The organism is Marinobacterium marinum, from assembly GCF_013868415.1.
Lineage (GTDB): Bacteria > Pseudomonadota > Gammaproteobacteria > Pseudomonadales > Balneatricaceae > Marinobacterium > Marinobacterium marinum.
On the sequence record NZ_JACEMT010000033.1, the window covers coordinates 114,336 to 172,006 of the forward strand.

Consider the following 57,671-nt stretch of genomic DNA (forward strand, 5'->3'; position numbering starts at 1 on the left):
GCACCGGCATATGAAATATTTCTTCGGCCAGCTCGACAGCCCCCTCCATCTTGGAGGTCCCGCCAGTCAAGACCAGCCCCGCCGCAACAAGGTCTTCAAAACCACTGCGACGCAACTCCGCCTGAATCAAGGTAAACAGCTCTTCGTAACGGGGCTCAACCACTTCGGCCAACGCCTGACGCGACAGGTTCCGCGGCGGCCGATCACCCACACTGGAGACTTTTATCATCTCGTCCGGTCCCGCCAGCTGAGCCAGCGCACAAGCATATTTAATCTTGATCTGTTCCGCATGCTGTGTCGGCGTACGCAGAGCCATGGCAATATCACTGGTCACCTGGTCTCCGGCAATGGGAATCACTGTCGTATGACGCACCGCACCACCGGTAAAGACCGCAATATCGGTAGTCCCGCCACCAATATCCACCAGACAGACTCCCAAGTCCTTTTCGTCATCGGTCAAAACCGCATAACCGGACGCCAGCTGCTCCAGTACAATCCCGTCGACTTCCAACCCGCAACGACGAACACATTTTTCCAGGTTCTGAATGGCATTCGTGGCTCCCGTCACCAAATGCGCCCGTGCTTCAAGACGCACACACGACATGCCCAACGGTTCCTTGATACCTTCCTGATTATCGATCAGATATTCCTGGGGCAGGATATGCAGTATTTTCTGGTCAGCCGGAATGGCGATTGCACGCGCTGCATCAATAACCCTTTCCAAGTCATAATCCGATACTTCACGATCACGCACCGCCACAATACCATGGGAGTTATAGCCGCTGATGTGGCTGCCGGAAATACCGACAGTGACACCATGAATCTTGCAGCCCGCCATCAATTCAGCTTCTTCAACCGCTCGCTGGATGGAATTGACCGTCGATTCAATATTCACGACGACGCCACGCTTCAGACCGTATGACGGATAGGAACCCACCCCCACGATTTCGATCGTGCCCTGTGGCGTCTGCTCACCAACCAGACACACCACTTTTGAAGTGCCTATATCAAGTGCGACGATCATGTTATGTGTGGTCACCGGGTGTCCTTATCAGAGCCTGCAGATGAGTGAATACTATCTGGAATATACGCAAGATCCAGGCCAGATTATTTCGCAACTGGATTGCATATTGATTACTGCTAAGTATCGCTGCTAAATGCTCAAAAAATCAACAATGAATTACCGTTTAATATCGGCAAGTATTTGCCGCCTTTGAGAGTTTTTTAAATGTATTCGTCGGGCGTTTTGCCGACCCATGCATCATTTTGCCGCTTCAGCTCACGATAGACTCGGCCAGAATCATTTCCGGCCAAAACACGGACAAAAATATTGTCGGTGCCGCGTCTTATATAGACACCCGCTCAATCAGAGCGATCGGCACCGTAATTTCAACAGCCAAACCCGACACCTGTTTTCAGGTTCAGATCGTAATGAAGCGCTTGTATGCCTTCACGATCAAACCATGTCGAGGACAGCCCGCCACCAAACGGGCATTCTCGGGGCAGGTAACGGCCCAAGCGGGTCAGCGGTAGGAATATTCCACCGGCGCTTCCGGCACCAGTTCCGGGCGCTGCTGCAGGTAATCCCGCAAACTGCGACCGTCAGCCGTGAAACTGCTGTCCAGGAAATTATCCAGCACAGCTTTGCCTTGACTGTGTGCAGCCTGCAGGCAGAACCCCAGATAGCGTGGATTAGGCAGAATATCCTTGCGCCACAGGGGCCCCTGATAATACTGTCCGACACGCCGCTGATATTCCTCATCAGTCACACATTTGTTCAGGCGATAATCCAGGTCGGAGTAGCCGGTACACATGCGTGCCTGCGTAATCTCGCCGCTTTGACAGTGGCGAGTTTCCACTTCAACCCAGCGATAGCGATGCTCGCGCTCATACAGCTGCAGGAAATCATTCTCCGAGCACTCGAACTGAGCAGCGATAATCTCACAATCCGTCGCAGCTTCGGTGGAGCATGCCGCCAGCTCGAGGCTATCCGCACACTCGCCATGACGGCTGATAAAGACGATACCGACCTTGTCAAATACCCGCCGGTATCCAGGCACCCGCACCAAACGGTAATTCTTCAGTCCCGGCACAGTTTCCCGCGCCGACACTTCCGACAGTAATGAGCCGAACCCCACAACAGAAATCATGCTCTCACCAGTAATAATAAAGTGCCGCAATCGCTGCAACGACCAGTGGCAGCATCAACACCAGAGTTTTGAAATCGCCCAGCAGGCGCTGGAACACCACGATATGCACCAGCGGAAAGGTCACCAGCACACAGCTGATCGGAATCCACCAGTCCAGGTGGCGTACGCCATAGGCCAATGCCCCGATCAGTGTCAGTGCCCCCAGGTTACCCGCCATCACGACTGCGGCCAATGCATTACGACTGGCCATACATGCAGGTCGCTGATCTTCCGGCAATTTGGTCAAGGCCCCCGCACTTAAAGCGGCCGACATTGACACCAGGCCCGTGGCCAAAAACAGATATAACGCTTCGTACATGCCTATCCTCCCTTAAACCGAACCGCATTGTACTCGATGATACGGCGTTGCGTTATCCTCTTCCCCGCTCAATACCGCCGGCAAAGCCGCTCCCGTGATTAAGGGAGAGGGCAATACTCAAACAGTGCTAGAATGGCGTTTTCATCGCTGTTTCAGGTTGTACCAAAATGCCCGACTTTCTCGTTGACGAAACCATCGAAGACTACGCTTTCGTAAACACCCGCGCCGAACCGCCCCTGCTGCAGGAACTCATCGACCAGACCAACCAGAACATGGGCTGGCCACAGAAACTCTCCGGCCGTCTGGTCGGTCGCACACTGAAAATGCTGTCGGCACTGACGCAGCCCAAACACGCTCTGGAAATCGGCATGTTTACCGGCTACTCGGCCCTGTCCATCGCCGAAGGCATGCCGACCGACGGCAAACTGATCTGCTGCGAAACCAACCCCCGCGCCATCGACTTCGCCAAAGGCTTTTTCGAGCGCAGCGAACACGGCCACAAGATTGAAGTGATCTTCGGGCGAGCGCTGGACACTATTGAAACGCTGGATATCGAGCTGGATTTCACCTTTATTGATGCCGACAAGCGCAACTACCTCAATTATTACGAACGGGTTAAGGAAATGACTCGCCCGGGGGGGCTGATTGTGCTCGACAACGTCCTCTGGTCCGGTAAGGTGGTGCAGCCGGAGTCGGAAATCGATGACATTCTCGTAGAAACCAACCATCGCATCGCCTCCGACCCCGAGGTAGAAAATGTATTCCTGACCGTGCGCGATGGCCTGAATGTCGTGCGTAAACTCGGCTGACCGGCCCAGCTGATTCCGGGCGCTATCCAGGGAGAACAACATGCGAAAGGGACTGATCGGACTATTGCTGTGTGTACTGCTGTTACCGCTGCTACTCTGGTTCACCCTGCCCTGGAGCGCCCAGTATCTATTGCAGCACTGGCTGCAGCAGCAGGGGTTCGAGCAACCCGAGCTGGTTATTCAGCGTCCGTCCTGGCAACAGCTGCGCATCCGCCATATCAGCGTCAATCAATACAATAACGGCCGCCGCCTGCGCCTTGAAGCCGACAACATCAGCCTCCGTTTCAGCCCATTCGCACTTCTGAAAGGGAACCTGAAGGAGTTGCGGATCGAGCGGGCACGCCTGAATATTCAGGCGGACACTTCCGTGCGTGGGCGCATCGATCAGATCGAGCAACAGGCCACCCCTCTGCCGCTCTCCCCCTTTAACCCCGCGCAGTTATTTCACTATGCACCTTCGCAACGCCTGGTCATTGCCCAGTTGGAGCTGCACTATAGCGCCCCCGAACAGCCTCTCTGGCAAGCCACGGGCAACATCGACCTGGAACCTGATCTACTGCAGGGACGCTTGCAACTGTCACGAGATACGGAGGTACTGGGCTACCTTGACCTCAACCTGGACCCGAAACTCAATCTGGCCGTAAGCCTGAGCCGTGACAACCACTACTTGTTGCGCAGCGCGCACCAGCTGACATTTCCCGATAACACTTGGCAACTGCGCTCCGATTTCCTGCTGGATACCGCCCGGCTTCCCGACTGGCTACAACGCATTCAGCCGGACCTGACACTGCCCGTACAGCAGCCATCGGGACATTACCATTTGGGGACTCGACTCAACATTCCCGAAATACTGCCTTCTCAAACCTCCGACCTGATCAACAGCCTGACCCTTAAACTGGAGAGTCGCAGCGATCTGGCAACGAAAACAGGCCCCGGGTTCAGTGCCAGCCAGGCCAATGTGAAGCTGACAGCCGAGCTGAATCAGGGGCAGTTCAGCCTGATCCTCGATCAGGACAGCCGACTGTCGGCGGCCGACATCCAACAAGCCGGGCTGAGATTGTCCCACTTTGAAGCCAGACTGCTGCAGCCCTTTCAGTTACATGGCCATTGGCAGCGACCCAATGAATGGCAGCACTCAGCACTCAGTCTCCGACTTGCCCCACAGGGTATAACGCTGCCCTTGCCCGTTAACCTGACCCTGCCATCGGCCGACATCAGTATCCCGGACGGGCCCCTGATGCGGGCACACTACCCGGCCACCCTCAACCTGCCCGATATCCGCATGCAAGCGGCCCCGTATCCGGCACTTGACCTGTCCCTGCGTACTGACCTGAACCTGGATACTGCCAAACGACAAACCAACATCAAGGCCACACTCGACAGCCGTCAATTTCCCCTGCAGCTGACGCTGGATGGCCGCGTAAAGCAGGATCTGACCGGTCAATTCGAGTTCAGACTGCCACCCACGGCAGCCGCCCCACTCTACAGATCTCTGCGCCCCTGGCTACCCAAAGCGCTGGCACCACTGGCCATAGAAGCCGGCACGATCAGCAGCAGAGGCGAGGTTCGGCTGAACGCCAACCGCTGGGAGCTCAACGCAACCCCGAACATCCAGCAGATCAATGCTGTTTGGGATGAGCACACCCACATCCACAACTTCAACCTGGCCCAGCAGGTGAGCCTGAATTCGGCAGGCCAAATCAGCAGCCAAGGAAAACTGGAAGTCGACCACACCGACAGCGGCCTTCGCATCTTCGGCCCCAGACTGGATTTTGACCTTAGCCTGCCCGCCAAGAAACCGGCTCGATTGATTCTATCGTCCTTCAGCCTGTCAGCCCTGGACGGCATCATTGCGGTACCGCCCCTGAGTTTCAACCCGCTTCAACCCGTGTTTGACACCCGTATTGCCGTCTCGGCGCTTGAACTGGAGCGCATTCTGGACCTGTACCCCCAGGAAGGACTGTACGGCAGTGGCGTGCTCGGCGGAGCCCTGCCTATCAGCGTCAATAACAATCAGGTCAGCATCACCCAAGGCCAACTGGTCAGCCAGGGCGGGGGCGTTATCCGCTATCAACCGACCCCGGAAATTGCCCAAATGGGCAAGCAAAACCCGGGCATCAAACTGGCACTGGATGCGCTCACCGACCTGCGTTTTGACCTGCTCGAATTGACGCTGGATTATGCCCCCTCAGGAGATACCCTGATGCAGGCCCGTCTCAAAGGACGCAACCCGAACTGGCAACAGGGCCGCCCGGTCGACCTTAATCTCAACATTGAGGAAAATGTACTCGATCTGCTCCGCACCCTGCGCCTGACCGACCGCGTGACAGATGCCATAGACCGACGTTTTCAGCGTTAGGCTCTGTTGATTCGCCTAAGGTTCAGCTAAGCTGCGGCTGAATGGAACCCTGAACACCCGCTGGCCTCACAATATGACCAACTGGATGTTCTCCCACTATCAGATAAGGAAAAACGATGCGCGTTCGTCACCTTTCTCCGTTGCTCTGTGCATTGGCACTGCTGGCGGCAGGCTGCACTCCAACCGTACAGGTCGCCGCCCCCTCGGAACCGATCACCATCAACCTTAATGTCAAAATCAAGCATGAAATCTTGGTCAAGGTCGACAAGGAAATCGATAACATGCTGGACGAAAACAGTGAACTTTTCTGAGGCCCTCATGATGTCCAAGATTTACCGTTCTATCGCCGCCGCCATGATGGCACTCATGCTCAGCCTGCCCGCCTATGCCATCTCACTGGATGATGCCAAGGCTCAGGGTCTGGTTGGCGAACGCAGCACCGGCTATTTGGGCACAGTCACCGCCGCCCCCGGTGCTGACGTCAAGCAACTGGTCGAGCAGATCAACTCCAAGCGACGCGCACTGTACCAACAGAAAGCCTCCAAGGCCGGTGTCGAACTGGAAGTGATGGAACTGCGTACCGGCGAGCGTCTGCAGCAGATGACCCCTGCCGGTGAGTACATTCAGAATGCCAACGGTCGCTGGGTACGCAAGTGAAAGCAGTACCAGCCCTAAGTGCCAGCCTGCTGCTGGCGGCCTTACCGCCGGCAGCCTGCGCCGAAGAGGTCGACAAAAGCTGGACAGCAAATCTCTATTTTGAGAATGACCTGTTCAGCGAAACCGATCAGCAGTATACCAATGGCGTTCGTCTGTCCTGGGTTTCTCCCGAAATCGACAGCTTCATCGACGATCCGGCGTTACCGGACTGGCTGCGCTCAGCCAACCGTCTGCTGACACCACTGGACCCTGAGCCCATTCATTTGGGTGATGATGTCAGCCGCCGCCTGATTTTCACCATCGGCCAGCAGATCATGACCCCGGACGACCGCGAGCGCACCACACTCGACCCCAATGATCGCCCTTACGCGGGTTGGCTGTATGCAGGCTTCGGCTACCATACTCAAACCCGCCGCCGGATGAACTCGTTCGAGGTCAACCTGGGCATGATCGGCCCGGCATCACTGGCCAAAGAAGCTCAGGACTTCATTCACGACCTGCGCGGGTTCGATAAATTTCAGGGCTGGGACCACCAGTTACGCAACGAAGTGGGGCTACAGCTGGTTTACGAGCATAAATACCGCTGGATGCGAGAATCACTGGCGCCCCGCTGGGAACATGAAGCCATCGTACATGGCGGCGGCAGCCTGGGTAATGTGGCCACATACCTGAATGGCGGCATCGAATACCGTATCGGTAAGCATTTGCCGCACGATTTTGGCACCTCGGCCTTGAGGCCCGGCGGCGACAACAGCGTGCCGGGCCGCGGCGATCCGCGCTTCCGACACCAGTGGGGCGTCCACGCCTTCGTTTCGCTGGATGGCCGCTATGTACTGCGGGACATTTTTCTGGATGGCAATACCTGGCGCGACAGCCACAGCGTTGACCGCCGCCCCTGGGTCGCGGATGCTGCGTTCGGCGTAGCGGCCACTTGGGAGCGCTGGAAACTATCCTATGCTCGGATCTACCGCACTCGGCAGTTCGAACAGCAGGATAGCAGCCACAACTTTGGCTCTCTGGCAATCGCCTACACTTTCTAGGCTTTTTCCAAAAACGGCTGACGCCACCGGTGTTGATTGTTAAACTTTGATCTTACTTTTACGCGACCTGATTGGGAACCATGACCAAGACTCTGCTAAGTCTGCTGCTGGTTGATGACAGCCGCATCGCTCGTTTGAGCCTCAAACGTCAACTGATGTCCCTGGGACTGGAGCTGACCCTGCTGGAAGCGGATTCCGCCGATACGGCCGAAGCGGTCCTCGCCTCCACCATCCCGGATATTGCGCTAATTGATTTCAATATGCCCGGTCGAGATGGCCTGCAACTGGCCGAACACATCCGGCAACATCATCCCCGGGTACGCATGGCGCTGGTAACGGCCAATATTCAGGATGCGCTGGCACAACGAGCCCGTCAGTTGGGGCTCGCCTTTTTACCCAAACCGACCACCGCCGAACAGCTGGGCGCCTTTATTCAACAGGAATAACGATGGATCTTTTCAGCGCTGACGAACACGACCTGATTGTCGAACTGATGAACCTGGGTGTTGGCCGCGCGGCTCACGCCCTGTCCCAACTGGTCAGTGACGAAGTACTGCTGTCGGTCCCCCGACTCGAATTCATCTCGGTCCCCGAAGCCCAGCAGGCCTTCCGCAACGACCTGCCTCCCTTTTTGGCGGGGGTCATGCAGAACTTTGAAGGCTTTATCAACGGCCGTGCGGCGCTGCTGTTCCCTGAAGCCCGCAGCCTGGAGCTGGTCAATGCGATGATTGGTGAAGAGCTTTCCGCCGATGAGATCAGCGAGCTGGAGCACGAAACACTGGCGGAACTGGGCAATATCTTGCTCAACCACTGCCTGGCCACGCTGGCCAACCAGTTGCAGCAGCAGATCAAGACAGACATTCCAATGGCTTTCAGCACTAGTGCCGACGACCTGTCCGGCACTCTGGAACTCTGCCAGGGCGATGTCAACAATACCCTGGTCATGCTGGTACAGATCGACTTCAGCCTGAAAACCAGCGCCTTGCGCGGCTATCTGGCGTTTATTATCGACCTGCACTCTGCCGACACTTTTGTGAATGCCCTGAGGTCTTACCTTGCCGAGCTCCTCTGAAACGTCCAGCGTCTGTCTGAACGACATTCTCGACAATCTGGACTGTACCGACCTGCTGCATAGTCTCGATGGTGGCGTATTACTGCTGGATGCACAGTGCCGGATCATTTTTTGTAACCGCTGGTTCTGTCGTCACACAGGCCTGGTCGACAGCAACATACTCGGCCAAACGCTGGCGCAGCTATTTCCGGAACAGCTCCCCTCGCCACTGCTGGATGCCGTTGAAACAGCCTGCCATCAAAGACTGGGACGCATTCTGTCCTACCAGCTGCACAAGCGCCTGCTGCCTCTGCGCAGACTTACCCCCTGCGGCGAGCTGCAGACTCTGCATCAATCCATTCTGATCAAGCCTCTGAGCCAAAGTGACCTGACCCTAGTACAGTGCCTTGATATCACCAATGCGGTCAAACGTGAGCAGCACTTGCGCGCCAGTGAGCGTATTCTGAAGCTGGAGCGCCGTGTTCTCGAATCCATCGCCGCCGGCGATCCACTCGACACGGTACTCGACGAAATTTGTAACACCGTGGAACAGCTCATACCGGATGCACCAACGGCGGTCATGCTGGTTGATGAAACCCACAACCTGCTCACGATCAAAAGTGCCCCCAACCTTCCAGGTGCCTTTACCCGCCGGGGAGAGGAAATGATCCTGAGCTCCGCCTCCACCACCTGCACCCGCGCCGTGCAGCTGCACAAGCTGGCCGTGACGGCCAATATACACCAGGATGACAGCTGGAGTCCTTGGCGCGAGGTTGCTCAAGGGCTCCAGATTGCCGCCTGCTGGGCACAACCGATTGTCGCCGCCTATGATGAAGTCGTCGGCGTGTTTGCCTGCTACCCGCAGCATACGGGGGCACCCAACGAGCCTGAGCGTCAGCTGCTGCTGCGCATGGCCCACCTCGCGGCCATCGCGTTGGAGCGCCATCGCCGAATGGAACGTATCCGCTTCCTTGCCCTGCATGACCCTCTGACAGGACTGCCCAACCGCAGCCTGCTGAATGAACATCTGGGGCGCAACCTGCGTCGTGCCAACCGCGAAAATCACCAGTTCGCACTCATGTTCATCGATCTGGACGGTTTCAAACAGATTAACGACCAGCACGGCCATGATGCCGGAGACGATCTCCTTTCGGTACTGGCCGGTCGCATGACCGAACAGCTGCGAGGTACCGATACCTGTGCCCGCATTGGAGGCGACGAATTCGTGGTTATGCTGGAAACCGTACAATCTCCCGACGGCGCAGCCAGGGTAGCCGACAAGATCCTGAAATGTCTGAACACTCCGGTTCAACGCGGCCAGCTGTTGCTGCAGGTATCGGCATCCATTGGTATCGCATTGTACCCGGAAGACGGCACCAGCTCCGATGCCCTGCTGACCTGTGCCGATGACGCCATGTACCGGGCCAAAGCCAACGGCAAAAACTGCTGGTACAGAATAGGCTGAGGCCGCTCGATCAACAATTGAGCGGCCTTCAACACCTCGGCCTAAACCTTGAATTTCTCGACGGCATGTTTCAGCTGCTCGGACAGCGCGGCAATTTCCTGGCTGGTCGCGGCCACATTATCGGCAGCCTGAGCAGTTTCGTCCGCCGCCATGTTGATCCGGTTCAGGTTCTGGTTCATCTCTTCCGCCACCGAGCTCTGCTCTTCGGCCGCACTGGCAATCTGCGTGTTCATATCATTCACCTTCAAAATATGCGAGATGATTTCTTCCAGTGCATCATTGGCATGCGCAGACTTGTTGACGCCTTCCACTGCCTGCTCCTGCCCTTTGACCATCACTTCCGCCGCACGCGCCGCGGCGTCCTGCAGATGGGTAATCATCCCCTGAATTTCAGAGGTTGAGCTCTGGGTCCGACCGGCCAGTGTACGCACCTCATCCGCTACCACTGAAAACCCCCGTCCCTGGTCACCGGCACGGGCCGCTTCAATAGCGGCATTCAACGCCAGCAGGTTGGTCTGTTCAGCCACGTCACGAATCACATCCACGACGCGGCCAATATCCTGCGCATCCGCCGCCAGGTCGGCAATGACCTGAGCCGCCGATTGCACCTCGGATGCCAATCGGTTCATGCCATTCACGCTGTCGGTCACCACCTGCTGTCCATTGTGGGCAGACGTATCCGCCGACGATGCACTGTCGGCTGCCGCCACGGTACTTCTGGCCACATCGTGTACGGTCGCGTTCATTTCATACATGGCGGTTGCAACCAGGTCCGTCTCCGCCTTCTGCGCCTGAATCCCTTGGCGAGATTGCTCTGCCAACACCGCCCCTTGGCGCGCCTGGTCACCCAATGCCTGTCCGACCTGGCCAATTTCTCGCGCCAGGTCAGCCAGACTGTTGCGCGTCTGGATAAAGCGCTGCGTGATCAATCCCACTTCATCGGATGCCGATGCATGTGGCAGCACCTGCTCTCTGAAATCCCCTGCCGCCATGGCATCCGCCAATACCCGAAGGTTGCTCAGGGCACGGTTAAGGCGTCGAATGACATAGAAAGCGAAGCCGCCTGCCAGCAACAACCCTACCAGACCGACCAGTATCAACTGGGTCACCAGCAGCGTCGACATGCGATCCATGTCTGCACGCGCCTCACGCGCGCCCCGTAGCTTGCGATCACTAAGCGCCGCACGAGCCAAGTCGGTTTCAAAGTAGATCGGGTTCACGACACTCAGGATGTGCCCGTTCGCTTGTGAAAAGTTCTGCCGTTCAATCAGTCTCACGGTCGGGTTAACCCCTTCCGCGAAAAAGCGTTCGAAGCGGCCTTTGAATTCCGCCGCCAAACGACTGGCTTCTTTGCCGTGATGCACAGACTCGAACTCACGCCACAACTCCCTGACTTGCGCCTCGCGCTCACGGATACGCGTCAGGTGCTGAGCGGTTGGGTGATCATGGGTGCTGACAAACCGACCGGCTGGGTCATGCTGGATGCTGAGTAACAGCTGTGCACGTACCTCTTCCAGCATTCCGCCAATACGTTCAACCTGATACAGAGGCACCATGCGACGATCAAAATTGTCATCAAACTGGAAAGCCTCATACCTGAAGCCGTAAATGGCAAAACTGCCCAAGACAACAACAATGATCAGGAATAACAACACCAACAGCTTGAGCAAATTCCCGAGAGAACGAAACGGACTGACGCGCATAAAAACCTCCAGCATATAAGGCCAGGGCAAGTGAGTGGGGGACATGTATAACGGATGATTCTATATTATGTCGCTCAGTACTAACAGTATTGTCATTAAGACATGCAGACTCGGCGTACATGCCGGGCGGGCTCCGGCAGGTCGAACCAAGCGACTCGGCAGGAAACGCCCGTCCATTGCAGACGGGCGGGCATCCAGGATGCTATGGGAGGTCAGGACATATCCGTGACCTCCTGCTCAATCAACTTGCGTATGCGATCCTCATTATCGATAAACTGCTCACTATCCTTGCGTAGTGATTTGAGCAAACCGAACATCATTGCCAGCAGCACGAACGTAAACGGTAACGCCCCGGCGATAGACGCCGCCTGCAGAGAGCGCAGCGCCAAGTCTCCCCCCAACAGCAGGATAATCAGCGTAACAGCCCCCAGGGCCATCCCCCAGATAATCCGCTGCTGCACGGGGGGCCGCTCGCCAAACGCCAACAGCCTGCCCAGCACCAATGTGCCCGAGTCGGCCGAGGTGACAAAGAAAATTACCACGACCAACAGGGCCGCCAGTTTTGCAACAGTTGCCACCAGGCCGGGCGTCAGCACATCAAAAGCGCTAAACAGCGTACCGGCATAGTCTCCATCACGGATGGCCGCATTGTAGATACTCATGTCGGCACCATAGAGTGCTTCGTAAATACCAGCGGAGCCGATCACTCCAAACCACACCAGCGCCATCACTGAGGGTATGACAATGACCCCGAACATGAATTCGCGGATTGTACGTCCACGCGAAATACGCGCAATGAACATGCCTACAAAAGCGGACCAGGCAATCCACCAGCCCCAGTAAAAAATGGTCCAACTCCCCTGCCACAGCCTCGCCTCTTCACTGCGAGCAGTCCACAAGGTGAGTGAGATGCCCTCGGTCAGGTAATCACCCAGCGCCGTAATCGAACTGGCAATCAGATAGTTGGTATTGGAGGACAGCAGAAAATAGCTCAACAGCAGCACACAGAACCAGGTATTCAACGTCGACAGGCGCTTGATACCCCGTGCCACACCACTGGTTGCCGAAAGGGTTGCCACAACGGTAATCAACAAGATCGACACCACTGTCACCGTTTGGGACGTTTCTTGCAAAATCCCGAGTGACACCAGTCCGGAGCCGATCTGGTTGACCCCCAGACCCAGAGTGGTTGCAATACCAAAGATGGTGCCAAATACCGCCAAAATATCCACGGTATGCCCGATCGGGCCATAAATGCGTCTGCCGATCAGCGGGTAAAGCGCAGAGCGCATGGCAAGCGGCAACCCCTTGCGGAAAGCAAAGTACGCCAGTGACAAGCCCACCACACCATACATGGCCCAGGCAATAGTACCCCAGTGGAAGATGGTCAGCTTGATCCCACCGGTCGCAGCTTCCGCTACCAGGCTACTCGGAGCAGGAAAACCGGCATCACCGGGCAGCAAGCCCGCATCCAGCGCCGCTTGCTTGGCAGCGAAGAAGTCGGCAACAGCCGCTTTCACCTCGTTGCTCAGAAAAGGGTTGCCGCCACTCCAGTTACTGGCAAAGTGGATCATCGGCTCGGACATGGAAAAAAACAGCATCCCGGCCCCGGTACCGCAGCCGAACAGCATTGAAAACCAGGCAAAGTTGCTGAATTCCGGGCGATCGCCATCTCGTCCCAGTCGGATCTTGCCAACACGCGAGAACATTAAATACAGGCAGACCACAAAGGCCATAAACATCACAATGATGTAATACCACCCCAGTGTGTTTTCAATCCAGGCCTTGATGCCCAAAAACTGTTCACTGGCGGTTTTTCCAAGCAGTACCGCATACAGGATGAAGACGACCGTCATAACGATTGCGGTTATGCCCAGCGTCGAATTCAAGCCCTTGAGTACACCACGTTGTTCAATCAGAGTTTCCAGCTCTTCCTTCGGAAGCATTACAACCCTCTTGTCGTCGATGAATATTTTCTATTAGAACTCCTCATTATATAGAAAAGTTACTATAATTGCCGCCCGCATCATTTTCATGGCCCGCCATGACATCTCTGCCAGGGCAGCGCAACAGGGTGCATGAAATCGGGAAAAGCGCGTGAAGTTGTTATACTGACGGCCGCCAGCAGCCAAAACGAGTACATATGTCGGACTACAAGTGGTATGTCGTGCAGTCAAAGCCGGGACAGACAGACAAGGCTGCACAGGAGTTATGCAACCAGGGGTTTGAGGTATTTCTGCCGCTGGTCAGAACCGTCAAATTGCAGCGTGGCAAGCGTATTGAACTGACAGAGCCACTGTTCGCCGGCTATCTGTTTATTGAGCTGTCCGAACTGAGCAGTAACTGGCGTCCCATACGCTCAACGCGAGGAGTCGCCCGCATCATCAGCTTTGGTAATCAGCCTGCGGTTGTTCCCGATGGTGTTATTGAGCAGTTGCGAGACAACCTCAGACACCAGGCCGAATTGCAGGCCATGGAACCCAACCAGACGGTGCGCATTACCGAAGGCCCCTTCGCCAACCTGAACGCCGTCTTTACCGAGTTTGATGGCGAGAAACGTGCCTTTCTGATGCTGGAGCTGCTGGGGCAATGGCAGCGGCTGTCCCTGCCCCTGAGCGCCCTCAAAAAAGCCGATTGATTCAGGCCGATGGCCACAGCGACTGTGGCTCAATCATCAGCGAATGCTCCTGATCGGAAACCCAGACCTGCCCGTCTTCAATCGTGCACTGAAAATGCATGCCACGTTGCACCAGGTCTGCCAGCTGGCGGCTTTGATCAGCAGGCACCCGCCACAGTTGCAGGTTGTCGAAGCGGTGTAACTGCCCCTTAACGCCTTCCCACCAAGGCGTCACGGCCTGTTCGGACCCGTACGCAATAACCAGAACCTGTCGAGCACGGTTACAAGCCTTGCGAATACGCTTCTCACTTGGCAAGCCGACATCAATCCAGATTTCGATATCGCCGGCGTAATCCTTTAGCCACAGGTCCGGCTCATCGTCCGCACATAACCCGCGCGTGAACTCAAGACGCTCGTCCGCCCTGAGCATAAAAGCCAGCAGGCGCATCATTAGCCGCTCTTCCGTTTCGGAGGGGTGCTGTGCCAGCGTATGGCTGTAGTCGGCATAATGGTGCCGGTCCATATCAGCCAGTTGTACATGCACTTTGTGAACTGTTGCGTTTTGAGCCATTAGACGCTTCCAAAAGCCTCGAGTGTAAACCCGCTTTCCAGCCAGAACCAGATGCAATGCAGACCCGTATTCAGTCACAACCTCTTCCGGCTGGCACTCCTGCCAAGCATGCACCCAAGCTCTACAGCTCACCCAGACTGAACTGCTCGCCTGCACTGTCAACCACCAGTTCGGTCCTGCCTCCATGCTGTACCATTCGGGCCAACTCCACCAACTGGTAGAACAGGTTGCGACCGATGCGTCCCTCCATGCCAAAACGGATCATCAAATATGGCGAGGGCTCACGGGTTTCGGGATCCACTGCGACCCGAATCGGGTGCTCGGCATCAGCGCGTACCCGATCACCGGTGGAGGTGGTAAACACCAGCTCGATGCCCCGATCACCCCTGACATGCTCTACACTGACCACCTGAAAGGGCACATCGTCGACCTGTATACCCACTTTTTCGACCGGCGTCTTCAGAAAATAACGCCCGTCCTCCTTCCATAGCACACGCGAAAACATGTTAACCATCGCTTCACGCCCGATCGGTGAGCCTTGGTAATACCAGCGTCCATCACGGGCAATCCGCATATCGATATCGCCACAGAACTCAGGATTCCATTGCTCCAGGGGAGGAATGCCATCCTGTCCCTGCAATTGTTTCCCCAATGCAGCCGGATCAAAATCACCGCTCATTTCAGGCTCCTTGAATGATTTTCCGCGACCATGAGTAGCCCTCACAATGGCTACAGAAGATTTCATCATGCTCTCAGAATAAATGAATATAATTCACTCATAACAAAACACCAATGGAACTAGATGGGAATCATCATGAGCGAACCTCTGCAGCAAAAATTTGCCGATCCTCACCGCAGCGTCTGCTTCGTCGGAACCACTCCGCCCAAGGCCAGCACCGAGGATATGCAGATGCAGGAAATCGCCGACCGCCTGCTGGCCCGTCTGGACACACTTGAATACGATGGCCTGATTGTTTACGACATTCAAGACGAAAGCAGCCGTATCGATACACCACGCCCCTTTCCCTATGCGGAAACCCGTGACCCACGTGAGTATTCGAAGCTTCTGAGTACCAACAGCCAACGCCCCATCATTACTTACAAAAGCGTTGCCCAGCGTGATCGTGCAGATTTTGAACAGTGGCTGGAAGAGGCCTGGGACGAGTATGGCATCCGCCACCTGGTACTGGTAGGCAGTCCGTCTTCCGAAGGGGAGATCAAGCTGCCTCTGAATACCGCTTACACGGCCCTGCAAGAGCATAGCAAGCCGTTTCACCTGGGTGGCGTGACCATTGCCGAGCGTCATGCGACCAAAGGCAACGAGCACCAGCGGCTGATCAACAAGGTTGAAAGTGGCTGCGAGTTTTTTGTCTCTCAAGCCGTATACAACGCCCAGGCGACGATCGACCTGCTAACCTCTTATGCGCGTAGCTGCCGCGAACTCAACGTAACGCCCAAGCGCATCATTCTGACATTTACCCCCTGTGGCAGCGCAAAAACTCTGGAGTTTATGCAATGGCTGGGCATTTCTGTCCCCGAGGCCACGCGTTACCGTATTCTGGATGCTGAAAATCCCTTGGCCGAGTCGATTCGAATTTGCCAAAACAACCTGCAACAGATTCTGGACGCTTGTTTGCCGCTGGGGCTGCCGATCGGGCTGAATATCGAAAGCCTGACCAACCGCAAAGCCGAAATCGACGCCTCCATCCAGCTATATCAGCTGCTGAAAGCAACACTCGACTTGCGCCTGGCCGAACGCAGACTCAATCAGGGTATCTGAGAAAGTAGCAACGCGCCCGCTTGCCCGACAGCAATTAAGCCTCGGGCAGGTGCCCCGGGTCTATGGCGTTGATTCAGCGTTCATCCGGGCCTGCAGCTCCTGCCGCGTACGTGCCAATTCACGATACCGATCCGCGTGCCAAATGACGACCTGACGCTCCAGATCAATTTCATATTTCAGTTTACCCAGAATATCCATCCCCAATAATCCGTCGTAACCCGGGGTAACACTGGGCTCAATAATCAGCAATTCCGACTTGCCCTGATCAACCGGCCCAAATGACAAACCATCCACCGGCATCAGGCTAGTCGGGATGCGTGCGCCTCCCACCACCTGAGCATGGCCGCCCGGACGAAGTGCGGCGCCCAGGCTTTTGGCCGTCGATTTGTGTAGCAGCGTCCGGGTGGCTCCCGTATCCACAATCAGATTAACCGTTTTGCGTTTCCCCTGATAACGCAGCTCAACCGGCACCTGTACACTGTTGCCCTTCACCATTGCCCGCTGTTCCAGACTGGCCATTTCGGCTTCAATAGCCGCCATTTCGCCCAATGTTCCCTTACTGGCCTCAAGGCGCTGCAATACCTGCTCGCGCCGGGCGCGCTCGGAACGGCTGAGCGTTTGCGACTCTTCCTTGAGCCGGGTCATCTGGTCACGGTATTCGGGCGGTATCTGACTTTGGCGATCAACATAGATCTTACGCCCGTTGTGATCCACATAATGGTAGATCTCTGCAGACACCGACGTAGTCCATAATGGTGTTGCAACCAAGGCCATCATCGTGACCAGCGTTTTCCTGTTCATCCCTGCTTCCTCGTATTATTTTTAACCGCCGGCCAGCTTGACCGTATAACCGTCTGCTTCCAAAGCGGCTTTAAGAGTGGCGCGATGATCGCCCTGAATTTCAATCATGCCGTTTTTCACGGCCCCACCCGTTCCACAACGTTGCTTCAACTTCTTCGCCAAAAGCTTCAGCTCTTTCTCCACCAGGGGGATACCAGTGATCGTCGTCACACCTTTTCCCTTGCGGCCACTGGTTTCTCGACGAATACGCACAATGCCATCCAAAGCGGCTACACGCTCGGCATCGGCCTGTTCCTCACATCGGCAAGCATTGACAGCTTCGCCACACGCGGGACAATGCCGCCCGCTTTCTGTCGAATAGACCAAACCACCCAGTTGATCACGTAAACTTGCCATACTACTCAAACTCTTTGCTGATTCTATCCGTGTATTTTACGACAACCGGTTCTCATGCCCAGCGCTCATCGCCAGCCTCTTCATACCAAACTGGCCAGAGGCCAAGCCGCCACATCAAAGCCCGACTCCTCCGATTTGCCGAGCCAGATAGGTTGCATAGTTATCCGTCATTCCCGAGATGAAATCGAGTACACGCCGATAGCCCGCATATAACGGGTCTCCTGCCTGTGGCGCATGAATACCCATTAAGCACAGCACCTTTTCCGAGCGATAGCCGACACGCCTTTCACTGTGCTGTTCATACACCGCATCACAAAATGCATCCAGCAACACACCCAGCGTCGTGTAGGCTCCCACTTCCAGCTCGGCTTTGCGGGAATTCGGAAAAACTCGCTCGCGCGCAACTCGCTTGGCCGTCAAAATTCCTTCTTTCACCATCGGGTCGCCATCCAGCAGCAACTCACCACGATAGCGCCCCGACATGATCGCAGCATAGTGCTGCCGGAACACGGCCACAACCGAGTCCACCATGTTCTCCATCGCCTTGCCACGCAAAGCGGATATCTTGCGCCGGGCTGATGCTTCCGTTGCAAAGATGGCATCATCGAAGGCCAGATCACCACACAACTGCAACAGGATCGTTTTTACATCTTCAAAATCGAGGATGTGCAACTCGATGGCATCCTCCAAATCAAGAATGGCATAACAAATGTCATCAGCGGCTTCCAGCAGAAACGCTAATGGATGCCGGCACCAGTGGTTGTCCCCCAGGGCCACCAGCCCCAAATCACGGCCCATCGCATTCAGAATTTCGACTTCGGATCTGAAGGCGCTGAACTTGCCTTTGGGCCCGGCCAGCGCCACATCCCAGGGATACTTCAGCAGAGTTCCCAAGGTCGGGAACGTCAGGCGCAAGCCACCATCAAACAGGTGATTTTCGATTCGGGTAACAACACGAAAGCCCTGAGCGTTGCCTTCAAATGTTTGTAAATCCAGGCGCTCGATCTGGCTCAGTGGCGCAAGGCGTACATCGTCATCATGACGAATAAACCAGTCACGTATCGCATACTCGCCCGCATGACCAAAAGGAGGGTTACCAATATCGTGTGCCAGACAGGCCGACTGAACAATTGTGCCAACATCTTGGGGCGTCACCCAGGCCGGCAGCTGATCTGCGATCAATTCTCCTACACGAATGCCGAGGCTGCGCCCGACACTGCCGACCTCCATGGAATGTGTCAGCCGTGTATGGATATGATCATTCAGAGAGAAAGGGTGTACCTGGGTCTTGCGCCCCAAGCGACGGAAGGCACTGGAAAAGACTATACGATCATGGTCCTTGTGGAAGTGGCTGCGCCCGACCTCGTCGGGCGTCAGCGACTCATGACCGTAACGATGGGTAGTAAGCAGTTTCGACCAATCCATCCCTATACTCCGGCCACAACCTTATGAGTCAGCGATCAGCGTCCCCAGCAGTCATCACTGTCGCCACTGGTCGAGCTCTTGATGCCCTGATGGTTCAATGTGAGCGTGCCGCAACGGTCACCGGACATGGACCCTGTCGGTGCTGCTTCCAGCGTATATTCGTTATTTTTGGCGCCGGTCACCGAAAAAGTGTACGACGTGCTGCCACCATCCTTGGGCGAGGTTGTAAAGGGAAGGGCAGGGGCCACATCCGAACCACCACTGGACGTGACATAACGCCCATTGGCTGCATGATAACGCTCCAAAAACTGGGCCAGCTCCAGCAGGTTGGAACGCGCCTCCGACCGACGCGACTCCTTAACGTACTCGCTGTACGAAGGATAAGCGATAGCCGCGATAATGCCGATGATCGCCACCACGATCATCAGCTCTATCAAGGTAAAGCCCTGCATCTTGCGTCTGGAGTGCATCATTTTGCCAGCACCTCGATATAAATCAGCTGAGAGGCTTTCTTTCCCCCCGCTTCATACAGCACTTCACTGTTCAGTGGCAGTTTGGCCGAGATGACGGATTTACCACGAATCTCCGTTTCTGACACCCCCAGCAGGCGAGTTGAGTCTGTCAGCTGATAGACCTCGCCATCAATAACAACACCACCGGCCACGATACTGGTAACTTCACCCTGCATAACGTTTACACCTTCACCTGCTGCACAAACCGCAGGCGTACTCAGAATCAATGCAAACAGACTGCTCAATACTCGTTTCATTTTCAGCTTCCACTCTGCAGTTCACGCCAGCTGATTCGGCCTTCCAGACCCGAGCCGGGGTTTTCAATAATGACGGTATCTTTATCCAGTATTTTAACCTCTTTGTCGGTATCAACCGGAATGATGGAAGGAGCCGGTTTTTCGCCATCGAATTTGATACCTGAAGGCGGTCTCTCATTACCACCTCCATTACCACCTCCGCTGCCTGAACCACCAGACCCGCCAGAAACCCAATCATTCTGATCAAACTTGCCATCGCCATCCAGGTCAAAGTTGGCAAAATTCAGGGCAGAACCGCTCTCCGCATCCAGCTCCATCAACCAGCTTTCCGACTCGCTGACACAGGGGTCGGTCGCGTTCAATACCGGCAGCAAGGACATATAGATAATCTTGCCATTACGCAGAATCGGCTTGCGTACGACACGCTCTGCCGCTGGCTGATCCAGATCCAGATACCATCCACGATGCGTCGACCAGTCAATAATATTCTGAGTGGTCACGCGTACATCGTAATCCTGGCCCGGTTTTTTCGATACCTGGCTGGGCGGTACTATTCCCTGTTCAAGCAGATCGGCCCGAGCAACCGGCTTAGCCTTGTTGCCCAACTGATCCCAGATGGCATACAGACTCTGCTTGGCCTTACTGTCTTCCTTGTCACTCACTTCAAGGTATTTACCGGTACCAAAATGAACCAGCACACCGCCTCGCGGGTGGCGCCCTACTGTCGGTGCCGAAGTAATCGGTTGACTCTCTCCGGCCACACTGGCTGTAAACAAGAGAGTAGCCGCCTTGTCACCGCCCTTTCCTTTACCTTTCGAAGGGCCTGATTTCAGTGACTGAAGATCAAAGCGCCACAGGTTGCCAAACAAGTCGCCGGCATACACATAATCCACACTGTTATCACCGTTCAGGTCAATCGGAGTAACCGTCGCCAACCCATTGGGGCGCTCAGCCCCCGTGGGGTCAGCACTGTAGCCTTTTCCTGTTGACAGCTTATGCAACAGCTTGCCGCTCTGCAGATCAACAACGAAAAGCACAGCATCCCCCGTTGTACTTGCCTTGCCATCCGCCTCAGTGCTGTTATAACCATTGCCGAATACAGCTGCCCAGGTTCCATCCTGCAACTGTACAATCGCTGGGCGGCTGTAGGTATACCCCAGGTCTTCGTCTTCAAATTCCCACAGGAAAATGGAGTCCGCGTTGCTTTCCTTGAAGCTGCCCGGCTCTGTCACATCCAGAGCGTAAATAGACTGACCACCCCGATTCAACCCTCCGACCAGCACAGTTCGCCACTGATCACCCAGCTTTGCATCCAAAACAGTTGGCGTGCCATCGACATAGAAGCGATGATCATAATTGTCGTCAGCAAGGGCCTTCAGGTTTTTTATGACGGCACGTGGCACAAAACCGAGCAACTCCTTTCCGGTTTCCGCTGCAAATGCGTGCAGCATGCCGTCGTTGGCGCCAACATACACAACGTGTGTGCGCGACTCATGTGCCTTACGGAACTGCTGATAATCGTCATCCTGGTAACGCTCGGCTGGCGCGCCTACATAACGGGGGGAAGAAGCAACAATATCCCCCAGCAAACCTTCACGCTTGCGATACCCCTTCCCTTCGTAACTACGATCTCCTCGAATGTAGTCAAGCAGGGTTTCACTGCCCAGTAATTTTTGATCAACCGCTGACAGGTCATCCCAACGGAAAGGAACACCGCTATTTCCTTGTTGCGTAATAATTTTTCGTCCCGAATAACTGATTTGGGAAGAGGCGCTCTTCCACTCACTCACCAGCTCAAGATAGGTCGAACTTTTGGGGTCAACATCGAACCGATAAGCCTGCAAATCACCGGTCCAGTGCTCACTATTGTACTCGGGGATGATGGACAGGGTGTTAGCCGACAGCACACCGTGAGAAACAGCAGCCGTTGAAGAAGTCGCCACCTTGTCCGAAATATCAGACAGGGCCGCTTCAAGTGCAGCCGTCAACTGATCGGCGTTATTGGCCGTATAATACTGCCCATTTCCAGCTTCTGCCGTATGCTTTAGCAAATCATGGTCCAGAGCAAAACCGACCGTGTAGGTATCCATGTTCTGCTTGGGAAAAGACTTGTCATCATAACTTTTACCAGCCTTATCCATCCCGCCCTTGCGCATATCCAGATCACGACCGAACTCGGCTATATCATCCAGAAAATATTTATCACCATCGCCATTCCAATCCGGCAAACGATTACTCTTGCCACTGATAGTATCGCCATACACAGTCGAACGAATTGATTGATTACTATTATCGTTGTACCTGAATGAATCGTAGGTTGGCTCACCGTCACTGATTACAATAGTAAAGTTTTTTTGGCAACGGTACTCTATCGGAGACGTATGACGCCCACGACTCCAAAGCGGGTCAAGCCCTCTGAAGTAACGCGTTATTTCATACAATGTTTCACTGACCGGTGTGTTAGTCGAAGCTCTGAGTTTACTGATTTCACTCGCTAATGTACCTGCTGAAGCACCGCACTGTGCTACAACCTTGCCGCCCTCGGTTGAATACAGCTTGGTGACGCCAAAACGCACATTTTCGACACTGCCGACGATGTTGCTGGCAACTCGTTTCGCAACCGTCATACGCGTTTCATTGGGCACTGTCCCATTACGCAAATTGGAGCCATCGGGATAGGTTGAAAAAAGGTAGTTCAGGTAGTTGCCCGTATAGCGAGTACTGCCACCTTCCGGGTTAGGCAAGGCCATACACTTCCCGATAGAAGAATTATTTCTTCTGACAGCCTCTACATATCCATAGGAGCAATACCCACGGCTGAGCGAAGACAAATGGACATTCCCCGAGGATACATTCCAATTACTGCCTCGCCCGCCTCTTTTGTCATCCCAGCGAGGATAAGTAACATTAGGATCATACCCATCATCCCAGATGATATTATTCATGCTTCCCGAATTATCAATCAAGAGCATTACGTTGGGCGCCACCTTGGAGCTTGAGACCGATAACGGCACGTGAGGCAGTGACAACTCGGTAGCGGCAATGGCGGATGTGGCAAATGAACCTGCCAACACAAATGTAACGATTCTGGATAATGTGCTCATATTCCGTCCCTAGCTAACCCGTCCTAGTTAAACCGTTTACCGTAAAAGCTTTCCAGCCGAGTCTGAGCACGATCGGTTTGCCCCACCCCCTGAGCTTCCACACGGTACACATCAACACCTGTCTTGATTTCATGGCCCACATCCAGGCTATCGGGCACAAAGGAACGTTCTTCCGCTTTTGCCTGAGGGTCAGCTGATACCCCTTGCAACTCTGTAACTCCCGATTTGCCATACTCGGCAAACACGTCATCCAAGGACGGCATTTTCACCTGGTCGTCGATCCATTTCTCCTGAGCTCTTAATGCCGCCTCAGCAGCCTGGAACGATATTTCCTTGTCTTTCAAACTGCCGGTCATGCGCTCCTGCATGGTCGTTGTTTGCATGGCACTGAACCCGATGATACTGATCAAAACCAACATGATCATGGCAACCACAAGGGTGGCACCACGCTCTTTCCGGCAACGTGCTAACGCATTGAATTCAACGTTCATGGCAAACGATTCCTAAGCGAAACGGTCGTGGTAAAAACACTGCGCATGCTCTTGTCACCCGCAATAACCTTGTCCGGCGTACTGTTGCCGTTACTGTCAAATGGCCAATACAGCTCCTGCTCAACACCAGCCAAGACGTTACCGCCACTGATCGTCAGTAAGGCAATCTGCACCGCTACAACCTGCTTCCAGTCCGCAACATCTTTTGCTGCAACAAAGCCATCCAGCCCGGTATCAACAGCACCATCACCGTCCGCGTCGATTCCGAAACGCAAGCGCATCTCCTCTACACCTTCGACCAGTACCGTGTCGATACCCAAGGGCGTTTTGCCACCACCCAGAGCAGGGTCAACCAGATACTGCTTAAGCGCTGGCTCACCACCCGGGCCTTCACCGATATAAAACACCATGGCATTCAAGCGGTTGATTTCCATGTCGTCCTTGTAATCGTGACTCCAAGGTGTTTTGGGTGGTACGTTGCCTGGTTGTTTACCCCCCGTACCGGCACCGCGAGCCAGTGCACCGTTGCCGCTGTTGGCTCGCTGAAACAGGTCACAGCCATATGTGTCGGATATCAGCAAAATACTGCCCTGAGGTGCCAGCGTCGCATCGCCGTCAAAAGAAATTGACGCAGCATTTGCCGGCGTAGCGCCCTTGGCCTTCAAGTTGGTGCTGCGTGCAGCATGTGTAATAAGCAATACATCACCACGCAGATAGTCCGACAGATGACTGGACAGCGCTCCCGCAGACCCCGTCCAGCCGCGAATAGGCGAATCGAGATCAAAAAACGCTTCAACATAATGGCTGCTACTGGTATCCAGCAGGTTGTTGACACTGCCGGGACAGCTGCCCATATAGCCGGCCTGACGGACTTCCCGTGCCATCATGTAGGTTGCAAAGCGACCACTTTCCTGAACCCTGGCCAGAGACTCACTGGTTGCCTGAGAGCGCGCACTGCTGACGTAAACCATCACCACGCCCAAAAGGATAAACAGCCCGATGGTGAGGCCGATCATCAACTCGATCAGCGTAAAGCCCGACTGCCGATACCGAAATCCTTTCATGTTAAATCTCCGTACTCAGGACCAACTTGCCACCCGAGGCTTCACCCGATGAGTTGCCGTCACCATCCACCACCATCCCTCGAGCGTCCGGCCAACTGATGGTCAGTTCGAACAATTCATCACTACGCTTCAGGGTCGCCTTCGCCTCATCACCCAGCACTGCGGTCAGTCGGTCCTGCCAATCCTTGCGCGCACCACCGGCACCGTCATCAAAAGCGCCATCCAAAGCCCCCTTGCGGTCGGCCCTCATCAAATCGAACAGCTCATAGGCATGCAACGTCAACTGCGACGTCAGGTGAGAGCTTTGGCTACCCTTGATCGTGTACAGCTGCAAAGCCAACACCCCCAACAAGCCGAAAGCAACCACAACCATGGAAATCAACGCTTCAAGCAACGTTGCTCCTTTCTCGCCATGATGCAAATGCTGTAAATCCCTTGTGACAATCGATCTCATCAGTTGCAGCCTCCTTTGGATACGCCTCCGGTGACACCGATACAGTACCCAGCCACATCGGATTCAGACGCACCGGATGTATCCACAATACTGACACTCATGCCGGCTTTGCGCTGCGCACCACTCGAATCCACCGACAACCCCATCGGCGAAAAGCGCACACCCAACCCTTCAGTGCCATTGCTTCGGTATTCTACATCCCGCTCAGTGTCCCAGGTTCGCAGCAGCTCTGTACTACCACCGTTTTCAACCGCCACCTGTATTTCATCCGAACTGCCCGTGCAGGAAGATCCAATACAGACACGTACAAAAGCTCCCCGGGTAATTGCCTCGGTGCGTGCCAGATTCATGGCGGTTACAAAGCTGCTGGTCGCAGCACGCTCGCGCGCAGCCTGGAACATGCTGTTAAAACCGGGAATGCCGATAAAAAGAATAATAGAAAGAATGGCAATGGTGATCATCACTTCAAGCAGAGAGAACCCCTGACTAGAAGAACCATCGCGGGATAGATGTCGCAGCCTCATTCCTAGTCTCCGTACTGGAAAAGGTCGGAAGTAGCGCGATGCCAGCCAGTGACATACCTGGATACTCTTGCAATACATCAAAAATGCAGGAACAGCTTCACTAGAAAGCCTATATCACATCGCGTCCAACAAGGGCGTCATAATAGCGCAATCTTTAACCAATGTAACGCTATCTTTCATGATCAACGCCGCTCACAGCCGCCTTCAGCCCTTATCTCGATTGCTCTCTTAACACTATCTCTGGCGTCGGGCGACACTCTTTTTATAGAACATCACCCAATGAGCAAATCACTGCGAGTTGATCACTTCACGCCAACTGGACACATACACTTCACCCAGCGGCGTCCCCGTACCTCCACAGGCATCACCATTATTGACCGACCACATGTCCTGCGCATCGCTCGGCATCATGTCATGCGCTTTGGTCACATTATCGCAGTCATAAACATAGTTGGCCGTACCGCCGCCTTTCTGGATATACACACTGCCGGCCCCTTCAGACCAGGACTGGCTGCTATCGACCTCTCCGGTCGCTTCGTTATACCAATCTTCGGGCACTTCTACATCTGCGACAAACATGGTGCCTTTCACAAACCCGTTGCCGCCACCATCAATATTAACGGCCCCGCCCAAAGCAATGATAATGCCATCCCACGACGGTGTACCCGAAAAGTTAAGAGCACCGGTTACAACCAATATTCCGGCACCCGATTTGTTACCCTTCATATCAATATTGGCATCACCTGTAATAATCGTGGTGCGGTAATTGTCAGGCGACGAACCCAAATCACCGGGCGGATTGTTACCGATATAGTCGGGCGGTGTTTCTCCACTGATCAGCGCTTCGATAAAGCCCTGCATATTGACGGCATTATCCCAAGGCGCCTCAAAGGTAATATTATCAATGCCGCCCTTATAGTTATCCAGGCGATCTTCGGATGACACATTGTCATATACTTTTTCTCGATTTTCATCGTTACTGGTTGATACCGCTATACCACCCGACCCATCAACCGAGAACACGTTCGAGTTACCCCCTTCATAGGTCTCTATATCACCCACAAAGTTGATCGGAGCAGGCCGCGCACCGGTATACTTCAGACTGAATTCAATCTGCCTCAAGGACTCGGCTGCACCGACCTGCCCCACACTGGTCAGATAAAGCTCGCCGACCCCACATCCATCCGTGTTGACCGTTACCGTATAAGCACCGTGCCCGTTAAAGCTGTCATTGCGTTCCAGCTCGAATCCTTCTGCGCATGTTCCGCCATCCATAAAGTCATACCAGTTGGCATCATTCAGGTAACCCGAATCACGGGCTGCGGCCATACCCGCCTCTGCTGCCATAAACGCTTCGGACTGGCCACGCATATTACTCGCCGCTTTCTCATCCTGCACCGAACCATCAAGCATAGTTACACCTGCCAGAGTCAGTATCAGAAGAATAATCAACCCGACAACCAGCACTTGGCCCGACTGATGTTTCATAGCTCACCTTCGCTTCAAAGCGTGTTCAGTAGTTGATGATTTGCTGCCAATTGGCCAGCGCCCCGGGGCCGCTTGGTGGCAGAGTATTGATACCATCTTTAATGGCGTCCAGGCTGTAATTGACCGAAGGCGTCCCGTTGCCTCCAAAGGGTTGATAATCGTCACACCCTTCGGCATCGACAACAATGGCACCGTAAACAGAGTAGTTTCCGCCCGGACTGAATGTCCCGCAATTTTTTATGACAATCAATCCGGCAAAGGCTCCGGTCCCCTGGTTACTGATATCAACACCATCAATAACCATAACACCACCAACAGTCGCATTCTTCAGACCGGCAATCGCAGGCTGCTTTGTATCAGAATCATCATCCAGCACAACGAACTCAGGTTTGGCAAAACTTCCCCAAACATCGGATGCCCTATCGACCTTCTTGATAATCGCATCATCCCCGAAAAACATTTCACTGCCCGGCACCTGGTGCTGCCCATGCTCATCGACAGGGTAGTTCTCCGGATGCCAGACCGTAGACTCAGGATTATTCTTGGTGCTGACAGTGATTGCCGTTTCGGGATCTCCCGGCCTTGAACCGGTAAAGGTGGATGCCCCACCACCGCTAACCGAGATACTGCCACCATCACTCATATACACAGCAGGCTTCATCAAACCGCCGTTGTATCCCATTTCGCAGTGTTTGCCCGTACAGTTTTCGGGCGGTATATCTCTTTCAAGACCATGAATGCCATCATTACCTCCCCCTTTAATACCCAACTCACAAGCACCTCCGAAGCAACTGATGGCAGCAGGCGGGTCAAGCGGATCAATACCCGGAGGAAGCGGAGGCTGATAGGCTGCAACCAGTGTCACACTCGCACCACTGCCCGACACCTCAGCAACACTGGTGAGCATCGGGCTAGACGCGCAGTCTTCCATACTAACCGTGTAGTGTGCCCGTGCCCCATGGTCGATCCCCTGACCGGAGAATTCTTTTTGGTTAAAGCTGTCGCCATTCAGAAACAAAGGGCTGCCATCCGGATGCGCTGAGCAGGTATCTTCATCCCAATTAACATTCAAGGCCTGTTGAGCATGCATCAACCCGGCCTCCGCAGTTAAGAATGCCTGAGCCTGAACCCGCTTATTGGACACGATGCGCTCATCCTCAACAGAGGTTCGCATCATTGCCATCGCCCCCAGCATCAAAATCCCCAGAATGACCAGCCCTACAACCAGTACCGCACCGCCTTCACGGTGGCGTGGTCCGTAGATTCCCTGTCCAAGCCTTGGACTCAACATAACTACAGCCTCGCTGTTCAAAAATAATTCAGGCAGACTCCACTCCACCCTCATGGCATTGGCAGCTTACCAACAGTAAGACACGCCCTTGGTACCTGTTTCCGCTTTCTGCCCCGTGTGGGTCAACGATAAGTCACCGCAATAATCATCATCAAATGTTTTAAGCGCCGTTAATGTGTAACTGGTTGCAGTGCTCTCAACCTTGATATTGTAATAACCGTTCTCTGTCGAATTACTACTGCCGTCATTCACCGCCGGACAATTGGTGCCCGTATATGAAAATGACTCTGTAAAACAACGCTCAAAGCGCTGCGCGTAATTGGCCAAAGCCGCGGCACCTTCAGCACGCTTTGATTTACGGATGCTTTCGTTATATGCAGGCAATGCAATTGCGGCCAAAATGCCTGCAATCGCCACCACTATCATCAACTCCATCAACGTAAAACCGACCTGTTGCTTCTGGCGCAGAATACCCAATGACCTCATGATGCCTCCTCGGCCAGTTTCTTTTTGACTGCAATAACAGGGTTACGAAAGGCAATCGTTGTAGATATTTCCTGATCAAACTCCAGCGCCAATCCATTTTCAGTATTATCGACAAAGTTCAACGTAATACGTACCGATACGACAGTGCTGTCTGCAGGCGGAGCATCCGGGTAATAGCGCACCACCTGATTCCCCGCAGCGTCTTCCTCATGCACACCAAACTCAAGCGCCAAGGCGCTACCATCCTGCAGGCCGTCAATCAGCACTTCGGAAGCAAACTTCTGCGTAACAGATTTGGTCCCCACTTCAAAAGTGGACCGGCTATACAGCAACTCGCCATCGACAACCTGGTATCGCACCTCAACCAGGTAGTCTTTTACCGGATCAACCGAGCTGTCACGCTGAAAAAAGCGGCCGACGACAGCCCCGTCATCGACTGCTATATAAGGTTCACTGCGAGAATCCGGGTTATCATCATCATCCACCATTTCCCAGCTGCAATAGTGACCGCCCCCTGAGTTGCATTCGTACCCGGCCATACGCAGATCACGGTGCATGAACTCAAACGCAAAACGCGCATTTTCGGCTATTGCCGACATGCTTTGCTGTGTTTGACTGGCCGACTTGCTCACCAGCATGGTTTCAATAATGCCAAACAGAATGACGGTTCCCACAACCAGGCCAATCATTAATTCGATCAGGCTAACCCCGTTCTGACGCTGAAAACGGCTCCGATTCAGACGCCTCATTGGCTAACCCTCCAGGTAAATGATCGTGAATCGATAGACTGCTGGTTATCGTCCTCAATGACACGCTCATCCCACTCGATACTGACCACATAACTGCCACTGTCTTCCGTGATGCTGGCCTGACGAAACAGCGCCCCAAAACGTTCGGCAGTCTCTACACACCACAATGTCTGATCCCAAGCCCTCAGGGTATTTTTATCACAGGCATTGGCGACACACTGTTCCCGAACACTCGTATCCACTGTCGGCAAACTCCCCGCCTTGCAGCTTGTAAAGCCGCCATATGCCATTTCTGACGGCGTGAGCAACACATTGGCCCTGATCCTTTCGGCAATATCCAACGCCTGCATGGACGCAACCGAACGCAAATAGGCGCCATGACTGACACTGACTGAACGGGCCAACAATGCTGCTATTCCCAAAAGAGCAACCGTAAATACAAACAGCGCGATCAGCCCCTCTATCAAGGTAAAGCCATCACTCCTGCCTCGTTTGACTGTTCGATGAAGTCGGCTCAATTCCATTTGCCCACGCCTTTTATTTTCAGCCACATCCACCATCACTGACATCCATGCTCTTCCCGTTCAGTTTTAAGACTGCCGGTCAACCGCACCGAGAAAAGGCGCCCTTCATTACGATCATCGCACAGACGCAAGTCCTGGCTCGCCACCACCGTGCCCGCCCCAGTGAACAGAATGCGCGTACAGTCACCGACGCAGTTCAGCGTATTCCCGCCCTCCAAGGCATCCAGAGTCCGAATAACCTCCTCGTCGGCTTCTCCCGGGCGAGCCACGATATCCCAACCTTCAGACCAACTGCCGTCAACCCCGTCGCTGACCATACCGACACGCTCGTTACGTTTGATCGCTTCGCTGCGCGCCAAACGCATACTCCCCGTCAGGTCACTGGCCTGAGCGCTTAAGCGATTATCCTTAATCATTTCAACAAAAGAAGGGACGCCAATAGAAGACAAAATACCCAAAATCACGATAGCGATCATGATTTCGATAAGCGTCAGCCCCTGCTGTCGGCAGCGGAGCGAGCGGTAATGAAGCCTAGAAAATACGGGGCGCATAGTCATGTTATCCACGCTGTCTGAATTCGTGTAAAACTCTTTTTTCGAGTTTACAACATTCACCCTCGTTCTCTATGGCGATTTGATTAAAACTTGTCCGCTGTCAGCATTCACCCAAATCAAGTAGATCTTTGAACAACCCGATAACGGACACCATTCAACAGCACAATACCCCCAAAAAAAGTATCAGGGCGCATGACGACACATACTTGGCATATTGTCATAGCCCGCAGCGTCAGTGTAAGCACATGTCCACACGACTGTTCCACTCGAGGTATCAGGGCTCAAAACCAATCCGTTACCCTGCAGCACGGCATGAGCATCATTCCCAAAGCGAGCACGCACAACCCCTGCCACAACCTCAACCGAAACAACATACTGACTGCTGTAGCTGGCCGCTGGCGGGAACACCCCCGCACCACTATTCATATCAACCAAAGGCGTTCCACTATGAAATGCCTCAACAACCCGCTGCTTCACCTCATCCATTGCCAACAGGGCTTCTGTTGCCTGCGTACGAGAGACGTACCCTTGATATCGGGGGAGCGCAATGGCGGCCAAGACAGCCACGATTGACAGCACGATCATCAACTCAATAAGCGTAAAACCAGCCTGCCTACCCATATCGCCTCCCCACACCCACCAGAAACAAAAAGACCTCCATACAGGAGGCCTTCTTGCATATCAACCAATCAAAAACTTTTCAGATTTTTGATTAGAAGTCGCGGCAGCTGGCCGGACGGAACTGTTCCTGAATAGAACCACCACACAGCCACTCAACCTGGCCATTGGCATTAACAGTCGGGCGCAGGACGATAGTACCGACAGCGCCACCGTTCAGGTTCTGAGAAGTTGCAGTCACATCTGCACCATCCCAAGCCAGGCCTGATACAAATTCGGACACCTGATCCTGCACAACATAAGTCGCCGGCGGCAAGGCGCCTTCAGCTGCCACATATTCGGAGATTTCAGTACGCGCTGCAGAAGCGGCCAGAACAACCTCTGACACCTGAGCACGCGTGGTGTAGTTCTGATAAGCCGGCAGCGCGATGGCAGCCAGGATACCGATAATCGCCACTACGATCATCAATTCGATCAGGGTGAAACCCTGCTGATTCTTTTTCATCATTTCAGTTTTCATGCATTACTCTCCAGCGAGTTAACAATCCATATTGAACAGCCAGTGCCAGCATCCTGTGGCGGCCAGCTGAGACACATAGTAGACATCAGCCGACCGGCTTGTCCAGCCTTAATACAAACTGAACACCCTGTTAATTTGAGCTTAATCAATAAAGCGGCTTTTTGGCCACATCAGTTTACACTGCAGCTGCAGCCATGCTTTGATTGCAGTACCATACCTTCCAATTGTATATACTCTGTTACATGGCGACAGGAGCGACGGTGTCTCAAGGAATGCAACCCCTAACAGGCCTGGCCAAGCGTCTGGTCAATGATGGCGTTTTTTCAGCCGAAGTCGCGCAGGACGCAGTGACTCAGGCCCGCGAAGCCAACCAGCCCTTCATTCATTATATTATCGGGCATCGACTGGTCAGCGCGCACCGCGCCGCCACGGCCGCCTCCGAAGAATTTGGCCTGCCGCTGTTTGACCTGGATGCCATCGGCGACGATGCCATCCCGCGTGATGTTGTCGCCGACACTCTGCTCACCAAGCACCAAACGCTACCCTTGATGCAGCGTGATAACCGCCTCTATATTGCCCTGGCCGACCCCACCAACATCCAGGCCCTGGACGAGATCAAATTCAGCTCTGGCAAAACCACTGAAGCGGTCATTGTCGAGTCCGACAAGCTGGCGCGGCGCTTGGAACAGTTTTTGGACGGTGCCAACGACGCTCTGGATGAGCTCGAAGATGCCGACCTCGAAAACATCGAACTGGGCGATGACCAACCCGCCAGCGACAAGGACGATGCGGAAGAGGCTGCCAACGAGACCCCCATCGTCCGCTTTATCAACAAGGTTCTGCTGGACGCCATCAAGAAAGGCGCTTCGGATATCCACTTCGAGCCCTATGAAAAAAGCTACCGGGTACGCTGCCGTATCGACGGCATGCTGCAGGAACTTCACAAGCCGCCGTTGAATCTGGCCAGCCGACTGACGGCACGCCTTAAGGTCATGTCGCGCATGGACATTTCCGAGAAACGCGTCCCTCAGGATGGCCGTATCAAGCTCAAGGTATCCGCCAAACGCGCTATCGACTTCCGTGTCAACACACTGCCGACGCTCTGGGGCGAGAAGATCGTATTGCGTATTCTCGACCCCGGCAGTGCCAAGATGGGCGTGGAAGCACTGGGCTTTGAGCCCGACCAAAAGGAAGCCTATCTGACCACCCTTGAGCAGCCCCAGGGCATGATTCTGGTCACGGGCCCCACCGGCTCCGGTAAAACCGTTTCTCTGTACACGGGCTTGAACATCCTGAACACCGAAGAGCGCAATATCTCCACGGCAGAAGACCCGGTGGAGATCAACCTTGAGGGCATTAACCAGGTCCATGTGAATCCCAAGGTCGGCCTGACTTTTGCCGAGGCACTGCGTGCCTTCCTGCGTCAGGACCCCGACGTGGTGATGGTGGGTGAGATTCGAGACCTGGAAACCGCTGAAATCGCCATCAAGGCCGCTCAAACCGGCCATATGGTGCTTTCTACACTGCACACCAACAGCGCTCCGGAGACACTGACTCGTCTGCGCAATATGGGAGTGCCGGCCTTTAACATCGCTACTTCGGTCAGCCTGATCATCGCCCAGCGTCTGGGACGACGCCTGTGTGAGCATTGCAAACAACCGGCCAACCTGCCGGAAGCCACTTTGCTGGAAGAAGGCTTTACTGCAGAACAACTGCCGGGGCTGGAATTGTTCGAAGCCAACCCCGAAGGCTGCAAATCCTGTAACCGTGGCTATAAAGGCCGTGTCGGTATCTATGAAATGTTGAAAATGTCGAGTGAAATTGCCGCCTGCATCATGGAAAACGGCAACTCCCTCGATATCACGCGAGTAGCGCAACAACAGGGATTTAATTCCCTGCGTCAATCAGGTCTATTAAAAGTCGCGGCTGGCGTCACCAGCCTTGAAGAATTGAACCGGGTCATTAAAACCTGACAGGGATAGAACATGGTAAGGGTAGCGGCAGCAAGTAAGCCTTCGAACAAGCCTCAAAAAAAACATACATTCAACTGGCAAGGCAAGGACAAAAGCGGCAACAGCAGCAAGGGCAAAATCGACGCTGAAAGCTTGGCGGCGGCCAAAACGCTCTTGCGCAAACAGGGCGTTCGACCCAGCAAGGTCGTCAAGGAGCGCGCATCTCTTTTCAGCGCCAAGGACAAGCCTATCAAACCCGCCGATATCGCCTACTTTATTCGACAGTTGGCGACCATGATGAAGGCAGGGGTTCCCTTGCTGCAGGCCATGGATATCGTCGGCAACGGTACCGAAAAAGACAAGCTCAAGCATATGATCTACGCCATTCGTGATGACGTCAACGGAGGTTCGGACCTATCTCGGGCCTTTGAAAACCACCCCGAGCAATTCGATGATTTGGTATGCTCGCTGATTAATGCCGGCGAACAATCCGGCGCACTGGAAACCATGCTGGACCGCATCGCCACTTATAAAGAAAAAGTGGAATCTCTGAAGAAAAAGATCAAGAAGGCGTTAACCTATCCCACCGCTGTTATAGTTGTTGGTGTGATCGTTTCCGCCATTCTGCTTGTCAAGGTAGTACCTCAGTTTGAGAGTGTCTTCAAAAGTTTTGGTGCCGACCTTCCTGCTTTTACGCAATGGGTGATCGGACTTTCCGAGTGGGCACAACAGTACTGGTTTATTGGCCTTTTGGGCGCTATCGGGGCTGGTTTTGCTTTTACCAAGGCAAGAACCAAATCGCAGAAATTTTCCGATTTTGTTGATCGGAGCGTTCTGCGTATTCCCATCATTGGCCCCATTCTACATAAGGCAGCCATTGCACGTTTCGCACGTACTCTGGCCACCACATTTTCTGCGGGGGTCCCCTTGGTGGAAGCTCTCGATTCTGCAGCCGGCGCTGCTGGCAACGTGGTATATCACAACGCGATCATCCAGATTCGCAACGGCGTATCCACAGGGCAGTCACTGCAGAATGCAATCAATATGACCGGAGTCTTTCCTACCATGACAGTACAGATGGTCGCCATCGGCGAAGAAGCCGGCTCCCTCGATATGATGCTGGACAAGGTCGCAACCTTTTATGAAGAGGACGTGGACAACGCCGTCGACAACCTTTCCAGCCTCATGGAACCGCTGATCATGGCCGTATTGGGCGTACTCGTAGGCGGCCTGGTAATTGCGATGTACCTGCCGATCTTCCAGCTGGGTAACGTGGTATAACGATGCTGGAACTATTGATGGCCGAGCCGCTGTTGGCGGCTCTTTGTACGCTTGTTCTGTCACTGTTGATTGGCAGTTTCCTGAATGTCGTCATTCTGCGCCTGCCTGTCATGATGCAGCGTGACTGGGACCGGGTACTCAAGACCGAAACCGGCGAAGCCGTTGAAGAGCAAGCCACCTTCAATTTGATGACCCCCCGCTCCCGTTGCGGGGAATGCGGGCACCAGATCCGCTGGTATGAAAATATTCCGGTGATCAGCTGGTTGTTGCTGCGCGGCCGCTGCAGCGGCTGTGGTACCGGCATCTCCTTCCGCTACCCCTTTGTCGAACTCCTGACCGGTTGCAGCTCGGCCTGGATCATCTGGCACTTTGGCCTGACGCTTGAAGGTTGCGCACTGGTCCTATTGACCTGGGCACTGATCACCCTGACGTTTATCGACCTTGACCACCACCTGTTGCCGGATTCCATTACCCTGCCCCTGCTGTGGCTGGGCCTGCTGATCAATACCCAGGGGGTTTTTACCTCGCTGGAGAGTGCCGTTTACGGCGCTGCCGCCGGCTACCTGATTCTCTGGAGCGTCTACTGGGTGTTCAAGCTCTTGACCGGCAAAGAGGGCATGGGCTATGGCGACTTCAAGCTGCTGGCTGCCCTGGGTGCCTGGGGAGGGATCACCATCTTGCCGTTGGTGGTCCTGCTGTCGTCGCTTGTAGGTGTTGTGTTGGCAATGCTGCTGATTGCTTTTCGGCGTCATCAGGCGCAAAATCCCTTGCCGTTCGGCCCCTATCTGGCCATCGCCGGATGGATTGCCCTGCTGTGGGGTGAGCCGATTATCTCTGCGTATCTTGGGAGTTTCTGATGCTGGTTGCAGGTCTGACCGGAGGTATCGGCAGCGGTAAAAGCGCTGCTGCCGCCTGTTTTTCCGCCCTGGGCGTTCCGTTGATTGATGCGGATCGGGTCGCACGTCAGGTGGTCGAGCCGGGCAGCCCGGCGCTTGTGCAGATCGCAGCACATTTTGGCCAGGACGTTATCCGCCCGGACGGGACGCTGGATCGCGCCCGATTACGCCGCATCGTATTCGACAAAGAACGCGAGCGTAACTGGCTGGAGGCCCTGCTGCATCCCCTGATCCGTGAATCCATTCTGGATACACTGGACCGGTTTGATGCCGACGGCCACCCCTATGCGGTTCTTGCGTCCCCTCTGTTGCTGGAGACCGACCAACACCTGCTGGTGAACTCCGTTATCCTGGTCGATGTACCCGAAGCCATTCAGATTGAGCGCACCATGCAACGTGACGGCGTGGATGAAACTCAGGTTCACCAAATCCTGGCAGCCCAGATGACTCGAGACGAGCGCCGCCAGCATGCCGACTTCATTCTGGATAACAGTGGCTCCCAGGAGCAGTTGAATACCGCAGTCCAGACACTTCACCCCCGGTTGCTGGCACTGGCCGCTGAAGAGGAGTAACAGAATGAGCGCTCACAACACCCGACAGGTCAAATGTCCTCAGTGTGGCGAACCCGCCCTGTATACCGCCGAAAACAAGTGGCGGCCCTTTTGCTCCGAACGCTGTCGCCTGATCGACCTGGGTGAATGGGCCAGCGAAGGCTATCAAATCGCGGCCGAGCCCTCCGTGGATGACTTCAGTTCGGGCATGATGCCGGAAGAGATGACATTCACCCCTACCCGGCACTGATACCCCGATTAATCACGGCCTGCCGGCTGCTCCGGCAGGTCCAAACGCTGATCCAGACCGCCGACCGCATTGGCCACACCGATCAGGCGCCCTCGGCAACAGGCCAGGATGCTTTCCACAATTGCCAAACCAAGCCCATGACTGTCCGGCTGGCGTGGTGCCGGTGTCCAGTCACCCTCCTCCACCTGTCGATTTCCCCGGTCACTCACCGTCAGGTACACTCGCCCCTCCCGGCTTGAGACATGCAGAGCAACAGGCTCCAGCCGGTCCGAGTACTTCAACGCATTCTCCAGCAGATTGCGCAAAGCGATGACCGCCAGGGTGTCCGGCATGGCAATTTCCGTATCCGCGCTACATTCAAGTCGCACATCAATTCTGCCCCGGCCCGACAGGTCACACATTGCCCCTTCGACAACCTGCTGCACCGATACACCCGGCGTGCATTCATCCTGCGGGTTTAGTTCCAAACGAGCCAGCAACAGCAACTGCTCGGAAACATCCTGCAACCGCACCACGCCCTGCTCCGCCTGAGCAAGCGCTCGCTGTTGCGCTTCCCCGTCTACGCGACGTGCAACCTGCAGATGGGTTTTAATCCCCGTTAATGGTGTACGAAATTCATGCGCGGCCTGACTGGCAAACCGTTGCTCACGCTTCAGCGTATCCGACACTCGGGCAAGCAAGCGATTCAACGTAGCCAACACGGGGCTCAGCTCGGCAGGTACCGGCCCCAGTCGCAACGGTTCAAGCATACCGGGCTCTCGCCGCCTGAGTTCTGACGACAGGTTCTGCAAGGGTCGCAGCCCACGCCGAACCCCCCACCACAACACCAGCAGACTGCCGGTCAACGCCAGTGCGAAAGGCACCACCATCACCAACATGATGCTTCTCTCCAACGCTTCGCGCTCAACCATCCGGTCAGCCGTCACAATCATGTGCCGGTTCCAGATACGGCTATAAAGGCGCCAGCGCTCGCCTTCCAGTTCGCGTGTACTGAAGCCCGGTGGCGGATCTTCCGGCAGGGCAACACTGGCACCAACGGTTTCACGCACCACGGCCCCGCTCAGTGTCCGTACCTGACACGCCACCCCCTCATGATCCGGCGACAATTGCAGCCTGCTCGGCGCTTCCAGCAGCAGCCCCCCCGGCTGTTGAGCCACAAGGCCCGCCACCATGTCGGCAGACGCGGCCAGACGCTGATCCAGTGCCTCGCCAACCTGACGACTCAAGTGCCAGTACATCAATACCGCTACTGACAGCCACAACAGCAGAAATGAACAGCCCAACAAAAGCAGCAAACGATTACGCAAGCTCATGCCGATATGTCTCGGTTTAACCGCACCGGCGCCCCCAGGCGGTAACCGACGCCACGCTCCGTCAAGATAACGCTTTTGCCCAATTTGCGACGAAGATGATAGATGTGAACATTCAATGCATTGCTTTCCACATCATCTCCCATACCATATACCGCATCCCTGAGTTGGGCATCACTGAGCACAGCCCCTCGTGCATTCAACAGTTTCTCCAACAGCGCCCATTCACGACGTGACAGGCCCACCGGCCGATCACCCAACCAGACCTCTCCCCGGGAAGGATTGACCCGCAAATCGCCATGCCGAATTTCAGTACATGCCCGCCCGGCACTACGTCTCAGCAAGGCCCGTAATCGAGCCGCCAATTCGTCCAGATCGAAGGGCTTCAGCACGTAATCATCGGCACCAGCCTCAAGTCCGGCAACCCGAGCCTGAATATCGTCTCGGGCTGTCAAAATCAACACCGGCAATTCAACACCCCGATCTCGCCAAAAGCGCAGCAATTGCAAACCGTCCGCATCCGGCAGCCCCAAATCCAGCACCACCAGGTCAAAGCCGAACTGCTCCAGCGCCTGGCGTGCTTCACGGGCACTGACAACCCGATCGACGCGACAATGGTGCAAGGCCAACCCGGCCTCCAGACCAGAAGCTACCAAATCATCATCTTCTACCAACAACACATTCATCTTGTCACCGCCCCCCCTGGCTGACGCGTTAATGTTGTCTTAATCCCCACCTATCAGTCTGATGTCCGCGCAAACAGTTCCCGAACATTGCAGACCAGGAGTTTTATTCATGCGTTTTCCGACCCTGTGGCTGGCACTGGTGCTGGCCCTGATTTCCACCACCAGCCGGGCCCTGCTGCCCGACGACCTCGGAGGCGGCTTCATGTCCCCGGACAAGGCCTTTCAATATCAGCTGGAATCTCTGCCGGATGGCGCCCTGAACCTGCATTGGCAAATTGCACCGGGCTATTACCTGTACCGCAAGCGTCTGGACGTTCTCGTGGACGGTACTTCTCTGGCGGAGGTTAAATACCCGCCCGGCGACATGATCACGGATGAATTTTTCGGTACATCAGAGGTGTATTACAACCAGGTGACCCTCACTATCCCACCGGTCCGATCCAAGTCCGTGCAGCTGACCTGGCAGGGCTGTGCCGAAGCCGGGCTATGCTACCCGCCACAGCAGGCCACTATCGACTTGCCCGACTCGGCAATCATGCCGCCAGAAGAAAGGACGGGCATCACAACCACCGGTACCGAACCGACCACAGCCGCCCCGGCAACCTCCACCGCTCTGGCCGAAGACCTATCCCTGGCTGATCAGCTGGCCAGCTCCGGCCTGCTATTGAATTTGGCACTGTTCTTTGGTCTCGGGCTGCTGCTGGTCTTCACACCCTGTGTCCTGCCCATGATTCCCATTCTGTCGGCCGTTATTGTCGGGAGTGACGCCCGCCGTGGCAAGGCGTTCCGATTATCATTGGCTTTTGTTGTCAGCATGGCTTTGACCTACTCCCTGTTAGGCGTCATGGCAGCGCTGGCGGGTGCCAATCTGCAAGCCATGCTCCAGACACCCTGGTTCATTGCCCCACTGGCCCTGATTTTCCTGCTGCTGGCTCTCGCCATGTTCGGACTGTATGAACTCCAGCTGCCCACGTTCATACGAGACCGGCTACAGATGCTGAATGCACGCCAGAACGGCGGCAACCTGGCCGGAGCCGCTCTGATGGGGTTCTTTTCCGCTTTGCTGGCAAGCCCCTGCATGACTGCCCCCCTGGCCGGTGCTCTTATCTATATTGCCGACAGCGGTGATGCCATGCTGGGAGGGTTGGCGCTTCTGGCTCTGGGACTTGGCATGGGAGCACCACTGATCGCCATGGCGACACTGGGTTCACATCTGCTCCCCAAACCGGGAAGTTGGATGAATGTCGTCAAGGCAGTATTTGGATTTATTCTGCTGGGTACCGCCATATGGTTCCTGGAACGTATTCTGGATGACGCTTTAATACTGGCTCTGTGGGGCGCTCTGGCGATTGCTCTGGGGCTTTCCATCCGCCAGTTGGCACGCAACTCGCGTCAGCAGCAAGCCGGAGCTCGCTACACCCTGCTCTCCAGCAGCGGCCTTATCCTCACGCTCTGGGGTGGGCTGATGATGATCGGCGCGGCGGCGGGCGGCAACCATCCTCTACAACCACTGGCAACATTGGCCGGAAGCAATACCGTTAGCGCCGGCGCCACCGAACCTTACACACTCGAATTTACCGATATCAAATCAACAGACGATCTGGAGCAGGCGCTGGCTCAAGCCGGACAACAGGGGCAATGGACACTGGTGGACTTTTATGCGGACTGGTGCGTGGCCTGCAAGGTCATCGAAGCCGAAGTGTTTGGCGACCCCGCCGTGCAGGAAGCTCTGGGCCCCATGCAGCGCCTGCGTGCCGATGTGACCGACAATGATGTCATTGACCAGGCCCTGATGCGCAAGTTGCAAATCATAGGCCCCCCCACCCTTTTGATATACGGCCCGGACGGACGTGAGTACCGCGCCCAGCGCACCATTGGAGAAATTTCGGCCAATGACTTCCTGCAACGCCTGAATGATGCCCGCTCATCCTGACCCTATATATGGAGAACTCTACCATGAAACATCTTTTTCAACGCCACCCTCTGCGCTCTGCGCTGACCACTGGCGCCCTCCTGACCGCCGCTGCCGCCCTTTCACTCAATGCACAAGCCGAACATCCGGATGCCGTACAGAACCTGGTCGACCGGGGTATCGAGATCAGTGAAACCTACCCCGCGCCGGGTGGCATGACCGGTTATGTCGGCGAAATGCAAGGTAGTCCCATTGCCTTTTACCTGACCTCGGATGGGGAGCACGTCATTCTTGGCCCCATGCTTTCCGCTACCGGAGAGAACCTGACTGAGCACAAGATTCAGACTCTGGTCATGGGGCCCAAGCATGCAAAAGCCTGGGAAAAGCTGGAGAACAGCCACTGGCTACTGGACGGCGACCCGTCGGCACCCACCGTGGTTTACACCTTCACCGACCCGAACTGCCCATACTGTCATCGTTTCAGTGAAGCCGCCCGCCCCTGGGTTGACGCCGGGCAGGTACAGCTGCGCCATGTGCTGGTCGGCATCCTCAAAGCCGATAGCCTGCCCAAAGCCGCAACCATCCTTGATGCCGACAACCCTCAGCAGGCTTTGCTTGCCAATCAGGAGCAATATGGCGGTGGTGGCATTGACGTTGATACGGCCGCTGTCGACCGACAACGTGAAAAAGTCGAGCAAAATACACGGATGATGCGCAGTCTGGGGCTTCATGCCACCCCTTCTACGTATTACCGTGATGCGGATGGCCAAGTACGCATGCAACAAGGCATGCCTCGCCCGGCCGAGCTGCAAAAAGTCATGGGCAGTGTCAGCCCCTGAGGGGCAAAAACCCGAGGCACGGCATCACCTCCTATCACACCGATCATGGCCGTGGTGCAGATTACCCGTTGTAATCGTCCAGTGCCGCCTGTCGTGCCTGTCGATAGTCTATGATCGGGGCCGGACGGCCATAGGCCTGCCCGGCCCCCGGCTCATGTCGGGCTTGGGGGCTCAGCTGCCGCAGCTCCGGTAGCCAGGTTGCAAGGTATTCGCCGTCAGGATCAAATTTCTCGCTCTGCAAGCGGGGATTGAAGATCCGAAAATAGGGCGCGGCATCAGCACCGACAGAAGCGCTCCACTGCCACCCGCCCAGATTCGAGGCAAAATCGCCATCTATCAGCTTCGACATGAAATACGCCTCGCCATGACGCCAATCCACCCTCAGCAGCTTGGTCAGGAAAGACGCGACAATCATGCGCAGCCGGTTATGCATCCAGCCGGTCGCCAACAGCTGTTTCATCGCGGCATCCACAATGGGGAAGCCCGTTTCACCCACCTTCCAGGCGGCAAATGCCGCATCATTGTTCAACCAGCCAATCCGTGCTTCCACCTCAGGCCTGAATGGTGCCAGCCGGCTCAAGTCGGGAAATGCAACCAGCAGGTGGCGATAGAATTCACGCCAGATGAGTTCGTTAAGCCAGGTACTTTGCTGCCACTCATCAGCACTGGCGGCCTGTTTTAATGCTGCCAGGCATTGGCGCGCCGACAGGGCTCCTATGGTCAGTGCTGCCGAAAGCCCAGAGGTGGCGTGGCGTGCCGGGAAGTCACGCCAGCGCCTATAGTCCGGCTCACGCTCATGCACAAAGCGATACAGCTGGGCAGACAACTGGGAGTCTGCAACGGGGTAAGGGGTCGCTTGCTCCCCCACCAACGGCCACGGCAAGGCACTGCCCGCCTGTGGCTCAACCGATGCTCCCACAGGAGCCGGCAGGGGATCATGCAACACCTGCAACAAGACTCTCATCCAGGCCCGGCTAAAAGGGGTAAACACCTTGAACGGCGTCCCCTGCCCCGTCATTACTCGTCCTGGCGGTATAATCAGATCGCCATGGTGACCACGAGCTACGATCCCTTCGGCCGCAAGGAGCTGGCAGGCTGCTCGATCGCGCTGCTGTTCGTTGAGCGGATATTCATAATTGAAATGCACCGCATTGGCTCTCAGGGCCTTCGCCTGCTGCAGGATCGCTGGCGGGCAGTCGGCGAAGTACTCCAGCATCAAGCGCCGTACTTCAATCCCCCCCGCTGACAACTGCCGCTCCAGCCATTCCAGGCGTGCTTGCCAGTAGTTGATACGTGCCGCCGATTCATTATGCGCAGCCCACTGTGCCGGTGTCAGGCACACCACGACCATAACCGGTTCGCCGGTTGCACAGGCGGCGCTCAAGGCCGGGTTATCAACCAAGCGCAGATCGTTGCGCAACCAGACCAGCTGCATTCAGGTATGACTCCTTGTATCTGATTCATGTAGACCGGGGTTCAGGTAGCTTTGCTGACGGATGTAGTCCGAACCAAAACGCTGAATATAGCGGTCAAGCAGGGTAAGCGGCACATCCAAAGACGTTTGCCCCAAGCGGTAGGCTTCAATGCTGGCCAGAATGTCACGCTTGCTGGCGCTGTCAATTTCACGCTTCAGGTAGCCGAAGATATGCTGCAGGACATTGGTATGGCTCTTACGCGTGGCCGGAAAGGCCATATGGTATTCAAAGCGCTCACGATAGTGCTGCACCACGTTATCCAGCGGCTGATCATGCGCCTGAGCCAGATACCGACCCAGCTCACGATACCCTTCATAATGGTGGGCCATCAACCGATATTTTTGCCGACTGTGATGCTGCAGGAGTGCATGGTATGAAGTGTAGATATCAGCCATATCGTCAGCCCTTCCTGTCAAGGGCCGGTACCCTCGGGCACCGACCCGGCAACTCAAATTCTGAAGCGCGACACCAACTCGCTCAGCTGACCTTCGAGGTCACTCATGCGGGACGCCGTCCCCTCCAGGTCTTCCGCATTCAGCGTAGCCTTGTCGGCAATATCCGCGATCTGCTGTACGCTCTTGCTGATTTCGTCGGCAACAGCCGTTTGTTCTTCAGCCGCACTGGCGATCTGCGTATTCATCTCGGTGATGGTACTCACCGAATGCGTGATCTGCTGCAACGAGCTGCGCGCACTGTCCGCCTGGGTAATCGTTTCTCGACTTTGAGCCTGAGAGTTTTGCATTTCCGCTACCGCCCGACGCGCCCCGTCCTGTAATCCTTCGATCATGCGCTGAATTTCATCGGTGCTTTGCTGAGTACGCGTCGCCAGAGTGCGCACCTCGTCGGCCACGACGGAGAAGCCTCGGCCCTGTTCCCCGGCCCGCGCCGCCTCAATTGCAGCATTCAGCGCCAGCAGGTTGGTCTGTCCGGCAATATCACGGATAACGTTAATCACCGTACCAATCTGATCGGCATCGGCATCCAGGCTGGCGATCACATCTGCCGAGCGGTTCACATCATCGGCCAGTTGGTTGATGGCTTCTATGGTGTGCTCAACCACAACTTGTCCGTTGCCAGACTCTGTATCCGCTTCACGTGCGGCGCCTGCTGCCTGTGCTGCACTGCCGGCCACCTGTTGCACGGCCACGGCCATTTCATGGATGGCAGCCGCCGCCTGAGAGGTTTCTCCCTTTTGCACATGTGCATCTTCATGAGTACGACCAACTACCAGCCTCATGGAGTCGGTCGATTCGCTCAGGGATTGAACCGCCGTGTGCACATCCCGCACCAACTGTTGAATCTTGCCGGCAAAGTCATTGAATCCGCGTGCGACTTCGCCTACTTCATCATTGGATTCGACCGGTAAGCGTCGAGTCAGGTCACCTTCGCCTTCCGCAATGTCACGCAAGGCTGCAGCCGTTTGCTGCAAGGGCTGCGTCAAGCGTCGTGCCACCAGCAGGCTGATCACACTTACTACGCCCAGCAGCACCAGGGAAGCGACGGCTACCAGGGTCAGGGTACTCTGGATCGAACGTCTGATCTGCTGGTCAGCCTGAGCAACCGCCGCATCAATATCATCAATATAAAATCCTGTCCCAAGAACCCAGCCCCACCCGGGTACCGGAGCAGAGTAACTCAGTTTGGGGGCCTGCTGTGTCGTACCGGGCTTGTCCCACACATACTCCAGATAGCCGCCCCCGGCCTGTCCCTTACTGACCAGTTCCCGAACAATATATACCCCGTTGTCATCTCGGGTATCACTCAGGTCCTGACCGATGGAGGCAGGTTGCCCCCCCTGCACGACAGCAACGCCATTGGTATCATAGCCAAAAATATAGCCTTCGCTGCCAAAGCGCATGGCATTCAATATCCTGCCCGCTTCGACCTGTTTTTCGGACAGACTCAAATCGGCACGTGCCTGAACCGGACCAATCGCCGTCAGAGCCTGCTCGATGTAATGTTTCAGCTCGGTCTGCTTGGCAACCAGCATACTGTCTCGTATACGCTGCACCTCAACATCGCCCATCGACTCCATTTGAAAGCGCACGATCAGCATGATTGCCGCCACGACGAGAGCCAGCGGTAACAGGGACAGTAACAACAGCTTGCTTTTCAGCTTCATTCCGGACATGGGCGAACTACCTAACAACGACAGGGAAGGCCCTATTCTAAGGAACAGGGCGTTGCGTTTTTATAACACCTCTAGCTTGGATGTAAACTTTTTATTCAATCTTCGTCCACTTTAGGCGACGTGCATTGGTGACCACGGTAATGGACGACAATGCCATGGCCGCACCGGCAATGATCGGGTTGAATAAAAGTCCGGTAAGGGGATAAAGGACACCTGCTGCAACCGGTATGGCCAGGGTATTATAAATAAAGGCCCCGAACAGGTTCTGCTTGATATTACGGACGGTAGCCCTGGAGATGCCTATAGCATCGACCACCGACATCAGACTGGAACGCATCAGAGTTACATCCGCCGAGCTGATTGCCACGTCCGTACCGGACCCCATCGCATAGCCGATATCCGCCTGCGCCAGAGCCGGCGCGTCATTAATACCATCTCCAACCATGGCCACGATCTTGCCCTGGGCCTGAAGGTCACGGATCACCGCCTGTTTCTGCTCAGGCTTGACCTCGGCAATCACGCGATCGATACCTGCATCATGAGCAATGGCGTTAGCCGTTTGTTCGTTATCACCGGACAGCATGACCACTTCCAGCCCTTGTCGATGCAACCGGGCAACCGCCGCAGCACTATCCTCACGCAAGCGATCCGCAACCGCCAACAACAGTTGCATGCGCCCGTCAACGGCCATCCAGATAAGCGAATTTCCGGCCCGGCTAAAGCGTTCGGCCTGCTCCGCAAACGCGGATGTATCCACGGCATGCTGCTCAACCCAGTTCCGATTGCCCAGCAGTATCTGGCGCCCCTCCGCCCGGGCACTGACACCACTGCCTGCGGTCGCATCAAACGCCTCACTCTCCGCCAATTCAAGCCCACGTTCACGAGCATGCGCAACCACTGCCTGTGCCAACGGGTGCTCCGAGTGCTGTTCCACGCCAGCCGCCAGTTGCAGCCACTGATTCACGTCTCCGTCAGCATGTATCTCAACAACTGCAGGTTTACCCTCGGTCAGGGTACCGGTTTTGTCCACAACCAGAGTCGTGATGGAACGTGCCTGCTGGAGGGCATCACCATTGCGAATCAACACTCCTTTCTCGGCCGCACGTCCCACGCCCACCATGACAGACATGGGTGTTGCCAACCCCAGCGCACAGGGGCAAGCTACAATCAGGACCGTCAGGGCTGCCACTATGGCGTACGGCCAGGCCGGGGCCGGAGCCAACCAGACCCACATAGCAACCGTCACCACCGCAATCAGGATCACAATCGGCACAAACACGGCGGCAATGCGGTCCGCCAAACGTCCCAAAGCCGGTTTGGCATTCTGCGCCTCACGTACGGTCGCAACAATCTGTGCCAGTACGGTTTTCTGCCCCACCGCCGACACTTCGATCAGCAAACCACCCTGACCATTAACCGTTCCTCCGGTAACCTGATCACCCGCTTCCCGCTTGACCGGCAAGGGTTCACCCGTCAACATCGATTCATCCAGGTGACTGCTACCCTCAAGCACAACGCCGTCCACCGGTACACGCTCTCCGGGGCGTATACGCACGCGGTCACCTGGCAGCAGCATCGCGACGGGAACCGATTTGCTCTCGCCGTCCCGAATACGCAAGGCTTCACGCGGCTGCAGGTCCAACAGTTTACGCAAGGCGTCATTGGTATTGCCTCGCGCCCGGCTTTCGAGCGCCTGCCCCAGCAGTATGAACCCCAGGATCATGACCGCTGCTTCGTAGTACAAATGCATCGCTTGTGCCGGTAAAGCGCCGGGGGCAACCGCACTGACCAGCAATACCCCGGTGGAATAGATCCAGGCTGTCCCCGTTCCCAGGGCAATCAAGGTATCCATGTTCAGGTCACCGTGAAAAAGCCCTTTCCAAGCCCCCTTATATATATGTCCCGCACTGTACATCATGATCGCCAGTGTAATCACACCCAGAGCCACCCCCTGCAGAAGGCCGCTGTGAGTCTGCAGGTCCGGCATCCAGCCCACCAACATAGCCAGCATCAGGACGCCCCCCACCAACAGTGCAACCAGGCTTTGCTTCAGTGTTTGCCTGAATGCTGCACGCTCCTGACGGGCACGCTGCTCATAGTCATCCGGGCTCTGGATCAGAGAAGCTCCGTAGCCTGCCGCTTCAACTGCCTGCACCACCACTGACGGATCAACATCGGTCTGTACCGTTGCCGTACGGTCGGCAAAATTGATTGCGAAGTCGTCGATGCCCTCGCTCTGTTGCAGAGACTTCTCCACACTGCGTACGCACCCTGCACACCGCACGTTATGCAACGCAAACTGATAAATCGCCATCACACACCCCCTGAAAGGTATTGAATACGGGTTCCGATGACGTAATGATAAACCCTGAAGCCAAGTACAGGGTCAAGCCCCAACTGATCCTGGCAGAGGCATAAGCCAACAGGGCCCGACAACGCCAGGCCCTTCAGGGGGGATTATTCGGGCACAGCATATCGAGACATCAGGAAAACTGCTGGCGCAGGGCGCGTTTTAACAGTTTGCCCGAGGTGTTTTTAGGCAACCGAGTAACAAAATGAATCTGTTTGGGGACCTTGAACGGGGCCAGATGCATACGCGCATGGCGAATCAGCTCCTCGGCATCCAGTTCCGCTTCAGGCCTGAGCACAACCACCGCCGCGATTGCCTCTATCCATTTTTCGTCCGGTACACCAATCACGGCCACTTCATCCACTTCCGGGTGCGTGTAGAGCACATCTTCCACGTCACGGCTGGCTACCAGAACGCCTCCGGTATTGACGATGTCCTTGATACGATCAACGATCCAGACATATCCCTGTTCGTCCTGATACCCCAGATCACCGGAGTGAAACCAGCCGTCCGTAAAGGCCTCCGCCGTTTCATCGGGCTTGCCCCAGTACCCCACCATAAGCTGGGGTGAGCGGTGTACCAGCTCGCCCTGTTCACCAGGCCTGCACACTTCACCCGTAGCCGGATCAACAACCCGTGTTTCCACGCTCATCAATGGTCGCCCACAAGAAGCCGGGCGGGCCTGGTGCTCTTCCGGTCGCAGCACCGTTGCCAGAGGGGCGATCTCACTTTGTCCGTAGCAATTGTACAACCCGGACTGCGGCAGTCTGGCACTCAACTCTTGAACAATCGGCTCCGGCATGATGGAAGCACCATAATACAGCTTATTCAGGTGCTGCAGCTCTGCAGCAACAAAGGATGGATGGTGCAGCAGGGAAATCCATACCGTCGGCGGGGCAAAGAAGCTGTTCAACCGCTGTTCTTTCAAGTGCTGCAAAATCCCCTCAGGTGTCGGGGTATCCAGCACACATGTAAAGGCTCCTGCCAGTAAAGACGGAAGGGTAAACACGTGCATCTGAGCCGAATGGTACAGAGGCAGGGCTGCCAGACAACGGTCGGTAGCCTTGATATCAAGATGCAACAGGCAACTGGCATATTCCGCCATCAACGAGCGATGTGTATGCATGGCGCCTTTCGGATCGGATGTGGTACCCGATGTGTACAGAATTTGAACGACATCAGTATCCGACAGCTCTACCTGCGGCGCCCGATCTTCCCCTTCGCCCTGTGAAATCGCCAGTATATCTTCGTGCCTGTCCGCGTTTTCGCCATGCAGACGCCCCCGCACAACCAGATCCAGTGAATGTGCAATCGCATCCACATTCGCCTGCAGGCTGTCATCCATAAACAGGGCACTGGCACCGGATTGAATCAGCACATAGGCCAACTCACGTTCGGTCAATGAGAAGTTCACCGGTACATGGATCAGGCCGGAACGGGTACAGGCCAGCCACAGAATCAGGTACGCATCGGAGTTTTTGCCATAGGCGGCAACTCTGTCCCCTTTGTGCAACCCCAGTGCCAGCAGTCGATTGGCAACCCGATTAACCGCTCGGTCCAGGTCCTGATAGATCCAGCGACGCCCACGGTATTCCAAAGCGACCTGCTCGGCACAACGAACCGCTATACGGTGCAAGGCATCACCAATCGTATTGCGTGTTGCCTGCTGCACCCAAGCTCGAGTATCCATCGCTATCGTCATATTCCACCTCGTCTTATTATTCTTGTACGATCCTGTATACCCATCAGTTGTGCACTGCCCTGCCGGCTTCCAGCAATGCCCGCATACGTTGCAGAACCGCTGATTTTCAAGCTGCTCCGAAGCGCTCATACTGCCGCCGTAACACCTCTCGACAGCCGCCCCAGCCAGGCACTTGCGCCCGCCTGATCACCGCCACACAAGGCATCAACGATCTTGACTCATCATGATCCTGGCCTCAGACCCGCTCCAGGATCAGAGCAATACCCTGACCACCCCCAATGCACATGGTGACCAACGCTCGCCGCTTACCCGTGCGCTCCAGCTCGTACAGGGCCTTGAGCGTAATAATGGATCCCGTCGCCCCTACCGGGTGGCCATGTGCAATAGCACCACCATTGACGTTGACACAACTCGGATCGAAGTCCAGTGTCCGTGCCACTGCCAAAGCCTGTGCGGCAAAGGCTTCATTCGATTCGATCACGTCAATATCAGCCAGGCTCAACCCGGCCTGCTCCAGCGCTCGACGAACGGCCGGAATAGGGCCCAACCCCATCAAATGAGGCTCAACGCCCGCAAATGCGTAACCGACAAAACGCGCCCTGGGGGTCAGCCCTCGCGCCTGTGCTTCCGACATGGAGGTCAGCACCAGCGCTGCCGCACCATCATTAATGCCTGAAGCATTGCCCGCCGTTACAATTCCGTCCTTGCGAAAGGCCGGACGCAGCTTCTGCAGCCCGTCAAAGGTGACATCCGCCCGCACATGCTCATCTTCAGCGAACGACGATGTTTCACGCCCCTTGCGTACCGGCACGGGTACAATCTGAGATGCAAAATATCCGGACTGGGTCGCCAGCGACGCACGCTGATGACTATCAACGGAGTATTGATCCAGTTGTTCGCGTGTCAGGCCGTATGCCTGCGCTATATTTTCGGCCGTGATGCCCATATGCCCGCTGTCAAAAGGGTCACTGAGAATGCCAACAGTCATGTCCAGTGCCTGAGTGTCCCCCATACGCTGCCCAAAACGCATATTGGGCAGCAGATAGGCCCCCCGACTCATGCTTTCGGCTCCGCCGGCCAGGGCAACGCGACTGGCTCCGGCCTGAATCAACTGAGCCGCAGAGATCAGAGACTGAACGGAGGACCCACACAGACGATTCACGTTAAACGCTGCAGAACGCTCGGACAAACCGCAATTGAGCGCTATATGACGCGACAGGTAAGCATCCTGGGGACTGGTCGTGATAATGTGTCCGAAAACGGCATGATCAATCTCGGCCGCCTCGATACCGGCCCGCTCAATGGCTGCCTGACCGGCAAAGGTACCCAGTTCGGCAGGGGTATAAGCCGACAGGCTGCCCCCAAAATCACCTATCGCCGTGCGCGCACCCGCCACAATCACCACATCTTCAAGTTTAACGGTATCAAACATCCTGTTTCCTCTTGTTCTTATTAATGGCGTGGCATGGCTCTAGGCTGCCTGATTTGCCTTGCCCAACATGTCCCGGGCGATGACTTCCTGCATGATTTCAGATGTGCCCGCATAAATCGTTTGAATACGCGCATCAACATAAAAACGCGAAATCGGATACTCCTGCGAATAACCGTACCCTCCAAACAGCTGCAGACAGCGGTCAACCGCACGGCACTGCATTTCACTCAGCATCAGCTTGAGCGCGGCCGCATCCGTGCTGTTCATCTCGCCCCAGCCGTAGCGCTGCAGACATTGGTTGAAATAGGCTCGGCCCATCTCCAACTCGGCGCGTACTGTTGCCAGCACAAAGCGGGTGTTCTGAAAATCGGCAATGCGTTGCCCGAACGCACGACGTTCCTGCACATACGCCAACGTTAACTGCAGCGCTCCGTCAATCGCGCCCAGCGCCTGTGCCCCGACCCCCAGGCGCTCTCGAGGCAGCTCCTGCATCAGATATACAAACCCCTTCCCGGCCTCACCCAAAAGAGCGGACTCGGGTACAACCAGATCATCGAAAAACAGCTCGGCTGTATCACTGGCATGCTGGCCTATTTTGCGAATCGGCTTGCCCCGGGAAAACCCCGGCAAACTCGCATCCACGAGGAACAGGGAGACTCCGCGCGCACCGGCTGCGGGGTCAGTCTTGGCGCACACAATCACCAAATCAGCCAATTGGCCATTGGTTATGAATACCTTGGCACCATTAAGCTTCCAGCCGTTATCCACTCGCTCGGCCGATGTTCGCATGGCAGCCAGGTCACTGCCGGCCCCGGGCTCCGTCATGGCGATGGCACCCACGACCTCGCCACTGGCCATTCGTGGCAGCCAGTGCGCCTGTTGCGCCTCACTCCCCAGGTGCAGAAGGTAGGGCATGACGATGTTGGCGTGGATGTTATAGCCGCTGGCAAGCCCGCCAAAGCCTTGACGCGACATCTCCTCACACACCATCAGGCAGATATCGACGCCCGCGTTCGAACCGCCCAGCGCTTCCGGCAGATCCACGCCCAGTAATCCGGCCTCGCCCAGCGTATTCCACAAACGCCGTGGCACCTGATGAGCCTCTTCCCAGCGCTCATACTCCGGTGCGACTTCCTGTTGCAGAATACGTTTAACCATTTCCTCAAATAACGCCCTGTCTTCATTGCCCACAACCGTATCGGTTGCGGACTGTCTGTATACGCTCATGCCCGGCCCTTCTTGTCATTATCATCATGGCGCCTTCAACCAACCGGCACCTAACCCATTAAAGAGTTTTGGACAAAGCCTTGGAATGACAATCGAGGTCGTTTTAATTGATCATACAGGCCAACTTGATACAGACTCGATATTCAGCTGTGTACACTGATCGAAAGGAAGCGGAAGCCACAGAAATGATAACGACAGACCTGCCCAGACCTTCTTGCAAGGCGCATATCGCCAATCATTACATTCGAGCCAGCATTGAGGGTGCCCTTCGGCAGGGTGCCGAACCCGGTGTTTTGCTGAAAGCGGCCGGTATTCCACCGACCTGGCTCGACACCCCCGAACACCTGATCAGCGAACACCAACTCAGTGAGCTTATCAAGGCGGTCTGGCGCCATACCCGTGACGAGTTCATGGGCCTGTCACCAACTCCGTGCCGCCGTGGCGTGTTTTCCCTGATGGCAGAACTGGCTCAAGGAGCCAGCACACTGGGTGGCATGTTGCAGCAGAGCGCTCGCTTCTATACCGCCTGGTCGGACGATCTGAATATCGGTTTGGAGGCGACACCTCATACACAAACATCCCTGGTGTTTTACCGCCTGCACCTGAACCATCAAGGGAAGGACAGGCACCACCTGCTGCAGGAGTTCATTCTGTTGATGTGGCAGCGCCTTGCCAGCTGGCTGGTCGGACAGCAGATCCCCATTGCCAGCACCTGCTTCGGGTACCCGCCTCCTCCCCACGCACGCGAGTACCGTGCCATGTTTCTGGGTGAACTGCTTTACGAACAGCCACTGTGCGGCTTCTACCTTCATCCTCGCTACCTGCAACTGCCCGTCATCCGCAGCACCACCGAGCTGCAAGCCTTCCTGCAAAACAGCCCCGCCATGATTTTGCACCGCCCGGTCCCTGACAACAGCCTGCAAACCCGCATCCGAGTCCTGTTGCAGCGCCATGACCTTGACCAGATGCCGGAGCTGGACACCATCAGTCAGCTATTGGCCATTGCACCGCGCACCCTGCGTCGCCGTTTACAGGATGAAGGCACGACCATTCGTGAAATAAAGGAGAGACTGCGCAGAGATTTTGCGCTGAAGCTGCTGGCCAGTGAGCATGTCAGCGTGCAGGAGGTGGCGGAACAAACCGGATTTGCTGAGGCTGCCGCCTTTTGCCGCGCCTTCAAGCGCTGGACGGGGTACTCGCCGACACGCTGGCGGCGCCACATCAAAACGCTGGGCCGCCAGACTCAGGCAGGCAACCCGAACGGGTTGCCTTGAACAAAGCACATCAGAACATGTGCAAACCACCGTTGATGGAAAAATCCGCCCCCGTGATGTAGGCCGACTCATCCTCGGCCAGGAAAGTCACGATGCGACCGATTTCGGCCGGCTCACCCAGGCGACCGACCGGAATGGATTTGGCAATCTTGTCCAGAATCGCATCATCAATCTTGGCCACCATCGGCGTCATCACATAACCCGGCGATACGGTGTTAACGGTTACCCCCTTGGCTGCCACTTCCTGTGCCAGCGCCTTGGTGAAACCGTGAATACCGGCTTTGGCAGCAGAGTAGTTGGTTTGACCAAACTGTCCCTTCTGCGCATTCACCGAGGAGATATTGATAACACGACCAAAACCCTGTTCGATCATCGGATTAACAACCAGGCGAGTCATATGGAACATGGAGTCCAGGTTCGCCGTCAGAACCTCATCCCACTGCTCCCAGCTCATTTTCTTGAACTGGCCGTCTCGAGTGATACCGGCATTATTCACCAGTACATCAACATTGCGCCCCGTCAACTCCTTGACCGTCGCGATACAGGCTGCACAGGATTCGGCGTCAGTCACGTCCCCATAAGCCACATCCACTTCATACCCGGCCTTGCGCTGCTCTTCCTGCCAGGCCCTGGCCTTGTCATGATTACCGCCACTGTTATAACCGGCCACCACATGAAAGCCGGCATCACACAACTTGCGGCAGATCGCTTCACCCAAACCACCGGTACCACCGGTGACCAATGCTACTCGTTTGCTCATACTTCGCTTCCCTTTTCCATATTAGCGGCCAGGCCCGCTTCCGAAGACCTTATACTGACCCCCTGAAAACGAGGCCGCAGAGTTTTGAATGCACACTTTGATAATGCCAGTTCACCCTGTAACTGCATTGATCATAGTCTAATTAAACTGTGTCAGAAGCATGACCTTGGTTGATTAGGGTTATTGCCTATCAGCGAGATGCAGGCAAGACGTTCGAAGCGGTATCCAGCGCCTGCAGGTAGCGCTTGACCCAGGAGGAGGCCACTACGGCCGTAATCGCGTTGGCGACGACCAACGCACAGAACATGCCCGTCAGGCCAAACAGCTGGTTCCCCAGCCAGCCCAACGGCACATACATCAGAAACAGCCGGAACAGGCTGATGCGCATCGCACGCATCGGCTGATGCAAGGCATTAAAGGACGATGCGCTCAAGAACGTCATCGCCTGAAAACCGAAACCGGCCGGCACAATCAACATCCACGTCTGCAGCCAGCGTGCCACGGCCGGATCATCACTGAACAACTGTGCAATACTGCCGGACGCCAATACCAGCACCCCGAAGATCAACAGCTGCCACAGCAGTGCAAAACGAATCGCCCCACGGTAGGCGGCCTTCACCCGCTCCACCTTAAGCGCACCATAGTTCTGACTGATAAAAGGCGGCAGTGTCATCGACAAGGCCAGACACACCAGCAAGGACAGAGATTCAATGCGCGCACCGGCCCCAAAAGCGGCAACCGCTTCAGCGCCATGAACGGCGACCAACGCCGTCAAAATACCATTGGCCAGAGGGGTCATCATATTGGAAAGGGCCGCCGGCAAACTGATTGATAGTACTTTCCGCCAGTTATTCAGCATCAGACGCGGCTCTGGCCAGGCCAGTACCAGCATCCCCTTGCGGTGATAAAGCAGATGCAGCGCCAACAGTGTTGTTATAGACCAGGCCAACACACTGGCCAAAGCGGCCCCACGAATCCCCATTGCCGGTACCGGCCCCCAACCAAAAATCAGCAAGGGATCAAGAATGATATTGATCAGGGACGAGATCAGCATGACCGCTGCGGAAAGCCGGGTATCACCCGAGGCACGAAAAGTGCTGTTACACACCATATTCAACACCAGAAAAACCGAGCCGGCGAACCATACTTCCATATAGGCATCGATCAACGGCAGCAACTCGGGATCAGCCCCCATCAGCCGAAAAATCGGATCGGCAAAATGCTGCCCGGTGATGCCCACGACGGTCAGCAGCAGGACCGTCAACAACAGGTTATCCGTTGCCAGGCGAGCAGCCTGTTGTTCGCTGCCATTTCCGCTGCCAATCAGACGCGCCAGAGTTGCCGATGTCCCGACCCCCAACCCGATGGCAAGACTGACAACCGAAAAGGAGACCGGAAAGGTAAAAGCCAGAGCAGCCATGGGCGCCGTGCCCAACTGAGCCACAAACCAGATGTCAGCCAAATTGAACAGCATCAGACTGACAATGCCGAACATCATCGGGACTGTCATACTCACCAGCGTCTGGCGAATGGGGGCGTTAAGCAGATCGAGCGGCCTGGACATGCTGCTCCTGTAAGCGGAAGAAAAAGAACGGGGCCAAAGTGTAACAGAAAACCGGCGGGCCGCGTTCGACAGCCCGAGTAAATATCCAGCAGGCCTGTCACCTCATCATTCCCTTCACACCGTGCCGCCGCACGTTAACAGTCTCCCTGACTACACGTTATACTAGCGCTCAAATACACAGGTTTGGGCAGGCCTGGCAGCAGGGTATCAACCCTGTCCGCAAGGTTGCCATCACGAATTTAGAGGACGCTTGATGAACCAATCCAACCAGGCTCAGCAGCAAAAAGCCATGCTGGAATCCGAACACTCCCGCGCAGAAGGATTGAAGCACGAAAAAGCCGGCAACTACCCCCAGGCCATCGAGTGTTTCCAAAAGGCACTGACTCTCTGCCCGGGCAGCTACAATGCCTGGATCAACATGGGAGTGGTGTTGATCAAGGCACAACAGTACAAGGCAGCAGAAGAAGCTTTCAGAAAGGTCCTCAAGTTTTCTCCGGATGACACCGTCGCCCTGAACAACCTGGGCTATGTTCTGCTGCACTCCAACCCGCAGGAAGCCGAAAATATTTTCAAGCGCTATCTGGAACTGAAGCCCCGGGACGTACAGGCACAGTACAATTACAGTATCGCCCTGCAGCAAAACGACAAGTCCGCGCAAGCATTGGACATTCTGGAGCAACTGGTTGCACAGACCTCCCCCCAGCCGATCATTCTGAACAATACCGGCCTGCTGGCATTCAATGTCAAAAATGATGCCGACACTGCCGTCACCCACATTACGCATGCACTGTCCCTGCAACCGGATCTGATGATGGGGTGGTACAACCTGGCCATGATCGTTGCCAAACGGCAGTTTATCCTGAACGACGAGCACAAGCGCCTGATCGGCATGAACGATTTGGGGGATGACGCGAACGAAACGGCCACCCGACTGCTGGAAAAGGCACGAGATCTGGGCCTGCCGATCGAGTAAGGCCGGCCCGACCAGATTCGGTATTTTCCCGACGACAGGACCCGAACCTGCCTGGATCAACAAGCCCCGCCTGACGGCGGGGCACAGGCGATAGCTCCCTCCAATGCAAATGTCAGAAAGGCAAAATGGCCTTGACCCAGAAGGCGTCGCCTTCGGGACGATTTTCCACCGCCATCTCTTTCTGGTATTTCAATGACAGGAAGAAACCCTTGCCGTTGTCGTATTTAATGGACGGGCCGATGGCGAACGCTTGTCCTTCATTGCCGATATCGACACCATTCACTTCATCACCGGTAGTCTGCTTGTAGCCATACCCCCCAATCCCCACAACCCAATTGGGACTTACACCATAGCCGAGCGAATAGTCAAAGTGCAGCTCCTGACCGGACTGGTAATTCGTATCATTGTTCTCGAAATTGTAGTCATACATCAGCTTGATGTCGGCGTTCCAACCGGTCGGGTTGACCCAGGACGCCGCATAGGCCGCCTGTACTCCCCAGTAGTTGCGACCAATATTGGCCATATCTTCAACATCATATTCACCCACGGGTATGAATACGTCCATTCCCACCACCGAGTGAAAGTTGGGATTATGATGGTACGCCAGAGCAAATGCGGTCAAATCAATGTCGCCCACCCCTCGATTACTGTCTCTCATACTGCCAACCGACACATCCATATCGACCAACGGCAGCAAGGCAGCATGAAACAGCTGTCCTCCGAACAGAGTGGTATCAGTCACCCAAACCAGGCGTGGCGCCACCACGTTGGCACGCAAACGGAAATCGATCGGCACACGGCTACCAGAGCCATCCATCAGATCGTCCGCTGCATACCGGTTGGCATAGAGCAACGAATAAACGCCGGGAGGTGGCAACGCGCCCATCAGGTAGTTTTCAGCTCCCATGGCGTAATTCGAGCCACCACCCTCGGTAGCCTGAGCTTCGCCGGGGACACACAATGCCATCACCATAGCCGATGCAGCACCGACCTTGTGGAAGAATTTCATCATCAGGCAAGTCCTGTGTTGTTCTTGTTATTGGCGCACCGCCCCGAGACAGGTGCGCATGAGCGGCTTCAGCTTTGCAGCTGGGCAAATGCTCCACGATAGAACAGCAGCGGCTCACTGGGGGAACTGTTCAGTGCATCGACACGTCCGACAATCAACAAGTGGTCTCCCAAGATGCGGGTGAACTCCACCGTACACTCAAGCTGAGCCTGGGCGCCCTCCAAAAGAGGGACCTGACGGTTATTGAGTCGATACTCAACACCCTCAAATTTATCCTCC

General features: G+C 55.5%; 57 protein-coding genes (2 of these 57 cut by a window edge). 19 read left to right on the forward strand and 38 right to left on the reverse strand.

The window, feature by feature from the left end:
• From ftsA to H1S06_RS02700, 3 genes are all read right to left on the reverse strand, one after another.
• Positions 1-1,024 carry the 5' portion of a cell division protein FtsA gene (gene ftsA / locus H1S06_RS02690; protein WP_181737113.1) on the reverse strand. Its footprint begins 215 nt before the window's first position, so 1,024 of the gene's 1,239 nt are visible here — the first part of the coding sequence; it begins with the start codon at positions 1,022-1,024; the stop codon falls past the left edge of the window.
• A 499-nt stretch (positions 1,025-1,523) separates the two neighbouring features.
• Positions 1,524-2,150, reverse strand: a complete 627-nt coding sequence (locus tag H1S06_RS02695) for a gamma-glutamylcyclotransferase (RefSeq protein WP_181736952.1) — start codon at positions 2,148-2,150, stop codon at positions 1,524-1,526.
• Between the two features lie 4 nt (positions 2,151-2,154).
• Entirely contained in the window at positions 2,155-2,508 is a 354-nt protein-coding gene (locus H1S06_RS02700; protein WP_181736954.1) for a hypothetical protein, read from the reverse strand.
• Positions 2,509-2,675: 167 nt separating this feature from the next.
• Here H1S06_RS02700 and H1S06_RS02705 point away from each other — a divergent pair, with 167 nt between their 5' ends.
• The 8 genes from H1S06_RS02705 (at position 2,676) to H1S06_RS02740 (ending at position 9,889) form a co-directional block, all read left to right on the forward strand.
• The gene (locus tag H1S06_RS02705) at positions 2,676-3,317 is read left to right on the forward strand and encodes an O-methyltransferase (RefSeq protein WP_181736956.1); all 642 of its coding nucleotides are present in this window, start codon (positions 2,676-2,678) and stop codon (positions 3,315-3,317) included.
• A gap of 40 nt (positions 3,318-3,357) precedes the next feature.
• Positions 3,358-5,676, forward strand: a complete 2,319-nt coding sequence (locus H1S06_RS02710) for a YdbH domain-containing protein (protein WP_181736958.1) — start codon at positions 3,358-3,360, stop codon at positions 5,674-5,676.
• 116 nt (positions 5,677-5,792) lie between these two features.
• A complete protein-coding gene (locus tag H1S06_RS02715; RefSeq protein WP_181736960.1) occupies positions 5,793-5,987 on the forward strand; it encodes a YnbE family lipoprotein in 195 nt (64 codons plus the stop codon).
• 7 nt (positions 5,988-5,994) lie between these two features.
• Positions 5,995-6,333 carry a YdbL family protein gene (locus tag H1S06_RS02720; RefSeq protein ID WP_255482875.1) on the forward strand — a complete coding sequence of 113 codons (339 nt, stop codon included), beginning with the start codon at positions 5,995-5,997 and terminating at the stop codon, positions 6,331-6,333.
• Positions 6,330-7,373, forward strand: a complete 1,044-nt coding sequence (locus H1S06_RS02725; protein WP_328515304.1) for a lipid A deacylase LpxR family protein — start codon at positions 6,330-6,332, stop codon at positions 7,371-7,373. Before H1S06_RS02720 ends, H1S06_RS02725 begins: the two co-directional genes overlap by 4 nt.
• Before the next feature lie 80 nt (positions 7,374-7,453).
• Positions 7,454-7,819, forward strand: coding sequence for a response regulator transcription factor (locus tag H1S06_RS02730; RefSeq protein ID WP_181736961.1), 366 nt, complete (start codon positions 7,454-7,456; stop codon positions 7,817-7,819).
• Between the two features lie 2 nt (positions 7,820-7,821).
• On the forward strand, positions 7,822-8,445 hold the full coding sequence (locus H1S06_RS02735; RefSeq protein ID WP_181736963.1) for a chemotaxis protein CheX: 624 nt from the start codon (positions 7,822-7,824) through the stop codon (positions 8,443-8,445).
• A complete protein-coding gene (locus tag H1S06_RS02740) occupies positions 8,429-9,889 on the forward strand; it encodes a diguanylate cyclase domain-containing protein (protein ID WP_181736965.1) in 1,461 nt (486 codons plus the stop codon). The genes H1S06_RS02735 and H1S06_RS02740 overlap by 17 nt, the downstream gene beginning before the upstream one ends.
• A gap of 41 nt (positions 9,890-9,930) precedes the next feature.
• On the opposite strand, the gene H1S06_RS02745 is transcribed toward H1S06_RS02740, so the two are convergent.
• Complete coding sequence (locus H1S06_RS02745) at positions 9,931-11,592, reverse strand: HAMP domain-containing methyl-accepting chemotaxis protein (protein ID WP_181736967.1); 1,662 nt, start codon at positions 11,590-11,592, stop codon at positions 9,931-9,933.
• Between the two features lie 212 nt (positions 11,593-11,804).
• Complete coding sequence (locus H1S06_RS02750; RefSeq protein WP_181736969.1) at positions 11,805-13,538, reverse strand: BCCT family transporter; 1,734 nt, start codon at positions 13,536-13,538, stop codon at positions 11,805-11,807.
• Positions 13,539-13,735: 197 nt separating this feature from the next.
• Here H1S06_RS02750 and rfaH point away from each other — a divergent pair, with 197 nt between their 5' ends.
• Positions 13,736-14,230, forward strand: coding sequence for a transcription/translation regulatory transformer protein RfaH (gene rfaH / locus H1S06_RS02755; protein ID WP_181736971.1), 495 nt, complete (start codon positions 13,736-13,738; stop codon positions 14,228-14,230).
• 1 nt (position 14,231) lies between these two features.
• Here rfaH and H1S06_RS02760 read toward each other — a convergent pair whose 3' ends face one another.
• Together H1S06_RS02760 and H1S06_RS02765 are read right to left on the reverse strand one after the other, a co-directional pair.
• Positions 14,232-14,780, reverse strand: coding sequence for a YaeQ family protein (locus tag H1S06_RS02760; protein WP_181736973.1), 549 nt, complete (start codon positions 14,778-14,780; stop codon positions 14,232-14,234).
• A gap of 121 nt (positions 14,781-14,901) precedes the next feature.
• Positions 14,902-15,459 (reverse strand): DUF1285 domain-containing protein, encoded by a 558-nt coding sequence (locus H1S06_RS02765; RefSeq protein ID WP_181736975.1) that lies wholly within the window; start codon positions 15,457-15,459, stop codon positions 14,902-14,904.
• A gap of 135 nt (positions 15,460-15,594) precedes the next feature.
• Here H1S06_RS02765 and H1S06_RS02770 point away from each other — a divergent pair, with 135 nt between their 5' ends.
• On the forward strand, positions 15,595-16,560 hold the full coding sequence (locus H1S06_RS02770; RefSeq protein WP_181736977.1) for a methylenetetrahydrofolate reductase: 966 nt from the start codon (positions 15,595-15,597) through the stop codon (positions 16,558-16,560).
• A 60-nt stretch (positions 16,561-16,620) separates the two neighbouring features.
• Here H1S06_RS02770 and H1S06_RS02775 read toward each other — a convergent pair whose 3' ends face one another.
• The 18 genes from H1S06_RS02775 to H1S06_RS02860 all read right to left on the reverse strand — a co-directional run bounded on the left by H1S06_RS02775 (position 16,621) and on the right by H1S06_RS02860 (position 31,803).
• Entirely contained in the window at positions 16,621-17,361 is a 741-nt protein-coding gene (locus H1S06_RS02775; RefSeq protein ID WP_181736979.1) for a retropepsin-like aspartic protease, read from the reverse strand.
• A gap of 21 nt (positions 17,362-17,382) precedes the next feature.
• Complete coding sequence (locus tag H1S06_RS02780; protein ID WP_181736982.1) at positions 17,383-17,757, reverse strand: translation initiation factor Sui1; 375 nt, start codon at positions 17,755-17,757, stop codon at positions 17,383-17,385.
• Between the two features lie 114 nt (positions 17,758-17,871).
• Positions 17,872-19,182: a deoxyguanosinetriphosphate triphosphohydrolase gene (locus tag H1S06_RS02785; RefSeq protein ID WP_220183732.1), complete on the reverse strand. Its 1,311-nt coding sequence runs from the start codon at positions 19,180-19,182 to the stop codon at positions 17,872-17,874.
• 35 nt (positions 19,183-19,217) lie between these two features.
• Positions 19,218-19,655, reverse strand: coding sequence for a type IV pilin protein (locus H1S06_RS02790; protein WP_305058170.1), 438 nt, complete (start codon positions 19,653-19,655; stop codon positions 19,218-19,220).
• Positions 19,652-19,951, reverse strand: a complete 300-nt coding sequence (locus H1S06_RS02795) for a hypothetical protein (protein ID WP_181736984.1) — start codon at positions 19,949-19,951, stop codon at positions 19,652-19,654. The genes H1S06_RS02790 and H1S06_RS02795 overlap by 4 nt, the downstream gene beginning before the upstream one ends.
• Positions 19,952-19,953: 2 nt before the next feature.
• Positions 19,954-22,701: a pilus assembly protein gene (locus tag H1S06_RS02800; protein WP_181736986.1), complete on the reverse strand. Its 2,748-nt coding sequence runs from the start codon at positions 22,699-22,701 to the stop codon at positions 19,954-19,956.
• Between the two features lie 377 nt (positions 22,702-23,078).
• The gene (locus tag H1S06_RS02805; RefSeq protein WP_181736988.1) at positions 23,079-23,546 is read right to left on the reverse strand and encodes a pilus assembly PilX family protein; all 468 of its coding nucleotides are present in this window, start codon (positions 23,544-23,546) and stop codon (positions 23,079-23,081) included.
• The gene (locus H1S06_RS02810; RefSeq protein ID WP_181737124.1) at positions 23,543-24,610 is read right to left on the reverse strand and encodes a PilW family protein; all 1,068 of its coding nucleotides are present in this window, start codon (positions 24,608-24,610) and stop codon (positions 23,543-23,545) included. The genes H1S06_RS02805 and H1S06_RS02810 overlap by 4 nt, the downstream gene beginning before the upstream one ends.
• A gap of 1 nt (position 24,611) precedes the next feature.
• The gene (gene pilV, locus H1S06_RS02815; RefSeq protein WP_181736990.1) at positions 24,612-25,064 is read right to left on the reverse strand and encodes a type IV pilus modification protein PilV; all 453 of its coding nucleotides are present in this window, start codon (positions 25,062-25,064) and stop codon (positions 24,612-24,614) included.
• On the reverse strand, positions 25,064-25,588 hold the full coding sequence (locus H1S06_RS02820) for a GspH/FimT family pseudopilin (protein ID WP_181737125.1): 525 nt from the start codon (positions 25,586-25,588) through the stop codon (positions 25,064-25,066). The genes pilV (H1S06_RS02815) and H1S06_RS02820 overlap by 1 nt, the downstream gene beginning before the upstream one ends.
• Before the next feature lie 288 nt (positions 25,589-25,876).
• Positions 25,877-27,076: a PilX N-terminal domain-containing pilus assembly protein gene (locus H1S06_RS02825; RefSeq protein ID WP_181736992.1), complete on the reverse strand. Its 1,200-nt coding sequence runs from the start codon at positions 27,074-27,076 to the stop codon at positions 25,877-25,879.
• Between the two features lie 25 nt (positions 27,077-27,101).
• A complete protein-coding gene (locus tag H1S06_RS02830; protein ID WP_181736993.1) occupies positions 27,102-28,415 on the reverse strand; it encodes a pilus assembly PilX family protein in 1,314 nt (437 codons plus the stop codon).
• An 18-nt stretch (positions 28,416-28,433) separates the two neighbouring features.
• On the reverse strand, positions 28,434-28,853 hold the full coding sequence (locus H1S06_RS15475) for a type IV pilin protein (RefSeq protein ID WP_181736995.1): 420 nt from the start codon (positions 28,851-28,853) through the stop codon (positions 28,434-28,436).
• Entirely contained in the window at positions 28,850-29,602 is a 753-nt protein-coding gene (locus H1S06_RS02840; protein WP_181736997.1) for a PilW family protein, read from the reverse strand. Before H1S06_RS02840 ends, H1S06_RS15475 begins: the two co-directional genes overlap by 4 nt.
• Positions 29,599-30,126: a type IV pilus modification protein PilV gene (gene pilV / locus H1S06_RS02845; protein ID WP_181736999.1), complete on the reverse strand. Its 528-nt coding sequence runs from the start codon at positions 30,124-30,126 to the stop codon at positions 29,599-29,601. The genes H1S06_RS02840 and pilV (H1S06_RS02845) overlap by 4 nt, the downstream gene beginning before the upstream one ends.
• A gap of 35 nt (positions 30,127-30,161) precedes the next feature.
• Positions 30,162-30,677 (reverse strand): GspH/FimT family pseudopilin, encoded by a 516-nt coding sequence (locus tag H1S06_RS02850; protein WP_181737127.1) that lies wholly within the window; start codon positions 30,675-30,677, stop codon positions 30,162-30,164.
• A 186-nt stretch (positions 30,678-30,863) separates the two neighbouring features.
• Positions 30,864-31,301 (reverse strand): pilin, encoded by a 438-nt coding sequence (locus tag H1S06_RS02855; RefSeq protein WP_181737001.1) that lies wholly within the window; start codon positions 31,299-31,301, stop codon positions 30,864-30,866.
• A 91-nt stretch (positions 31,302-31,392) separates the two neighbouring features.
• Positions 31,393-31,803 (reverse strand): pilin, encoded by a 411-nt coding sequence (locus H1S06_RS02860; RefSeq protein WP_181737130.1) that lies wholly within the window; start codon positions 31,801-31,803, stop codon positions 31,393-31,395.
• A 287-nt stretch (positions 31,804-32,090) separates the two neighbouring features.
• Here H1S06_RS02860 and pilB point away from each other — a divergent pair, with 287 nt between their 5' ends.
• From pilB to H1S06_RS02885, 5 genes are read left to right on the forward strand one after another with little or no spacing between them, the layout of a single operon-like run.
• Positions 32,091-33,791, forward strand: coding sequence for a type IV-A pilus assembly ATPase PilB (gene pilB / locus H1S06_RS02865; RefSeq protein WP_181737002.1), 1,701 nt, complete (start codon positions 32,091-32,093; stop codon positions 33,789-33,791).
• 12 nt (positions 33,792-33,803) lie between these two features.
• On the forward strand, positions 33,804-35,051 hold the full coding sequence (locus H1S06_RS02870; protein ID WP_181737004.1) for a type II secretion system F family protein: 1,248 nt from the start codon (positions 33,804-33,806) through the stop codon (positions 35,049-35,051).
• 2 nt (positions 35,052-35,053) lie between these two features.
• On the forward strand, positions 35,054-35,908 hold the full coding sequence (locus tag H1S06_RS02875) for a prepilin peptidase (RefSeq protein ID WP_181737006.1): 855 nt from the start codon (positions 35,054-35,056) through the stop codon (positions 35,906-35,908).
• Complete coding sequence (gene coaE / locus H1S06_RS02880) at positions 35,908-36,519, forward strand: dephospho-CoA kinase (protein ID WP_181737008.1); 612 nt, start codon at positions 35,908-35,910, stop codon at positions 36,517-36,519. Before H1S06_RS02875 ends, coaE begins: the two co-directional genes overlap by 1 nt.
• A 4-nt stretch (positions 36,520-36,523) precedes the next feature.
• Positions 36,524-36,748: a DNA gyrase inhibitor YacG gene (locus H1S06_RS02885; RefSeq protein WP_181737010.1), complete on the forward strand. Its 225-nt coding sequence runs from the start codon at positions 36,524-36,526 to the stop codon at positions 36,746-36,748.
• An 8-nt stretch (positions 36,749-36,756) separates the two neighbouring features.
• On the opposite strand, the gene H1S06_RS02890 is transcribed toward H1S06_RS02885, so the two are convergent.
• A complete protein-coding gene (locus H1S06_RS02890; protein ID WP_181737012.1) occupies positions 36,757-38,061 on the reverse strand; it encodes a sensor histidine kinase in 1,305 nt (434 codons plus the stop codon).
• The gene (locus tag H1S06_RS02895; protein ID WP_181737014.1) at positions 38,058-38,744 is read right to left on the reverse strand and encodes a response regulator; all 687 of its coding nucleotides are present in this window, start codon (positions 38,742-38,744) and stop codon (positions 38,058-38,060) included. Before H1S06_RS02895 ends, H1S06_RS02890 begins: the two co-directional genes overlap by 4 nt.
• Positions 38,745-38,853: 109 nt before the next feature.
• On the opposite strand from H1S06_RS02895, the gene dsbD reads away from it, so the two are divergent.
• Together dsbD and dsbG are read left to right on the forward strand one after the other, a co-directional pair.
• The gene (gene dsbD / locus H1S06_RS02900) at positions 38,854-40,677 is read left to right on the forward strand and encodes a protein-disulfide reductase DsbD (protein ID WP_181737016.1); all 1,824 of its coding nucleotides are present in this window, start codon (positions 38,854-38,856) and stop codon (positions 40,675-40,677) included.
• Between the two features lie 23 nt (positions 40,678-40,700).
• Positions 40,701-41,495, forward strand: coding sequence for a thiol:disulfide interchange protein DsbG (gene dsbG / locus H1S06_RS02905; protein ID WP_220183733.1), 795 nt, complete (start codon positions 40,701-40,703; stop codon positions 41,493-41,495).
• A gap of 61 nt (positions 41,496-41,556) precedes the next feature.
• On the opposite strand, the gene H1S06_RS02910 is transcribed toward dsbG, so the two are convergent.
• The 7 genes from H1S06_RS02910 to H1S06_RS02940 all read right to left on the reverse strand — a co-directional run bounded on the left by H1S06_RS02910 (position 41,557) and on the right by H1S06_RS02940 (position 51,812).
• Entirely contained in the window at positions 41,557-42,930 is a 1,374-nt protein-coding gene (locus H1S06_RS02910; RefSeq protein ID WP_181737020.1) for a cryptochrome/photolyase family protein, read from the reverse strand.
• Positions 42,931-43,365 (reverse strand): DUF1722 domain-containing protein, encoded by a 435-nt coding sequence (locus tag H1S06_RS02915; protein WP_181737022.1) that lies wholly within the window; start codon positions 43,363-43,365, stop codon positions 42,931-42,933.
• Between the two features lie 53 nt (positions 43,366-43,418).
• Complete coding sequence (locus tag H1S06_RS02920) at positions 43,419-45,101, reverse strand: methyl-accepting chemotaxis protein (protein WP_181737024.1); 1,683 nt, start codon at positions 45,099-45,101, stop codon at positions 43,419-43,421.
• A gap of 91 nt (positions 45,102-45,192) precedes the next feature.
• Positions 45,193-47,415, reverse strand: a complete 2,223-nt coding sequence (locus H1S06_RS02925; RefSeq protein ID WP_181737026.1) for a heavy metal translocating P-type ATPase — start codon at positions 47,413-47,415, stop codon at positions 45,193-45,195.
• A 169-nt stretch (positions 47,416-47,584) separates the two neighbouring features.
• The gene (locus tag H1S06_RS02930; RefSeq protein ID WP_181737028.1) at positions 47,585-49,153 is read right to left on the reverse strand and encodes a fatty acyl-CoA synthetase; all 1,569 of its coding nucleotides are present in this window, start codon (positions 49,151-49,153) and stop codon (positions 47,585-47,587) included.
• Between the two features lie 235 nt (positions 49,154-49,388).
• Entirely contained in the window at positions 49,389-50,585 is a 1,197-nt protein-coding gene (gene bktB / locus H1S06_RS02935) for a beta-ketothiolase BktB (RefSeq protein ID WP_181737030.1), read from the reverse strand.
• 39 nt (positions 50,586-50,624) lie between these two features.
• The gene (locus H1S06_RS02940) at positions 50,625-51,812 is read right to left on the reverse strand and encodes an acyl-CoA dehydrogenase family protein (RefSeq protein WP_181737032.1); all 1,188 of its coding nucleotides are present in this window, start codon (positions 51,810-51,812) and stop codon (positions 50,625-50,627) included.
• Positions 51,813-51,997: 185 nt separating this feature from the next.
• On the opposite strand from H1S06_RS02940, the gene H1S06_RS02945 reads away from it, so the two are divergent.
• Complete coding sequence (locus H1S06_RS02945; RefSeq protein WP_181737034.1) at positions 51,998-53,086, forward strand: AraC family transcriptional regulator; 1,089 nt, start codon at positions 51,998-52,000, stop codon at positions 53,084-53,086.
• A 10-nt stretch (positions 53,087-53,096) separates the two neighbouring features.
• Here the strand turns inward: H1S06_RS02945 and phbB are convergent, their stop codons facing one another.
• Both phbB and H1S06_RS02955 read right to left on the reverse strand, forming a co-directional pair.
• Positions 53,097-53,846 (reverse strand): acetoacetyl-CoA reductase, encoded by a 750-nt coding sequence (phbB, locus tag H1S06_RS02950; protein ID WP_181737036.1) that lies wholly within the window; start codon positions 53,844-53,846, stop codon positions 53,097-53,099.
• A 190-nt stretch (positions 53,847-54,036) separates the two neighbouring features.
• Positions 54,037-55,410 carry an MATE family efflux transporter gene (locus H1S06_RS02955; RefSeq protein WP_181737038.1) on the reverse strand — a complete coding sequence of 458 codons (1,374 nt, stop codon included), beginning with the start codon at positions 55,408-55,410 and terminating at the stop codon, positions 54,037-54,039.
• Positions 55,411-55,663: 253 nt separating this feature from the next.
• On the opposite strand from H1S06_RS02955, the gene H1S06_RS02960 reads away from it, so the two are divergent.
• Positions 55,664-56,383 carry a tetratricopeptide repeat protein gene (locus H1S06_RS02960; protein ID WP_181737040.1) on the forward strand — a complete coding sequence of 240 codons (720 nt, stop codon included), beginning with the start codon at positions 55,664-55,666 and terminating at the stop codon, positions 56,381-56,383.
• Positions 56,384-56,495: 112 nt separating this feature from the next.
• Here the strand turns inward: H1S06_RS02960 and H1S06_RS02965 are convergent, their stop codons facing one another.
• Both H1S06_RS02965 and H1S06_RS02970 read right to left on the reverse strand, forming a co-directional pair.
• Positions 56,496-57,395, reverse strand: coding sequence for a SphA family protein (locus tag H1S06_RS02965; RefSeq protein WP_181737042.1), 900 nt, complete (start codon positions 57,393-57,395; stop codon positions 56,496-56,498).
• 65 nt (positions 57,396-57,460) lie between these two features.
• Positions 57,461-57,671: the end of a flavin reductase family protein gene (locus H1S06_RS02970; protein WP_181737044.1), read on the reverse strand. The gene runs 329 nt beyond the window's last position; 211 of the gene's 540 nt are visible here — the last part of the coding sequence; its start codon lies beyond the right edge, outside the window; it ends in the stop codon at positions 57,461-57,463.

Coding starts and splice junctions, on each gene's coding strand:
- H1S06_RS02695 (WP_181736952.1), bottom strand. CDS start 2,150: ATGATTTCTGTTGTGGGGTTCGGCTCATTACTGTCGGAAGTGTCGGCG.
- H1S06_RS02700 (WP_181736954.1), bottom strand. CDS start 2,508: ATGTACGAAGCGTTATATCTGTTTTTGGCCACGGGCCTGGTGTCAATG.
- H1S06_RS02705 (WP_181736956.1), top strand. CDS start 2,676: ATGCCCGACTTTCTCGTTGACGAAACCATCGAAGACTACGCTTTCGTA.
- H1S06_RS02710 (WP_181736958.1), top strand. CDS start 3,358: ATGCGAAAGGGACTGATCGGACTATTGCTGTGTGTACTGCTGTTACCG.
- H1S06_RS02715 (WP_181736960.1), top strand. CDS start 5,793: ATGCGCGTTCGTCACCTTTCTCCGTTGCTCTGTGCATTGGCACTGCTG.
- H1S06_RS02720 (WP_255482875.1), top strand. CDS start 5,995: ATGATGTCCAAGATTTACCGTTCTATCGCCGCCGCCATGATGGCACTC.
- H1S06_RS02730 (WP_181736961.1), top strand. CDS start 7,454: ATGACCAAGACTCTGCTAAGTCTGCTGCTGGTTGATGACAGCCGCATC.
- H1S06_RS02735 (WP_181736963.1), top strand. CDS start 7,822: ATGGATCTTTTCAGCGCTGACGAACACGACCTGATTGTCGAACTGATG.
- H1S06_RS02745 (WP_181736967.1), bottom strand. CDS start 11,592: ATGCGCGTCAGTCCGTTTCGTTCTCTCGGGAATTTGCTCAAGCTGTTG.
- H1S06_RS02750 (WP_181736969.1), bottom strand. CDS start 13,538: ATGCTTCCGAAGGAAGAGCTGGAAACTCTGATTGAACAACGTGGTGTA.
- rfaH (WP_181736971.1), top strand. CDS start 13,736: ATGTCGGACTACAAGTGGTATGTCGTGCAGTCAAAGCCGGGACAGACA.
- H1S06_RS02760 (WP_181736973.1), bottom strand. CDS start 14,780: ATGGCTCAAAACGCAACAGTTCACAAAGTGCATGTACAACTGGCTGAT.
- H1S06_RS02765 (WP_181736975.1), bottom strand. CDS start 15,459: ATGAGCGGTGATTTTGATCCGGCTGCATTGGGGAAACAATTGCAGGGA.
- H1S06_RS02770 (WP_181736977.1), top strand. CDS start 15,595: ATGAGCGAACCTCTGCAGCAAAAATTTGCCGATCCTCACCGCAGCGTC.
- H1S06_RS02775 (WP_181736979.1), bottom strand. CDS start 17,361: ATGAACAGGAAAACGCTGGTCACGATGATGGCCTTGGTTGCAACACCA.
- H1S06_RS02780 (WP_181736982.1), bottom strand. CDS start 17,757: ATGGCAAGTTTACGTGATCAACTGGGTGGTTTGGTCTATTCGACAGAA.
- H1S06_RS02785 (WP_220183732.1), bottom strand. CDS start 19,182: ATGGATTGGTCGAAACTGCTTACTACCCATCGTTACGGTCATGAGTCG.
- H1S06_RS02790 (WP_305058170.1), bottom strand. CDS start 19,655: ATGATGCACTCCAGACGCAAGATGCAGGGCTTTACCTTGATAGAGCTG.
- H1S06_RS02795 (WP_181736984.1), bottom strand. CDS start 19,951: ATGAAACGAGTATTGAGCAGTCTGTTTGCATTGATTCTGAGTACGCCT.
- H1S06_RS02800 (WP_181736986.1), bottom strand. CDS start 22,701: ATGGCCTTGCCTAACCCGGAAGGTGGCAGTACTCGCTATACGGGCAAC.
- H1S06_RS02805 (WP_181736988.1), bottom strand. CDS start 23,546: ATGAACGTTGAATTCAATGCGTTAGCACGTTGCCGGAAAGAGCGTGGT.
- H1S06_RS02810 (WP_181737124.1), bottom strand. CDS start 24,610: ATGAAAGGATTTCGGTATCGGCAGTCGGGCTTTACGCTGATCGAGTTG.
- pilV (WP_181736990.1), bottom strand. CDS start 25,064: ATGAGATCGATTGTCACAAGGGATTTACAGCATTTGCATCATGGCGAG.
- H1S06_RS02820 (WP_181737125.1), bottom strand. CDS start 25,588: ATGAGGCTGCGACATCTATCCCGCGATGGTTCTTCTAGTCAGGGGTTC.
- H1S06_RS02825 (WP_181736992.1), bottom strand. CDS start 27,076: ATGAAACATCAGTCGGGCCAAGTGCTGGTTGTCGGGTTGATTATTCTT.
- H1S06_RS15475 (WP_181736995.1), bottom strand. CDS start 28,853: ATGAGGTCATTGGGTATTCTGCGCCAGAAGCAACAGGTCGGTTTTACG.
- H1S06_RS02840 (WP_181736997.1), bottom strand. CDS start 29,602: ATGAGGCGTCTGAATCGGAGCCGTTTTCAGCGTCAGAACGGGGTTAGC.
- pilV (WP_181736999.1), bottom strand. CDS start 30,126: ATGGAATTGAGCCGACTTCATCGAACAGTCAAACGAGGCAGGAGTGAT.
- H1S06_RS02850 (WP_181737127.1), bottom strand. CDS start 30,677: ATGCGCCCCGTATTTTCTAGGCTTCATTACCGCTCGCTCCGCTGCCGA.
- H1S06_RS02855 (WP_181737001.1), bottom strand. CDS start 31,301: ATGGGTAGGCAGGCTGGTTTTACGCTTATTGAGTTGATGATCGTGCTG.
- H1S06_RS02860 (WP_181737130.1), bottom strand. CDS start 31,803: ATGAAAAAGAATCAGCAGGGTTTCACCCTGATCGAATTGATGATCGTA.
- pilB (WP_181737002.1), top strand. CDS start 32,091: ATGCAACCCCTAACAGGCCTGGCCAAGCGTCTGGTCAATGATGGCGTT.
- H1S06_RS02870 (WP_181737004.1), top strand. CDS start 33,804: ATGGTAAGGGTAGCGGCAGCAAGTAAGCCTTCGAACAAGCCTCAAAAA.
- H1S06_RS02875 (WP_181737006.1), top strand. CDS start 35,054: ATGCTGGAACTATTGATGGCCGAGCCGCTGTTGGCGGCTCTTTGTACG.
- coaE (WP_181737008.1), top strand. CDS start 35,908: ATGCTGGTTGCAGGTCTGACCGGAGGTATCGGCAGCGGTAAAAGCGCT.
- H1S06_RS02885 (WP_181737010.1), top strand. CDS start 36,524: ATGAGCGCTCACAACACCCGACAGGTCAAATGTCCTCAGTGTGGCGAA.
- H1S06_RS02890 (WP_181737012.1), bottom strand. CDS start 38,061: ATGAGCTTGCGTAATCGTTTGCTGCTTTTGTTGGGCTGTTCATTTCTG.
- H1S06_RS02895 (WP_181737014.1), bottom strand. CDS start 38,744: ATGAATGTGTTGTTGGTAGAAGATGATGATTTGGTAGCTTCTGGTCTG.
- dsbD (WP_181737016.1), top strand. CDS start 38,854: ATGCGTTTTCCGACCCTGTGGCTGGCACTGGTGCTGGCCCTGATTTCC.
- dsbG (WP_220183733.1), top strand. CDS start 40,701: ATGAAACATCTTTTTCAACGCCACCCTCTGCGCTCTGCGCTGACCACT.
- H1S06_RS02910 (WP_181737020.1), bottom strand. CDS start 42,930: ATGCAGCTGGTCTGGTTGCGCAACGATCTGCGCTTGGTTGATAACCCG.
- H1S06_RS02915 (WP_181737022.1), bottom strand. CDS start 43,365: ATGGCTGATATCTACACTTCATACCATGCACTCCTGCAGCATCACAGT.
- H1S06_RS02920 (WP_181737024.1), bottom strand. CDS start 45,101: ATGTCCGGAATGAAGCTGAAAAGCAAGCTGTTGTTACTGTCCCTGTTA.
- H1S06_RS02925 (WP_181737026.1), bottom strand. CDS start 47,415: ATGGCGATTTATCAGTTTGCGTTGCATAACGTGCGGTGTGCAGGGTGC.
- H1S06_RS02930 (WP_181737028.1), bottom strand. CDS start 49,153: ATGACGATAGCGATGGATACTCGAGCTTGGGTGCAGCAGGCAACACGC.
- bktB (WP_181737030.1), bottom strand. CDS start 50,585: ATGTTTGATACCGTTAAACTTGAAGATGTGGTGATTGTGGCGGGTGCG.
- H1S06_RS02940 (WP_181737032.1), bottom strand. CDS start 51,812: ATGAGCGTATACAGACAGTCCGCAACCGATACGGTTGTGGGCAATGAA.
- H1S06_RS02945 (WP_181737034.1), top strand. CDS start 51,998: ATGATAACGACAGACCTGCCCAGACCTTCTTGCAAGGCGCATATCGCC.
- phbB (WP_181737036.1), bottom strand. CDS start 53,846: ATGAGCAAACGAGTAGCATTGGTCACCGGTGGTACCGGTGGTTTGGGT.
- H1S06_RS02955 (WP_181737038.1), bottom strand. CDS start 55,410: ATGTCCAGGCCGCTCGATCTGCTTAACGCCCCCATTCGCCAGACGCTG.
- H1S06_RS02960 (WP_181737040.1), top strand. CDS start 55,664: ATGAACCAATCCAACCAGGCTCAGCAGCAAAAAGCCATGCTGGAATCC.
- H1S06_RS02965 (WP_181737042.1), bottom strand. CDS start 57,395: ATGATGAAATTCTTCCACAAGGTCGGTGCTGCATCGGCTATGGTGATG.